Below are 57,671 nucleotides of genomic sequence, written 5' to 3' on the forward strand. Positions count from 1 at the left end.
TGAGGCGCATCCGCAAGCAGCACTTTAGATACGCCCGCGATCTTCGCTGCCGCATCGGCCGCGCCCTGCGCGTTCGCACCCGCGACCAGCACATGGATATCGCCGCCGATTTTTGCCGCCGCCGCTACCGTGTTCAACGTCGCGGCCTTGATGGACGCGTTGTCGTGTTCCGCAATTACCAGAATCGTCATCAGATCACCTTCGCTTCGTTCTGCAACTTCTCGACCAGCGTCTTGACATCGGGCACCACCACACCCGCCGAACGCTTGGGCGGCTCGACGACCTTCAGCGTCTTCAGTCGCGGCGCGACATCCACGCCAAGGTCGGCCGGCTTCACGACCGTCAGCGGCTTCTTCTTCGCCTTCATGATGTTGGGCAGCGTCACATAACGCGGCTCGTTCAGGCGCAGGTCGGTGGTGATGACAGCGGGCAGCGTCAACGACAGCGTTTCCGCGCCGCCATCGACTTCGCGCGACACGGTGGCTTTGCCGTCGGCCACGACGACCTTCGATGCAAACGTCGCTTGCGGCAAGCCTGCCAGCGCGGCGAGCATCTGTCCGGTCTGGTTCGAGTCGTCGTCGATTGCTTGTTTGCCGAGGATGACGAGTTCGGGCTTTTCCTGATCGACCAACGCCTTGAGCAGTTTGGCGACGGCAAGCGGCTGCAACTCATCCGCGGACTCGACGAGAATGGCGCGATCCGCGCCGATTGCAAGCGCCGTGCGCAGCGTTTCCTGGCATTGCGTGACGCCGCACGACACGGCGATCACTTCGGTTGCCACGCCCGCTTCTTTCAGACGCACCGCCTCTTCCACGGCGATCTCGTCGAACGGGTTCATGGACATCTTCACGTTGGCGATATCGACACCCGTGTTGTCCGACTTCACCCGGACCTTCACGTTGTAGTCGACCACGCGCTTGACTGGCACCAGAATTTTCATCCACACGCTCCAAAAGGGTCTCTCCGCGCTAACGGAGGAAGCTTGTTCTTCCGATTCCTTGCGGATTCGGCGATCGATTGAGTCAACCCAGCCTCACATTATACGAGCGCTGCGTGTGCGCTTCCCCCGCCGAAACGGGTGGGCGAGGCGACGCACGATCGGCATACGCCGAATAATATCGAACGACCGTTCTATTCACTATCCCAAAAAACCCGCAGTCCGCTTTCTGCTGGATTACCAGGCGGCAATCACCGCGCCCGAGTATTTGCCGGCGATGAACTGCTTCACTTCCGGCGAGTGATACGCGGCCACCAGCTTCGCAACCCAAGGCTTGTCCTTGTCCACCGAGCGAATGGCGATGATGTTGGCGTACGGACCATGCGGATCTTCGATCGCGATGGCATCCGCGTTCGGCTTGAGACCCGCTTCCATCGCGAAGTTCGTGTTGATCGCGGCGGCGTCCACGTCGGCGAGCGAGCGCGGAATCTGCGCGGCATCGAGTTCGACGATCTTCAGCTTCTTCGGATTTTCGACGATATCGATAGGCGTCGCCTTCAATCCGGCATCGGCGCGCAGCTTGAGCAAGCCTTCCTTTTGCAGCAGCAGCAATGCGCGGCCGCCGTTGGTAGGATCGTTCGGAACCGCAACGCGCGCGCCGTTCTGCAACTCGCCAAGCGACTTGATCTTCTTCGAGTAGATGCCCATGGGGAACGTTACCGTGTCGGCGACCTTGATGAGCTTGTAGCCGCGATCCTTCACCTGTGCATCGAGATACGGCAAGTGCTGATAGCTGTTCGCGTCGAGGTCGCCCGCGGACAACGCGGCGTTCGGCTGCACATAGTCCGAGAATTCGATGACCGTGATTTTCAGGCCGTTCTTCGCCGCGACCTGCTTCACGACATCCAAGATCTGCGCGTGCGGCCCGCCCGTCACACCGACCTTGATCGCGTCTTCGGCATGCGCGACGCCGCTGACCAGCATGACCGCGGACAACGCGGCGGCGAACTTCAGAATGAATCGACGTTGCATGAACTGACCTTTCGTTATGAGGTTGATGCGAACTTCACTTGTGACTGAGACGGCGCACGAGCCAGTCGCCGAACGACTGCACGAGCTGCACGAACACGATGAGGATGATGACCACCGTGAGCATCACTTCGGGCAAGAAGCGCTGATAACCGTAGCGGATGCCGAGGTCGCCGAGCCCGCCGCCGCCGATTGCACCGGCCATCGCCGAATAACCGACAAGCGAAACGAACGTGATGGTCAGCCCCGCCACCACGCCCGGCAACGATTCCGGCAGCAGCACCTTGAAGACGATCTGGCGCGTGGTCGCGCCCATGGCCTGAGCGGCTTCGATAAGCCCGCGATCCACCTCGCGCAACGCGGTTTCGACGAGCCGCGCGATGAACGGCGCGGCCGCGATGGTCAGCGGCACGACAGCCGCCGCCGTACCGATGGACGAGCCCACGACGAGCCGCGTAAAGGGAATGACCGCGACGAGCAGAATGATGAACGGCGTCGAGCGCACGGCATTGACGATGCCGCCGAGCACTCGATTCACGGCGAGATTGGGCAGCACGCCGTCGCGATCCGTCAGATACAGGAGCACGCCGAGCGGAAGCCCAAGCGCCGCGCCGATCAGCCCGGAGATGCCGACCATGATCAGCGTCTCCCAGAACGACTGCACGAACATGTCGAACATTTCACTCAACATGGGAAAGCTCCTCCACCACGACGCCTTGCGAGCGCAAATAAGTAATCGCCTCGGCGACCTTCACCGGCTGACCGCCCGCGAGCACCGCGAGCGAGCCGAACGCCTGGCCCTGAATCTCGTCGATCTGGCCATGCAGGATATTGAAGTCGAGCTCGTAGCGGCGGATGGTCTCGGAGAGAATGGGCTGATCGACGCCCGAGCCCGTGAACGCGAGCCGCAGCAAATGGCCGCTGCCAGTCTTGAGACGTTCGGCCACGCGCACCTTGAGCGCGGGCGGCAACTCGTGCGCGATGACATCGCCGATCAGCGCGCGCGTGACTTCGTGATGCGGTTGCATGAAGACATCGACCACCTTGCCCTCTTCGACCACGCGCCCGGCATCGAGCACGGCGACGCGATCGCACACTTGCTTGATGACGTCCATCTGATGCGTGATGAGCACGATCGTGAGCCCGAGCTCGCGATTGATTTTGCGCAGCAGGTCGAGAATGGAACGCGTGGTTTCGGGATCGAGCGCGGAGGTGGCTTCATCGGAGAGCAGCACTTTCGGCTTGCTCGCAAGCGCGCGCGCGATGCCCACGCGCTGCTTCTGCCCGCCGCTGATCTGCGCGGGATATTTGTCCTTGTGCGTGGTGAGGCCGACGAGTTCGAGCAGCGGCAACACCACGGCCTCGATCTCCGCGCGCTTGTTGCCCGCGAGTTCGAGCGGCAGCGCGACATTGTCGAACACCGTGCGCGACGACAGCAGGTTGAAATGCTGGAAGATCATGCCGATGTCACGGCGCGCGGCGCGCAAGTCGTGCTTGCCGAGCGTCATGAGATCGCGGCCATCGACCACGACGCTGCCTTCGCTCGGTCGCGTCAGCAGGTTGATGGTGCGCACCAGCGTGCTCTTACCCGCGCCGCTGCGCCCGATGATGCCGAACACTTCGCCGGCGGGAATCGTCAGATTGACGTTGTGTAGCGCTTCGACCCAGCCTCGTGGGCTCGCGAAACGCTGTGAGAGGTTGCGGATTTCGATCATTCGACCAGGACGTGATTCATGCGTGGTCCGGAAAATACAAACGGCGGGAGGCTTTCGCGGGCACTGTAGCGCCCGCGCAGCCAGCCGCCGCTCGTTCTAACTTCGTTGCTGTTCAGCCGCAGGATTTTACCGGAGCATCAACATTCTGTTTAATAATGAATTTCGATGATTTAATTACTGAATCGAATTTGCTTGATGCCTGGCCGCAGCCGATCACTTCGAAGCTCACCGCATGCCAACCAACGTCTACTCCACCAGCACCGTCACCACACGCCAGGGCGTCGAACTCTTCCTGCACCGCTGGCAGCCGAAGCCTCCACTGGAGCCGACAGCGCGCATCGCGCTCGTGCATGGCCTTGCCGAACACGCCGGCCGATACGACGCGCTGGCGCTCGCGCTCAACGCGGCGGGCATCGAACTGTTCGCAATCGATCTGCGGGGTCACGGCAAGTCGTCGGGCGAGCGTGCGTGGGTGCGCGTCTTCACCGACTATCTGCTCGATGCCGAAGTGCTTCTCGAAGCCTGCGCCACGACACCGCCCGCCGACACGCCGCTCTTTCTGATAGGCCACAGCATGGGCGGGGCGATTGCCGCGCTCCATGCCGCCGAACGCGGGAGCGAGAAGAAGCTGGCTGGATTGATTTTGTCGAGCCCGGCATTGCGCATTGGCAGCGGCACGCCGCGCTGGAAGACGACGCTCAACCGCATCGTCGGCACGCTGATGCCGCGCTGGCCCGCGTTCTCGATCGATCCCGCGCTGCTCTCTCGCGCGCCCGGCGTCGTCGAGGCGAACCGGCGCGATCCGCTCGTGCATCACGGTCCGGTTCCGGCTCGCACGGGCGCGCAGATTCTCGCGGCGATGGAGCGCATCGCGGCAAAGCGCGATCTCATCAAGTTGCCGCTTCTGGTGTTTCATGGCACGGCGGATGTCATCTGCGATCCGGCCGGCAGCCGTGAATTCGAAGCCAACGCGGGCTCGACCGACAGCACGCTCGAAATGATCGACGGAAGCTATCACGAGACGCTCAACGACCTGGACCGCGATCGCGTGATTCGCGCGCTCATCGACTGGACGCGCGTGCGCGCCGACTATGCGCGCACGCATCCGTGACAGGCTAGATTTCGGCCAGCGCTCGAAGATGCGCGACGACGCTGCGCCCGAGCGCCGAGAGGTTGTAGCCGCCTTCGAGACAACTGACGATGCGCCCTTGTGCATGACGCTCGGCCACCGCGCGAATCTTTTCGGTGATCCACGCGTAATCGTCCTCGACGAGTCCCATGTTGCCAAGATCGTCTTCGCGATGCGCATCGAAGCCCGCCGAGACGAACAGCATCTGCGGCTTGAATTCCTCGAGGCGCGGCAGCCACATCAGGTCGACCACTTCGCGTACTGCCATGCCCTTGGTGCGCGCGGGCAGCGGCACGTTGACCATGTTCGACGCGTGATTGTCCGCGCCCGTGAACGGATAGAACGGATGCTGGAAGAAGCTGCACATCATGACGCGCGAGTCGCCCGTGAACGCAGCTTCGGTGCCGTTGCCGTGATGCACGTCGAAATCGATCACGGCGACGCGCTGCAGACCGTGCACTTCGAGCGCGTGCCGCGCCGCGATGGCCACGTTATTGAAGAGACAAAAGCCCATCGCGCGCGCGGGCTCGGCATGATGACCCGGCGGACGCACGCTGCAAAACGCGTTTTCGTATCGGCCCTCGATGACGGCATCGGTCGCCGCGATCGCCGCGCCCGCCGCTCGCAAGGCCGCGCGATACGACTGCGGACACATCGACGTATCCGGGTCGAGTTCGCTTCTGCCATGCTCGGGCGTGCGGCTCTTGATGTAATCGATATGCGACTGCGTGTGCACGCGCGCTAGGTCGGCTTCCCCGGCGAGCGGTGCTTCCTCGCGCTCGACGAGCATGTCGATGCGGCTTGCGATCAGTTGATCTTCAATCGCCTGCAAACGCGCCGCGCATTCGGGATGCCACTCGCCGTTGTCATGCTTGAGGCAGTCGGGGTGGGAGTAAAAGCCGGTGGCCATGATGTCTCGCAGTGCCGTCGGGGTCGGCTCTCGTCTCGTGTTTTTTCGTCATACGCGTATCCCGCACCGCGCATTTGACGTTAAGTTACCACACCGTTCGAAACGGCCGCCTTCTCGCTCTCCACGGCAGTCCGGGCTCCATGCGTCGGTTATACTGCCCCGAGCCGAAGGCAGCCTTGCATGCGTGCACGGCATGTCGCCGGCCGCTGCGTTCCGTTGAGAAACGTTGCGGATCGTTGCACCGTTCAGCAGGCGTCTGACCGTTCGAACATCCGGCTACGCCCCTTATCGCACAACCACGCAGACTATGACTTTTCAGTTCGCCCCGTTCGTCTCTCCTGTCTCGCTCAAGCGCGCCCTTCTCGCCTCGTTCGTTTGCGCGATCGCCACGTTTGGCGGCAACAGCGCGTGGGCGCAGTCGCAGCAACCGCAAACCGCAACGCCGCAAGGACAGGATTTCGAGGAAGAGATCGTTCCGCAGCGCTACGCGAACAACCCGAATGTCGATGCGTTCATCAACGACATGGTCGCGCGCTACGATTTCGACTCCGACGCGCTGCACGACCTCTTCAATCACGTCAGTTATTCGGCGACGGCAGTCAAGCTGGTGCTGCCTTCGCCCACGCCGTCCGCCAAGAACTGGCGCGCGTATCAGGCGCGCTTCATCGAGCCGGTGCGCATCAACGCGGGCGTGAAATTCTGGCGCGCGAATCAGGCGACGCTGCAGCGCGCCTCCGAGCAGTTCGGTGTGCCGCCGGAAGTGATCGTCGGGATCATCGGCGTGGAGACGATCTACGGCAAATACATGGGCAACTTCCGCGCGCTCGACGCGCTGACCACGCTCACGTTCGACTACCCCAATGTGCCGAATCGCGTGGACCGTCAGGCGACCTTCCGCAAGAATCTCGAAGACCTGCTGGTCTGGACGCGCGACGCGCAAATCGACCCGACCACCGTGCTCGGCTCGTACACGGGCGCGATCGGCATTCCGCAGTTTCTGCCAAGCAGCATCGTGCAATACGCGGTGGATTACGACGGCAACAGCCGTATCGATCTGCGCACGAGTCCGGCGGATGCCATCGGCAGTGTCGCGAATTATCTGAAGCAGAACGGTTGGGAACCCGGGCGCCCGGTGGTGTGGAAAATCGCGGGCGATGTCGGCAGTCAGGGGATCGCGGAAGCGGCCGCGAACGGTCAGCCGGAGCCGCGCTGGTCGCTCGCGCAATTGACGAAAGCGGGCATGATAATCGACCAGCCGGGCCTTAATGTCGATGCCGAAGCCGGCACGCCGCTTACGGTCGTCGATTTGCCCACGCCGGGCCGCGCCACCGAATACACGCTCGGGCTCAGGAACTTCTATGCATTGACGCGCTATAACCGCAGCTTCTTTTATGCGCTCGCGGTGTATCAGCTTGGCGAGGCCGTGAAGGCGCGCATGGCAACAGGCGCGCAGTAAGGGCTTCTTTGGCACCAAGCAAAAACCCCGGCGCGCCGGGGTTTTTTCATTGCGGCCGCGGAAGGACTCACGCGGGAAACACGCCTGTAGACAAATAGCGGTCGCCGCGATCGCACACCACGAACACGATGGTCGCGTTCTCGACCTGACGCGCCACGCGCAGCGCGACTTCGCACGCGCCGCCCGACGAAATGCCCGCGAAGATGCCTTCGACCGATGCCAGCCGGCGCGCCATCGCTTCCGACGCTGCCTGACTCACGTTCTCGACGCGATCCACGCGACTACGATCGAAAATTTTCGGCAGATACGCTTCCGGCCATTTGCGGATGCCCGGAATGCGCGAGCCTTCCTCCGGCTGCGCTCCGACGATCTCGATCTGCTCGTTCTTCTCTTTCAGAAACTGCGACACGCCCATGATCGTGCCCGTGGTGCCCATCGACGAGACGAAGTGCGTGATGCGTCCTTCCGTCTGCTTCCACAGTTCCGGCCCGGTGGTTTCGTAGTGCGCGAGCGGATTGTCCGGATTGGCGAATTGATCGAGGATGATGCCGCGGCCATCGCGCTGCATCTGGTCGGCCAAATCGCGCGCGTATTCCATGCCGCCCGTGACCGGCGTGAGGATGATCTGCGCGCCATACGCGCCCATGCTCTGCCGGCGCTCGATGGACAAGTCCTCCGGCATGATCAGCACCATCTTGTAGCCGCGCACTGCCGCAGCCATGGCAAGCGCTATACCGGTGTTGCCGCTCGTCGATTCGATCAGCGTGTCGCCGGGCTTGATGCGGCCGCGTTCCTCAGCTTTCCTGATCATCGACAGTGCCGGACGGTCTTTCACCGATCCCGCCGGGTTATTGCCTTCCAGCTTGCCGAGAACGACGTTGTTGCGGCTGCGGATTTCATCGTCCACGACGCGGACGAGTTGCACGAGCGGCGTGTTGCCGATCGTGTCTTCGATAGTCATGTAAGCCATAAGCGGACCGGATTCATATCCCGCCGAAAAGGTCACACCGCGTGCGATCTTCGTGGGGATTTGGTATGGGAATCCGTCGATTGTAGCCCAGCGGTCCTTTCCATGTTCTTCACCCCTCTTGCACGGATGGAATGCCGGGCGCATCGGCGTTCATGCAAAAACCCCGCGACGAGACAGACCGCGGGGAGCCCAAACCATCCGAGGCTGAAGGAGCTTTTTTGATGCGAGGAAAGAGCCGCCGGCTATTTCTTGACGACCACGGGCTTCGCCGCCGTCGATGCCGAGACCGGCGTCGCGTTCACGGAATTGGGCGCTGCCGCTTTCGGCGCCGCGCCGATGCTCAGTCCTTCGGCCTCCAGGCGCGATACGGTCTTGCCGCCCATGCCCTTCACGCGCGAGCCGAGATCGGACGCGTCCTTGAAGGGGCCGTGCGCCTGACGTTCATCGAGGATGGCTTTCGCCTTGGCCGGGCCGATGCCCTTGATCCCGCGCAGGGCGTCGGCGTTGGCGGTGTTGACATCGACCGCCGCGAGCGCGGAACCGATGGAAAAGGTGAGCGCGAGCGCGACGATCGTTGAGAATGCTTGCTTGAACATGACTGAGTCTCCAGAAGAACCGGCCGGCGAACAGTGCCGACCGCGAGACCCAGTGTAGAGAGACTTCGATTGCCTTTATAGCTGGCCGAATAGCCAACGCACGTAGCGATCGACACCCTCTTGCACCGTCAGAAATGGCGCGTCGTAACCGGCCGCGCGCAGATGCGACTGGTCCGCCTGCGTGAAGCATTGATACTTGCCGCGCAGCGCATCCGGGAACGGTACGTATTCGATCAAGCCGCGCTGCACTAGCTCCGCCAGCGAGAGCGCGGCCTCGCCATTCAGTGCGCGCAACGAGTTGACGACCGTCGAGGCGATGTCGTTGAACGGCTGCGCGCGGCCCGTGCCGAGATTGAAGATGCCCGACTTCTCCGGATGATCGAGAAAGTACAGATTCACCTTGACCACGTCTTCGACGGAGACGAAATCGCGCGTCTGCTCGCCTGCGGCATAACCGTTGTATTCGCCGAAGAGCTTGACCTTGCCTTCCGAGCGGAACTGATTGAAATTGTGGAACGCCACGGACGCCATGCGCCCCTTATGCGTTTCGCGCTGACCGTAGACGTTGAAGTAGCGAAAGCCGACGATCTGGCTGCCCGCCTTCGGCAACACCTGACGCACGATCTGGTCGAACAGCAGCTTCGAATAACCGTAGACGTTGAGCGGCTTTTCGTATTCGCGCTCTTCGACGAAGCGGCTCGAACCGCCATAGGTCGCAGCCGAGGACGCGTAGAGAAACTGCGCGCCCTGTGCGAGACAGATATCCATCACGTCGCGGCTGTAACGGAAGTTGTTCTCCATCATGTAGCGGCCGTCGGTTTCCATCGTGTCCGAACAGGCGCCTTCATGAAACACCGCGCGCACCTGACCGAAGTCGCCGCGCCTGAAGCGCTCGACGAATTCGGTCTTGTCGAGGTAATCGTCTATCTCGCAATCGACGAGATTCTTGAACTTGTCGGCACGCGTGAGGTTGTCCACTGCGATCACGCGATGCTCGCCGCGCTCGTTGAGCGCCTTGACGATATTGCTGCCGATGAAGCCAGCCGCTCCGGTAACGATGAAGGTCATGATGGAGTTGCCCGAGTTGCCCGAAGAGTCAGGCGAAGAGTTCGTTGTAATCGACGGTCGCGGTGCCGAGCTTGCCAACCACGATACCCGCCGCGCGGTTCGCATAAGCCACGGAATCGACGAGCGGCACACCCGCGCCGAGCATGGTCGCGACGGTCGCGATGACGGTGTCGCCCGCGCCCGAGACATCATACACTTCGCGTGCTTCGGCCGAAGTGTGCAGCACCTGGTTCTCGGTGAAGAGTGTCATGCCCTCTTCCGAACGCGTGAGCAAGAGCGCGCTCAGGTCGAGTTCCGCGCGCAGCTTGCTCACGCGCTCGTGCAAATCTTCTTCCGACTTCCACTGCCCGATCACCTCGCGCAACTCCGCGCGATTCGGCGTGATGAGTGTCGCGCCGCGATAGCGGTCCCAGTCGTCGCCTTTGGGGTCGACCAGCACCGGCTTGCCTGCTTGCCGCGCTTCGCTGATCATCTGCGTGACGTGCGTGAGCCCGCCCTTCGCATAGTCCGACATGAGGATGACGTCGTGCTGCGGCAGCAGTTCCGCGAAGCGCGCGAGGCACGCGGCCAGCACTTCGTGATTCGGCGTGTTTTCGAAATCGACACGCAGCAGTTGTTGCTGCCGCGACAGCACGCGCAGCTTGATGGTCGTCAGCAGTTCGGGATCGCGTTCGAGATGGCCCGCGACCCGGCTCTCGCCCAGCAATTCGACGATGCGCTCGCCCGGTTCGTCATGCCCGACCACACACAAGAGGCCAGCCTGCGCGCCGAGCGCCGCCGCATTGCGCGCGACGTTGGCCGCGCCGCCCAAGCGGTCTTCCTTGCGCTGCACGTGCACGACAGGCACGGGCGCTTCCGGCGAGATGCGATTCACGTCGCCGAACCAGTAGCGGTCGAGCATCACGTCGCCCACTACGAGCACGCGCGCCGCCGAAATGCGCGCGCGCGGCACCACCGGAATGTCGGCGGAATCAGCTGCGCTTGCCGTTACTGTCGAGAGCGACATGAGGACGTCCTATTGCGTAGTAATCGATGCCCATCTCGGACATCGCTTCCGGTTCATACAGATTGCGGCCGTCGAAGATCACCGGCATTTTCAACGCGCTCTTCAGATGCGCGAAGTCCGGGCTCTTGAACTCCTTCCATTCGGTCACGATGACGAGCGCATCCGCATCCGTCAGCGCTTCCTGCTGCGAGCGCACGAAGTGCAGACGCTTGATGTCGTCGGGCCGCTCGGCCAGATCGAGCGCGAGTACGCGTTCGGCTTCCTGCAATGCGACGGGATCGTAAGCGCGCACGGTCGCGCCGCGCGAGAGCAGCGCCTCGACGATGCGCCGGCTCGACGCCTCGCGCATGTCGTCGGTATTGGGCTTGAACGCGAGCCCCCACACGGCGAACGTGCGCCCGCGCAGATCCTCGCCCATGCGCCTGACGATCTTGTTGACGAGCACTTCCTTTTGCGCGTCGTTGACTTCCTCGACCGCTTCGAGAATGCGCAGCCGATGGCCGTTTTCACGCGCGGTCTGAACGAGCGCCTGCACATCCTTCGGGAAACACGAGCCGCCGTAGCCGCAGCCCGCATACAAAAAGTGATAGCCGATGCGCGGGTCCGAACCGATCCCGCGTCGCACCGCTTCGATATCCGCGCCGACCATGTCCGCGAGATTCGACAGGTCGTTCATGAACGAGATGCGCGTGGCCAGCATGGCGTTGGCCGCGTACTTGGTGAACTCGGCGGAATGCACGTCCATGTAAAGCGTGCGCTCGTGATTTCGGTTGAACGGCGCGTAGAGCCGCTTCATCTTCTCGCGCGCGAGCTTGCCGTTCTCGTCGTCGTCGATACCGATCACGATGCGATCCGGCCGCATGAAGTCGTCCACGGCGGCGCCTTCCTTAAGGAACTCCGGATTAGACACGACCGAGAAGCCGTGTTCGTCCGAACCTTCCAGTCCGCGCGCCTTTAGTTCGGCTTCGACCACGTTGCTGACCTGCAGCGCCGTGCCGACTGGCACCGTGGATTTATCGACGATCACCTTGAAGCCGTTCGAATAGCGGCCGATATTGCGCGCCGCCGCGAGCACGTACTGCAAGTCGGCGGAGCCATCCTCGTCGGGCGGCGTGCCGACCGCGATGAACTGGATCTCGCCATGCTCGACGCTTGCCTGCACGTCGGTGGAAAACTGAATACGACCCGCCGCGCGCGTGCGCCGGAGCATTTCCTGCAAGCCCGGCTCGTGGATCGGCACGCCGCCGTTGTTGAGAATATCGATCTTGCGCGGATCGACATCCACGCAAAACACGTCATTGCCGATTTCGGCGAGACACGCGCCGGTAACCAGACCGACGTAACCCGTGCCGACGATGGTGATTTTCATACGCTTTTAACTGATTCCTGAAATGCCGGTGGCGGAGACGACGCCTCGCGCTCTCGAGCGCGTCCGCCCTCAGGCGGAACTGGTGATCGGCTCCACGCGGCGCGGCGCGTAGGTTTCCCAGCCGCTGCAGCCGGGGCATTGCCAATAGAATAGACGCGCGCGGAAGCCGCAGGTCTGACATGTATAGCGCGGCAGATTCTTCGTGCGCTGTTTGACGAGCGTGCGCATGAGTTCGAGCTCGCCGCGGCGCGGCTCCTCGGCGGTCGCTTCCTGCGCTTCGAGCAGACGCGTCATGCCCGCGAGGTTCGGCGCGCTTTCCATTTGCTTCCTCGCAAGCGCGTGCGCCGCGTCGAGTCCGCGCAACTCCTGGACGTGCTTGTACGCGACATCGAGCAAATCGTTCGATGGATAACGGCTCGCGTAATCGATCAACAAATCGACGCCCTCTTCCTTGCGGCCAAGCGTGCTGTACGCCTTCATCAGCTTCTCGGCGACGAGCGGCAGATACGCTTCGTTCTGCGCCTCCACGCGCTTCCAGCTTTCGATCGCCGTTTCGACATTGCCGGCGGCGGCTTCGACATCGCCCGAGAGAATGGTTGCGCGCACGTTATCCGGATTCGACGCCAGCGCGAGCTTCAACTCGTCGCGCGCGCCTTCCGGATTCTTGCGCTGCAAAGCCTCCTGCGCAAGCTCGCAGTGGAAATGCGCGATCTCCATATGCAGCGACGGCGCGCCCATCTTTTCGATGCGCTCGGCGGTCGAGATCGACTTCGGCCAATCTTTTTCGATTTCATAGATGGTCAGAAGCGCACGTTGCGCGCCGAGCGAGTATTCGCCGGCTTCGAGCGAGCGGAAAGTTTCCTCGGCGCGATCGAGCAGCCCAGCCTTCAGAAAGTCCTGACCGAGTTCATAGAGCGCGTGATCGCGCTCGGCCACGGGAAGATCGGCACGGCTCAAGAGGTTCTGATGCACGCGGATCGCGCGATCGGTTTCGCCGCGCCGCCGAAACAGGTTGCCGAGCGCAAAGTGCAGTTCGATGGTTTCGGGATCGAGCTTGGCCACCTCGATGAACGCGTCGATCGCCTTGTCGTGTTGCTCGTTGAGCAGGAAATTCAGGCCGCGAAAATACGAGCGCGGCAGGCTCGCATTTTCGGATAGCAGCGTTTTCAGGTCATAGCGGGACGCCATCCAGCCGAGAGCGAAGGCAACGGGAATGACGAGCAGCCACCAGAAGTCTAGATCCATGCGCTTTTGTCGAAGAGTCGGTTAGGTGTCTGCTTTTTAACAACCCTCACGGCGCTCGCCGGGACAGTTGCGAATGATTTCTTTAGATGAGCGGCGGCATGGGCGGCTCTTCCTTTACCACCGGCGTCTCGCGTGCGACACGCAACTCGCGCTTGAGGCGCCCGTTTTCCATGCGCAAACGCAGCATCTTCGGCACAGCCGAAACCAGTCCCGCCAGCAAGCCCACGAGGAAGAATGCAAGGCCGATCAGGATCAACGGCGCTTGCCATTGAAATCCTCCGGGCGCGTTCAGCGTGACGGGGTCGCGATTCGCGAGCGCCAGCACGAGCAGAAGCACGAATACCAGGACACGGATCAGCCAGACGATGAATTTCATGTACGGTTTTCCAGGAGCGGTCGCGCGTGTCAGTGGTTGGCATGACGCCAAGCCCGCGCGGATGATAACCAGGTCAAAGTGACCGGTATTGTAATGGATGCCTTCGCGCGCCAGCACCTGCGGCGCGCCGACCTCAATTGGAACGCATCGGGCGCGAAAGGGCTATCACCAATCGTTGAAATTGATCAGCAGGCGATGGCCGAGCAAACGCCGCACCCGTAACGTGCCGCTTTAAGGTCGCGCAAGTTGGGCCGGCAATAAAAAAAGCACCCCGCAGGGTGCTTTTCTGGTCGATTGCCTCGTGGCCGGACGCCGCGAACCTGAGATCAAGCTGATCACGGGGACGATGGGCGCCGATCAGAGATCGTCCGCATCGTCGTCATTCGACTCCTTCAGCGGCTCACCCGCACGACCATCCACGCGTTCACGCAACTCCTTGCCCGGCTTGAAGTGCGGCACGAATTTCTCCGGTACCAGCACTTTCTCACCCGACTTTGGATTGCGCCCGACGCGCGACGGACGGCGATTGAGCCCGAAGCTGCCGAAGCCGCGAATCTCGATACGATGACCGTTGGCCAAAGCCTCCGACATCGCATCGAGCATCGTCTTCACCGCGAAATCCGCATCCTTAAGGACAAGTTGCGGAAATCGCGACGCCAACTGGGCGACCAATTCCGATTTGGTCATACTGCAGCAGTACCGTTAAGGCTTAGCTGTTCTGGCCGTCAAGCTTGGCCTTGAGCAGCGCGCCGAGGTTGGTCGTGCCGGTGGCGGCGGCGTTCGAGTCCGAAGTCTGCAGACCACGAATGGCTTCCTGCTGTTCGGCCGAATCCTTCGCCTTGATCGACAGGTTGATGCCACGCGACTTGCGATCGATGTTGATGATCATCGCGTTGACCTTGTCGCCTTCCTTCAGCACGTTGCGAGCATCTTCCACGCGATCTTGCGCGATTTCCGAAGCACGCAAATAACCTTCGACGTCCGCCGTCAGGGTGATAACCGCACCCTTCGCGTCCACCGACTTCACCGTACCGTCGACGATAGCGCCCTTGTCGTTGATCGCGACGAAGTTGTTGAACGGATCGCCTTCGAGCTGCTTGATGCCGAGCGAAATGCGTTCCTTGTCCACGTCGATGCCCAGAACCACGGCTTCGACTTCGTCGCCCTTCTTGTACTTGCGCACGGCTTCTTCGCCGGTTTCGCTCCACGACAAGTCGGAGAGGTGAACCAGGCCGTCGATGCCGCCCGGCAAACCGATGAACACGCCGAAGTCGGTGATCGACTTGATGGCGCCGCTGATCTTGTCGCCCTTCTTGAAGTTGCGGCTGAAGTCATCCCACGGATTCGGCTTGCATTGCTTCATGCCGAGCGAGATACGGCGGCGGTCTTCGTCGATTTCCAGAACCATGACTTCGACTTCGTCGCCCAGCTGCACGACCTTCGACGGTGCAACGTTCTTGTTCGTCCAGTCCATTTCCGACACGTGAACCAGGCCTTCGATGCCCGATTCCACTTCGACGAATGCGCCGTAGTCGGTGATGTTGGTGACCTTGCCGAACAGGCGCGTGCCCGACGGGTAACGGCGCGAGATGCCTTCCCACGGATCGTCGCCCAGTTGCTTGATGCCGAGCGAAACGCGGTTCTTCTCTTGGTCGAACTTGAGGATCTTGGCGGTGACTTCCTGGCCAACCGACAGAACTTCGCTCGGGTGACGCACACGACGCCATGCGATGTCGGTGATGTGCAGCAGGCCGTCGATACCGCCGAGGTCAACGAACGCGCCGTAGTCGGTGATGTTCTTGACCACGCCTTCCACGATCGCGCCTTCCTTCAGCGTTTCGAGCAGCTTCGCGCGCTCTTCGCCTTGCGTCGCTTCGATAACAGCGCGGCGCGACAGCACGACGTTGTTACGCTTGCGGTCGAGCTTGATGACGCGGAATTCGAGCGTCTTGCCTTCGTACGGCGTCGTGTCCTTGACCGGACGCGTGTCGACCAGCGAACCCGGCAGGAATGCGCGGATGCCGTTGACCATCACGGTCATGCCGCCCTTGACCTTGCCCGTGATCGTGCCGGTCACGAGTTCGTTGTTGTCAAGGGCCTTTTCCAGCGACAGCCACGAAGCCAGACGCTTCGCCTTGTCGCGCGACAGGATGGTGTCGCCATAGCCGTTCTCCAGCGCGTCGATTGCGACGGAAACGAAGTCGCCCGCCTGCACTTCCACCTCGCCCGCGTCGTTCAGGAATTCTTCGAGCGGAATGTAGGCTTCGGACTTGAGACCAGCGTTGACGACCACGAAGTTGTGGTCGACGCGCACGACTTCGGCGGAGATCACTTCGCCGGCGCGCATGTCCTGCTTGGTCAGCGACTCTTCGAACAGAGCCGCGAAAGATTCGGTATTCGGGGTAGAGGTTTGCAGGTCGGACATAAAAATCGATATTTGCACGGCTTTTGCGCGATGGCCTTTGAAGTTTCCGAAGAGCCGGAATATGGCCGGGTAAGTGCGCGAGGCGATGCGGGGTTAAGGGGTTAAAACACGCTCCGCCACATGGAAGAGCACCTTGCGTCTACAGCTGACTACTGTTCTTCACAACTCGCTAGAAACGAACCGCTATACACGAACCGCGCTGTACCAACCGATGATTTGTTCCACCGTCTGATCGACCGACAAACCGGAGGTGTCCAGCGTCTTCGCGTCCGCCGCGGCTTTGAGCGGTGCGGTGGCCCGGTTGGAGTCCCGGGCGTCGCGCTCACGCAAATCTCGCAGCAAGTCATCCATATTAGCAGAAAAACCTTTTTGCATCAATTGCTTATGCCGGCGCGCCGCGCGTGCTTCGACGCTTGCGGTCAGAAACACTTTCAACGTCGCATCGGGAAAGATGACGGTGCCCATGTCGCGGCCATCGGCGACCAAGCCCGGACGCTTGCGAAACGCCCGCTGCCGCGCAACGAGCGCCTGCCGCACTTGCGGATGCACGGCTATCGCCGACGCGCGGTTGCCGACTTCCTCGGCGCGAATCTCGCTCGATACATCCACGCCGTCGAGCTGCGCACAGCCCTCGCGGAAGGTGATGTGAAGCGCGCCGATGAGCTTTGCGAGCGCGGCTGCGTCGTCCGTGTCGATGTCGTAGCTCAGGCTTGCCAAGGCCGTTAGCCGATAAAGCGCGCCGCTGTCGAGCAGGTGGAAGCCGAGCGTGGCCGCGACGAGCGCCGCGACCGTGCCCTTGCCCGAAGCGGTCGGCCCGTCGATGGTGATTACTGGTGTAGGGTCGAATGGACGGGTCGGTTTCATTGCTCTCGGCCTTTCTGGCCCGTTATTACTGCTTTCGTTGAAGTCGAAATGGTCGCGTTTCATGTTGCGGCGTTCGTTGGCGTTTGAGTCTTGAGCGTCTCTTTCAGGCGTGGGCGAGCGTCGCAAAGCGATCGAAATAATCGGGGAACGTCTTGTTCACGCACTTCGGATCGTTGATGCGCACCGGCACGCCGCCCAGACTCACGAGCGAAAAACACATGGCCATGCGGTGATCGTCGTAAGTATCGATCGCGGCGTTCGGCGTGAGTTCGGCGGGTGGCGTGACGACGAGATAATCCGCGCCCTCTTCCACCGTCGCGCCGACCTTGCGCAACTCGGTTGCCATCGCGGCGATGCGGTCCGTTTCCTTCACGCGCCAGCTAGCGATATTGCGCAGCGTGGTCGTGCCGTTGGCGAAGAGCGCGGCGACGGCAATGGTCATCGCCGCGTCGGGAATCAGGTTGAAGTCCATGTCGATGGGCGCGAGTTTGCCGTCGTCGGACTCGACGCCGCGCACTTCGATCCAGTCTTCGCCCATCATCACGTTCGCGCCCATGCGATTGAGCGCGTCGGCGAAACCGACATCGCCCTGGATGCTCGCCCGGCCCACGCCTTCCACGCGCACCGGACCGCCGCCGATCGCGCCCGCCGCCAGGAAATACGACGCGGACGATGCATCGCCTTCGACCATGATCGCGCCTGGCGACCGGTAGCCCGCGCCGGCCGGCACGGTAAAGCGCGCCCAGCCGTCGCGCTCGACCTGCACGCCGAAACGCTCCATCAGCCGGATGGTGATGTCGATGTACGGCTTCGAAATCAGCTCGCCTTCGACTTCGATGGTCACCGGCGCGTCACGCCCCTCGATCACCGGAAGGCTCATCAAAAGCGCGGTCAGAAACTGACTCGATACATCGCCGCGTACGCGGATGGGTTGGTCGATGGCGATTTTCGCCGCATGAATCTTGAGCGGCGGGAAGCCGTCGTTGAGCTCGTAGTCGATTTTCGCGCCGATCTGACGCAAGCCATCGACCAGATCGCCGATTGGCCGTTCGTGCATGCGCGGCACGCCATGCACGCGATATTCGCCGCCGTTGACCGCGAGCGCCGCCGTGAGCGGCCGCACCGCCGTGCCCGCGTTGCCGAGAAACAGCTCCGCCTTCTTCGACGGAAACGCGCCGCCCGTGCCGTTCACGATGACGCGTTCGCCGTCGTTTAGAAGCGTAACGCCGAGCGTTTGCAGCGCGGCGAGCATCACGCGTGTGTCGTCGGAATCGAGCAGATTCGTGATCTGCGTTTCGCCGCTCGCGAGCGCGGCGAGCAAAAGCACGCGGTTCGAGATGCTCTTCGAGCCGGGCAGCCGCACCGTGCCGGACGCGCGGGAGAAGGGTCCGAGATCGAGATGTTCCATGGTCTTTCCTTATTTCGCGGCGGGATCGCCGGACGTCTTGATGCTGCCGCGTTCCTGCCATTCTTTTCTGGCGACACGCGAACGCGCGAACGCCGCTTCGAGCGCCGCGCCGTCCGACGCATCGATGGCCGCGCGAAACCGTGCGAGCACGGCGGCGTAATCGTCGAGTTCGGCGAGCAGCGCGGCGCGATTCGCCACACAGATGTCGCGCCACATTTCCGGACTCGATGCCGCGATGCGCGTGAAATCGCGAAATCCGCCCGCGGCGAAAGAAAACTTCAGCTCGGCGTCGGGCGCTTCCAAAATCTGCTCGACGAGCGCGAACGAGAGCACGTGCGGCAGATGGCTCACCGACGCGAACACGCGATCATGCTGCGTCTCGCTCATGCGATGCACCGCCGCGCCGGTCGCGCGCCACATCGCGGCGATGCGGTCGACATCGGCCGGCGCGTTTTCGGCGAGCGGACAAAGCACGACGTTGCGATCCACGTAAAGGTCGGGCAAGGCGGCATCGACGCCGCTCGATTCGCGCCCGGCGATCGGATGCCCGGGCACGAACCGCGCGAGCTTTACGCCGAGCGCCGCGCGCGCCGCCGCGACGACGTCGCTCTTGGTGCTGCCTGCGTCCGTGACGATGGTCCGCGCTTCGAGCAAGGGCGCGATGCGCGCGAGCAGCGGTTCGGTCTGCGCGACGGGCGCCGCGATCAAGACGAGATCCGCGCCGTGCAACGCGCGCGCGAGCGCCGCGTCGTCGTCGAGCGCGACGGCTTCGTCGATCACGCCGAGTTCGAGCGCGCGTTCGACCGAGCGCAGCGAGCGTCCGACGCCGACCACGCGCCCTTCGATTCCCGCGCGCTCGCGCAACGCGCGCGCAAGCGATCCGCCGATCAGGCCGACGCCGAAAATAATCAGTTTATTGAAAGAGAATGCGTCCACGGAACATCGATAAGTGCGCGCCGTTCGACGCTGGAAAAATCGGCCGCTGCCCAATCGAGCGGCGGCCCGCGAAAACTCGGGTCAACGCGCGCGCGGATAGGACCCGAGAATCTTCAGAAACGCGGCCTTGCGCCCAAGTTCATCGAGCGCGGCGGCGACGAACGCATCGTCGCGATGCCCTTCGATATCGATATAGAAGTAATACTCCCACGTGCCGGCGCGCGCGGGCCGCGATTCGAAGCGCGTCATGGAAACGCCGTGCTTTGCGAGCGGCTCCAGGAGCTTGAACATTGCGCCCGATTCATTGGTCACCGTCACGATGAGCGAAGTTTGATCGTGACCGCTCGGCCCCGTCGGTTCGCGACCGATGATCACGAAGCGCGTGCGGTTGTGCGGGTCGTCCTGAATCTGCGAATAAACGACGCCCAAGCCGTAATGCGTGGCCGCGCGGTCGCCAGCGATGGCCGCGACGGCCGGGTCGCCCACCGCGATACGCGCCGCTTCCGCGTTGCTCGAAACCGCCTGCCGTTCGAGCTGCGGCGCGTTCGCGGTCAGCCAGTGCTGGCACTGCGCGAGCGCTTGCGGATGCGCATAGACGCGCTTCACGCCTTCGAGCGTGCCGGACGCGGTCAAAAGATTGTGGTGAATCGGCAGCGCGAGTTCGCCGCCAATCAAGAGCGACGTTTCCAGCAGCAAGTCCAGCGTGCGCGACACCGCGCCTTCCGCCGAATTCTCGACCGGCACGACGCCATATTGCGCGGCGCCCGCTTCGACCGAGCGAAACACTTCGTCGATGGACGGACACGCGAGGCCCTCGATCGAATGACCGAAGTATTCGAACATCGCCTGTTCGCTATACGTGCCGACCGGGCCCAGGAACGCTGAACGGATAGTCTGTTCGAGCGCGCGGCTCGCGGCCATGATCTCGCGCCAGATCGCGGCGATGTGCGCGTCGGCGAGCGGGCCGTCGCTCATTTCCTGCAGACGCGCGATGACTTGCAGTTCGCGCTCCGGCCGAAACACGGGCGCGTTGAAATGCTTCTTCACTTCGCCGACTTCGAGCGCGACGGAAGCGCGCTGATTCAAAAGCGCGATGAGTTGCGCGTCGAGCGCGTCGATGCGTTCACGCAGCGGTTTGAGTCTTGAATTGAGATCGTCGTCCATGCGGTGCTTGGGGCAGATGCAGTTAAAGGAGCGATGAGGCTTACGCGCTGGTCCGCTCGAATTCCTTCATGTACTCGACGAGCGCTTTCACGCCCTCGACCGGCACCGCGTTGTAGATCGATGCCCGCATGCCGCCGACGGACTTGTGGCCCTTCAGTTGCAACAGACCGCGCGCCTTGGCGCCGGTCAGGAAATCGGTATTGCGCGATTCGTCGGCGAGGAAGAACGGCACGTTCATGCGCGAGCGCGCGTTCTGGTCGACCTTGTTGACGTAGAAATCGCTGGAGTCGATGGTGTCGTAAAGCAACGTCGCCTTTTCGAGATTGCGCGCTTCCATGGCTTCCAGGCCGCCCTGTTTCTTCAGCCACTTGAAGACGAGGCCAGCGACGTAGATCGCGTAAGTGGGCGGCGTGTTGTACATCGAATTGTTCTCCGCGACGATCTTCCACTCGAACGCGGACGGGCAGATAGACAGCGCGCGGTCGAGCAGATCCTCGCGCACGATCACGACCGTGACGCCCGCCATGCCGATGTTCTTCTGCGCGCCGCCGAAGAGCACGCCGTACTTGGCGACGTCCATGGGACGCGAAAGAATGTGCGACGACGCGTCCGCCACGAGCGGAATGTCGCCGAGATCGGGAATTTCGAACGCCTCGACGCCGTCGATGGTTTCGTTCGTGCACAGATGCACGTAAGCGGGATCGTCCGAAAGCTGCCACTCGCTCAACGCAGGCACGCGCGTGAAGCCCTGCTCGTTCTTGCCAGTCGCCGCGAGATGCGGCGTGCAGTACTTCTGCGCTTCCTTGAGCGACTTGGTCGACCATGAACCGGTGACGACGAAATCGGCGGTCTTCTTCGTACCGAGCATGTTCATCGGTACGATGGCGTTTTCGCCAATGCCACCGCCCTGCAGAAACAATATGCGATGCGACGCCGGCACCTTCAGCAATTCCCGCAGATCGGTCAGCGCCGCTTCATGGATCGACGTGAACTCCGCGCCGCGGTGACTCATCTCCATCACGCTCATGCCGCTGCCTTGCCAATCGAGCATTTCATCGGCGGCTTGCTTCAACACTTCTTCTGGCAAGGCGGCCGGGCCGGCGGAGAAATTGAACACGCGCATCTGGAGATCCCGATTTGTCTCGTTCGACAGACGCGGAGCCTGAAACGATGAGCTGAAAAGCTCGTTGTCCGCGCCTAAAAAAGAAATGGCTGCTTGCGCTTGCGCGCAAACAGCCATTATCGCACTGTCCTGAAAACCCGCCAATGCGCGAGCCTTCCAGACTATGCCACCGTGCTTACTTGCCCGGCTTGACGCTTGCCACTTCCTGGTCGGCTTGCGTGCGCGTTGCCTTGATGGCTTGCGGCATGTACTTCTGCATCAAACCATTGACCACGTCGCGACCAACCTGGTCTTGAACCTGAATGAACTTGCGGCCCGTCGTGCTCTTGTAGAACGAGGTCAGGTCCTTGATTTCATCGGTCGTGTAGTACTTCGCGTATGCGTCGTACTGAGCTTTCATTGCGTCCTGACGGAAGCTGTCAGTTGCGAACACCTGACCTGCCGAGTCGACCAGCTTCGGCACTGCATTCTTTTGCAGCGTCGGAACGGCAGCTTGCTTCTGCTTGTCGTTCAGCGACTTGTTTTCCGACAGCGCGTCCGACAGGATTGCCGGGACGAGTTGCTTCGACTGCATTTGCGCGCTGTTGCCGATCGCGCCGACCAGCTTCTGCGCGTCGATCGCGTCGAGCAGGTCCTTGATCGCGGCTTGCTTGGCCGGATCAACCGGGGCTGCTGCGGCCGGTGCCGGAGCTGCCGCCTGGTTCGGCGCCTGGTTCTGAAGCGACTGAGCCATCGCGAAAGTCGGCACGAAAGCGGCCAGCAACATCCACTGCTTGAAACGTCCTTGCATCATTACTCCCTGTAAAAAATATCCAGTTCTGCACCGGCGACGAGCCTTCAGATTTTCGACGCTGGCTTCGCACATAACGAAGCACAGCGCCGACAAAAGGCCCGAGTCGCGCAGCTTAACCAATTCAGGCTTTCAAAAGCGAATACGAGAAGCTTGCGTCACAAAAAATATCAGGCGTCTTCGCCGTTTTCATCATTTTCTGAGTCGCCCGGCGCGGCGGCGGAGCCGTTCGTGCCGGTGTCGCCCTCGTCGAGTGCTTCAGCTTCTGCTTCCACTTCGGCTTCCGCCTCCGCGATATGCTGCAGTCCCGACAACTTGGTGCCCTCGTCAAGGCTGATGAGTGTAACACCTTGAGTTGCACGCCCCATTTCGCGGATTTCGGACACGCGCGTGCGGATGAGCACGCCCGATGTCGTGATCAGCATGATCTCGCTTTCCGGCTCGACGAGCGTCGCGGCGACCACGCGGCCGTTGCGCTCGGAAGTCTGGATCGCGATCATGCCCTTCGTGCCGCGGCCATGGCGTGTGTATTCGTTGATCGGCGTGCGCTTGCCGTAGCCGTTTTCCGTCGCGGTGAGCACCGACTGGATTTCGTCGCCGGCCACGAGCATGGCGATGACCTGCTGACCGTCTTCCAGTTGCATGCCACGCACGCCGCGCGCTTCGCGGCCCATGGCGCGCACGTCGTTCTCGTCGAAACGTACCGCCTTGCCTGAATCGGAGAACAGCATGACGTCATGCGCGCCGTCGGTAATGGCCGCGCCGATGAGAAAGTCGCCGTCATCCAGACCGACCGCGATGATGCCCTTCTTGAGCGGACGGCTGAACGCTTCGAGCGGCGTCTTCTTGACGGTGCCGAGCGAAGTGGCCATGAAGACGAACTTGTCGGCCGAGAAGTCCTTGATAGGCAGCACGACGTTGATCTTCTCGCCTTCCTGCAGCGGGAACATGTTGACGATTGGCCGGCCGCGCGAATTGCGCGAGCCTTGCGGCACTTCGTAGACCTTGATCCAGTACACGCGACCGCGGTTCGAGAAGCACAGCATGTGATCGTGCGTGTTCGCGATGAAAAGCGTGTCGATCCAGTCGTCTTCCTTCATTTGCGTGGCCTGCTTGCCACGCCCGCCACGCTTTTGCGCGCGATACTCGGAAAGCGGCTGCGACTTCACGTAGCCGGTATGCGACATGGTCACGACCATTTCCTGCGGCGTGATCAGGTCTTCGGTGTTCAGCTCGGTTGCATTCAACTCGATACGCGAACGACGCTCGTCACCGAACTCGGCGCGTACCTGGCCCAGTTCTTCGACGATGATCTGACGGATACGCTCCGGCCGCGCGAGGATGTCGAGCAAGTCGGCGATCTGCGCCATCACGTCACGATACTCGGCGACGATCTTGTCTTGTTCGAGACCCGTCAGGCGTTGCAGGCGCATCTGCAGAATTTCCTGCGCCTGGACGTCCGACAGCTTGTAGAGCCCATCTTCCTGCAGCCCGTAGGCTGGATTCAGTCCTTCCGGACGATACGCAATACGCCCGCCCGTCGCCTCGGTCTCGGTGCGCGTGAGCATTTCGCGCACGAGCGACGAATCCCACGGACGGTTCATCAACTCTTGCTTCGCCACAGGCGGGGTTGGCGCGGCCTTGATGATCGCGATGAATTCGTCGATATTCGCGAGCGCCACCGCGAGGCCTTCGAGCACGTGTCCGCGATCGCGCGCCTTGCGCAGTTCGTAGACCGTGCGCCGCGTGAGCACTTCCCGCCGATGCGACAGGAAGCATTCCAGCATTTCCTTCAGGTTCAGCAGCTTGGGCTGGCCGTCGACGAGCGCGACCAGATTCATGCCGAAAGTGTCCTGAAGCTGCGTCTGCTTATACAGATTGTTCAGAATGACTTCCGGCACTTCTCCGCGCTTGAGTTCGATCACGACACGCATGCCGCTCTTGTCGGACTCGTCGCGAATGTCGGAGATGCCCTCGATCTTTTTCTCGTTGACGAGTTCGGCGATGCGCTCGAGCAGCGTGCGCTTGTTCACCTGATACGGAATCTCGTCGACGATGATGGCCATGCGCTGGCCGCGGTCGATCTCTTCGAAATGCGTGGTCGCACGCATGACGACGCGACCGCGCCCCGTGCGATAACCGTCGCGCACGCCCGCGACGCCGTAGATGATGCCGGCCGTCGGGAAATCCGGCGCCGGCACGATCTCGATGAGTTCGTCGACCGTCGCCTCAGGCGTGTTGAGCAGATGCAGACAGGCGTCGACGATTTCGCGCAAATTGTGCGGCGGAATGTTCGTCGCCATGCCGACCGCGATACCGGCCGAGCCGTTGATCAGCAGATTCGGAATGCGCGCCGGAAGTACGAGCGGCTCGCTTTCGCTGCCGTCGTAGTTCGGGCCGAAGTCGACGGTTTCCTTGTCGATGTCGGCCAGCAGTTCGTGACCGATCTTCGCCATGCGGATTTCGGTGTAACGCATGGCGGCGGCGTTGTCGCCGTCGACCGAACCGAAGTTGCCCTGGCCGTCCACCAGCATGTAGCGCAGCGAAAACGGCTGAGCCATGCGAACGATCGTCTCGTACACCGATGCGTCGCCGTGCGGATGGTACTTACCAATCACGTCGCCGACGATACGCGCCGACTTTTTATACGCGCGATTCCAGTCGTTGTTCAGCTCGTGCATGGAATAAAGCGCGCGACGGTGTACGGGCTTCAGTCCATCGCGGACATCGGGAAGCGCTCGCCCGACGATCACGCTCATCGCGTAATCGAGATATGAGCGGCGCATTTCCTCCTCTAGGGAGATTGGCAGAGTCTCTTTGGCGAATTGATCCATTATCCGTGTCTTGAACTGTGCAGCAGCGACACAGCAGCGCGATCCGACGATTCGAAAACGTTACCTCGAGGTTCGCCCTCGCCCGCCGGCCGCGCGACCCGCGCCGGCCAGGCGCGTAAGCCATACGCTGCGGCGCTGCGAACGCAGCGCATCCAAAGATTCTAACATGCGCGACATCCGCGTCCGGAGGCCCGGCGTATACATAGTGTATGGGACGCTCAACCGCCGTTCCCGATCTTGAGGAGTGAGGGATAGATGCACTTGTTCCAATTACTTACAAAAACCAGGGAACGTTTCACTGATTTCGTCACTTAGGCGGGCTATGATGCCGCCTCGTCGTTTTGCTAAAGCAGTACAAACCCGACGATAAAGATACGCAGATATTGGCTCGCGGGCACATAAAGTGCGCACGTTTCGCGCCTTCCGCGGCCAAGACCGGCTCCTGTCCCTTTCTTGTTGCGCATGCACCACATAAGGTTGCGGGCGCAGAGGGTGCGGGGATATTTTTATCGTTGCAAGGGAACGATATGGCAAAATGCCAACGCACAAAGTTAGACACTGCTCGAAGTCTACACAGCCGCGTTTTGTTCCGTAGGGAATGTTATACTCCGAGCAATGTATGACTTGTCTTTGTCTACAGGCTCGCAGTAAACCTGCGGTAATCTCAATTTCGAGAGGAGAAATATGAATAAACTTTCAAAGCTCGCGTTCATTGCAGCTACCGCAGTTATGGCTGCATCGGCCTCGGCGCAATCGGTGCCGGCCTCGCGACAAGCCGTGAACGACAACTGGGTGAACGGCACGGGCGAGTATGTGTGGATGAACGGCACGAACGAACTCTGCTGGCGCGACGCATTCTGGACCCCGGCCACGGCCAACGCAAAGTGCGATGGCGCTCTGGTCGCAGTCGCGCCGACGCCGCCCGCACCGGTCGCTCCGCCGCCCCCGGTTATCCAAAGCCAGAAGGTCACCTATCAAGCTGACGCTCTGTTCGACTTCGACAAGGCAGTTCTGAAGCCGGCTGGCAAGACCGCGCTTGACGATCTCGCATCGAAGATCGGCGCGCTGAACCTGGAAGTCGTGGTCGCTACCGGCTACACCGACCGCATTGGTTCGGACAAGTACAACGACCGTCTGTCGCTGCGCCGTGCGCAAGCTGTCAAGGCTTACCTGGTCAGCAAGGGCATCGAAGCCAACCGTATCTATACGGAAGGCAAGGGCAAGCGCAACCCGGTCACCACGGGCTGCAACCAGAAGAACCGCAAGCAACTTATCGCCTGCCTCGCACCGGATCGTCGCGTGGAAGTCGAAGTTGTCGGCACGACGCGTCAGCCGCAGTAATTGCGCTGATTGCCGCAGGATCGAACCCCCGCTTCGGCGGGGGTTTTTTTATGCCTGCGATTTTTGTGAATCTCCGTGAGATGCGCGCATCGAATAAAGCGCAATAACTGTGGCCCCGGCGCAGGCGGCCTCGACGGCTGTGGCACGGAACGAGCGAAGTTGTCGGCGACGCGTCACTTCAGCTTTTTGCCGCCCTTTTCCCGCGCCTATATACTCGATCCTTAACGATTCACGACTTAGAAGGGCAATTGAGAATATGACCAACGTCGATCCCCACGAACTGCAGAAATTTAGCGAGCTTGCGCATCGCTGGTGGGACCCGAACGCCGAGTTCAAACCGCTTCACGAATTGAACCCGGTGCGGCTCGACTGGATCGATGCGCACGCGCATCTGATGAGCAAGCAAGTGCTCGACATCGGCTGCGGCGGCGGCATTTTGTCGGAATCGATGGCGGCGCGTGGCGCGAAGGTCAAGGGCATCGACTTGTCGTCGAGTGCGCTTGGCGTCGCGGATCTGCATAGTCTGGAAAGCGGCGTGGAGGTGGCGTACGAGGAGATCGCAGCCGAAGCGCTGGCCGCGCGCGAACCCGCTTCCTACGACGTCGTGACCTGCATGGAAATGCTCGAGCACGTGCCGAATCCGGCGGGCACCGTTGCCGCGTGCGCCGCGCTGGTCAAGCCAGGCGGCTGGGTCTTCTTCTCTACGCTGAATCGCAACGCGAAGGCGTATATGTTCGCCGTGATCGGCGCGGAGTACATCGCGCGCATGTTGCCACGCGGCACGCATGACTACGCGCGCTTCATCAAGCCGTCCGAACTCGCCACCTTCGCGCGCACGGCGTCGCTCTTGCCGGTCGACATCAAGGGCATCACCTACCGTCCGTTCTCGCGCCACTTCGGGCTGTCTACTGACACGAGCATCAACTACATGATGGCCTGCCGCCGGGAAGCCTGACGCCATGACCCAAGAAGACCAGAACGGTGTTGTCCAGACGACGCCCCTGCCCGACGATCCCACCCCGCTGCCCCAGCGCGCCGCCGAGGGCGATTCGCTCGGGCTTTGCCAGGCCGTACTGTTCGATCTCGACGGCACCATCGCCGATACGGCGCCAGATCTCGTCGCGGCCGTCAACAAGATGCGGCACGATCGCGGACTCGAAATGCGCCCGCTCGAAACCCTGCGGCCTTACGCCTCGGCGGGTGCGCGCGGGTTGTTGGGCGGCGCGTTCGAGATCAGCCCCGAGCATCCCGATTTCGCGGCGATGCGCGATGAGTTTCTCGCCAACTACGAAGCGGATTTGTGTATCGAAACGACGCTGTTTCCCGGCATCACCGAGTTGCTCGATCAGCTCGATGCACGCGGCGTGCGCTGGGGCATCGTGACAAACAAGGTGACGCGCTTCGCCGAACCGCTCGTCGCCCTGCTCGGACTGGATAAGCGGGCCGGTTGTCTCGTTTGTGGCGATACGACGGCGCATTCGAAGCCGCATCCCGCGCCGCTTCTGCACGCGGCCGAATTACTGGATGTGGCGCCGGAGCGAATCGTCTATGTCGGCGACGACTTGCGCGACGTTCAGGCAGGCTTTGCAGCCGGCATGATCACCGTGGCGGCGGCCTATGGCTATTGCGGCGACGACATTCCGCCGCACCGCTGGCACGCGACTCACGTAGTGGACACGCCAGAAGAACTGCAGCAATTGCTGCGCGATATCGCTTGAAAGTGGCCGCGGTTCGCCTCACATGGCTTTTCATGGGATAATCCCCGTTCTGCTTGGGGGCGACCTGGTTTCGACAGGGGTTGCGAAGCGGTCAGGGCATACCGAGGACCCGTCACCTCGTTAATCAATGGGAAAAACGTAACTGCAAACGACGAAACGTTCGCACTGGCAGCCTAAGGGCCGCCGTCCTCTCACTAACTTACTGACGGGTTAGGGTAGCAATACCACGAGAGGTCATATACGTCAGTTAAGCTTTGTCGGCGTCACGACGCCAAAGTCGAAAATTTAGTGAATCGCTGTAGCGAAGCGTGTTCGTCCGCGTTGCTACGGTTAAATCAAAAGATAGAACTAAGTATGTAGAACTGTTCGTAGAGTGCTTCTGGACGCGGGTTCGATTCCCGCCGCCTCCACCACCCCATTTGAAACCCGCGCATGCGAAAGCACCGCGGGTTTTTTCTTGCCACGGCTCGCCAACCCGCGCGAATAAGCGCATCCGCGAAACCCGTAGCCAAAAAAAAAGCCCCGCGCGGGGCGGGGCAAACATCCTTGAGAGACGTAGCTCTGGCAGAGACAACCTCGGCTACGGAAGAGAGAATAGTCGGCGGCCAGTACTGTTCGAATCAGAGCGGTCCTAAAACGCTGCCTTACGGCAGTTATCTTGATGCACGTAAGCCCGGCGCAAGGCGATGCCCTTCTATGCCGCGAGATTGGACGCGTCAGCCCCATTCATGTTCGCTCGGCCACTGACCGATTTCTCGTTCGCACGGCAATCTTCTGCTTTATTCTGTCGACGATCGGCGCGTCGATAAGCGCTTACGGGGAAAGCATGCGCAGAAGCATAGCGAGACGGTGGATCGGCAATCTGATTCTTTCTTTGATGTGGGCGCTATGCGGCGCGCTCCTCCCGGCTGGCGCCCGCGCGGCCCCGCCCGTCGCCGATTGCCACGCGGGCACTCTCATCACGGTAGTCGCCCACCTGGACGACGATCTCCTCTTCGTGAATCCCGGCATCAGCGACAAGCTCGACGCCGGCTGGTGCGTGACGACGGTTCACCTGATCGGCGGCGCAAACGGTGCGAAGTTCGATTACGTCGTGCTTCGCGAGACCGGCACGAAGCTCGCCTATGCGCGCATGGCAGGCGTGCCGGACAAATGGCAAGAATCGACAGTGATGCTCGCGGGGAAGCCCGTGCATCAGCTCGTGCTTACGCAGCAGCCGCGCGTGAAGCTGCTCGAATTGCGGTTGCCCGGCGGCGGTGTGCGCGGCGGCAAGGTGCCGCTCGGTCTGCTGTGGGATCGCGGGCAGACGCTCAATACCTATCCGCTGCAAGCGGACGGCACCGGTTCGACCACTTACGACCGCGCCGCCCTTTCCGCGACGTTGCGCGCGATCCTCTCGCAAGCCACGGAAATCTACACGCTCAATCCGGATACGGTCGCCTTCATGGAGCATCCGGATCACATTCTCGCGGCGCGCATCACGCGTGTGGTTGCGCAGAGCCTGAAGCGCGATGTGCCGATCGGCTATCACGTCACCTATCCGACGGGCGGCTTGCCGAAGAATCTCGACGCCGCGCAGACGCTGCGAAAGCGCGATGTCGTCGGCAGCTATTTCGCGATCGATGGCAACGACGCCGGTCACGTCTTCGGCGAGTACATGTGGGACGGCAACTGGGTCGCGCGCCGCTACTGGAGCATGGCCCATGCGAACGACGCCGGTCCGGAGTTCCAGTTGCGCCCGTTCCAGCTCGTCAACGAATACTCGAGCCGCTGCCTGACATCGGCTGGTGCGGGTAAGGCACCGACGCTCGCCGCATGCACAGGCGCCACGACGCAAAACTGGTTCTGGCAACAGTTGCCCGCCGCGCCGGGCGCTAAAAACGATGCGCTCTTCGTGAGCGCGGCGACGCGCGGGTGTATCGCGGAACGGGAAAACGGGCTTGTCGAGGAAAGCTGCAAGCCGGAAAGCGCGGTACAGCACTGGACGCCGTGGGACTTCGGCTTCGTGTACACGCCGCTCGATCACTGTCTCGGCGAGAAAAACGACTTACTGACGGCAAGCCGCTGTTCGATGCTGACGGCGCAGTATCGTTGGTCGCCGTCATCGCAAACGGTGTGGACGGACACGCGGCAGGAAGGCGCCCTCTTCGGCGACGTTCGTGGCGAAGGCCGCGACAGCGCCGTGTATGTGCAGCGGCGCAAGGACGGGCCCGGCTTCAACGTATGGGTGGCGGAGATGTCGCGCTTCGACCGGGCGTCGCCGTGGTTTCTGAACGCCGTGCCGTTCGACCCGCAAGCCACCGCGCCGACCTGCAATGCCGATTCGCTTTGCTTCGACAGCGCGCGCTTTCTGTTGGGCGATTTCGATGGCGACGGCCGCGCCGATCTGATGGCGATCACGCCGCGCAACGGCGGCACCGCGTTCTGGCTTTTAAAAAGCGCCGGCACGCATTTCGAGGCGCCCCGTTTGTGGTTTCAGACGAGCGCGGCATGGACGCCCGAAATCGCGCAGCAATACGTGGCAGGCGATTTCAACGGCGACGGCCGCGCCGACGTGATGATCGCGCAGAAAAGCAAGGACGCGGGGCTCGACCTCTGGGTGCTGACGTCGGGCGGCGCGACGGCGAACGCGCCTGCGCTGTGGTTAAAGGCGAGCCAGTTGAGTCAGAGCGCGCGTTTCATGCCGGCTCGCGTCGCGCAATCGAAGCACGTGGGGCTTCTCGCGATCGAGAATATCGACGGCGCGCTCGCGCTCTCGCAATTCGCGAGTGACGGAAGCGCCTTCGCGCCGAGCTATCGCACGAACGTCTATCCGCAGTTGCGCGCGCCGTTCGCCAAGGTCGTGGCGGGCGATATCGATGGCGACGGCATCGACGATCTGGCCGTGCTCGAACCGCGTGGGGACAGCGCGAGCACGCGCGTCTTCACGATGAAAGGCGGCAAGGCGTTCGGCCCGGCCATCGAGACGACGACGCTCGCCGATACGTCCTACGCGGATTCAATGCCCGCAATCGCGCGCGTCACCGAACACGACGATCACGCCACGCTGGTGCTGTTCAAGCGCGCGAACGCGTTGCTCGGCGAGTTCTATTACACGGGCGGCGCGCCGAGTCTCTACGGCTACGAATTCGATACGGCGTTCAAGCTCGGGCCGGTGAAAATTTGGGGCGAATTGCCAGGGCTGTTTTCCGAGTCGCTGTGGCTCAAGACGCTGGCTTACTGGGGGCAGTGAAAGCGCGTTCGTCGTCACCAAATCAAACGCGCCGACCGGGCAACCGATGCGGCGCGTACTTGTTCAACAAGCCGACGCTCAACTTAGGCCCACGCGCAAGTTCAGAACGTCCCGCGCGATCGCCAGATACTTGTCCGCCGTGCTCTGCAGGGTCAGGCCGTTGAGCGGGCGCGTCGCGCGCGGCTGATTGAGCGCATCGAGCAAGGCGTGGCCGTAGGCGTCGCTGTCGGCGGTATCGAGTAATTGCACGCCGGGAAAACCACCCGCGAAGGCGAACGATGCAATCGCGCTCGCGACCACCGGAATGCCCGACGCCAGCGCCTCCAGAAAGCCGATGCTATGCGCCTCGAAGCTCGAAGGCATCGCGAACACGCTCGACGCCTTCAGAATCTGCGCGACGTTCATCTGCGGCCCTTCGATCTTCACGCGATCGCCAAGACCGAGCTTCGCGACTAGATCGACGACCGCCTTGTGATAGTCGAGATTTTCGATGACACCGCACAGCAGCAGTCGCGCATCCGGCTCGGCGCGCGCGACGCGCGCGAACGCTTCGACCGTCTGCAACTGATTCTTCTCGGGAATGTAGCGGCCCACCTGCACGATCTGCTTGGCGGCCACGGGAATGGACGGTTGCGCGTCGTCGGCGAAACGGGAGACATCGACGCCGTTGGGCACGACGATCATCGAAGGATGCAGCCCGATTTCTTGCACGTAGTTGTCGATATTCTTCTGCGACACGCCAATCACCGCCTTCGCCCGGCTCGACAGCAATCGCTCGGCGCGCAAAAGCGCCCGGTTCGCGAAATCGTTCGCGCCGGAGTGCATGACCCAGACGATCGGCACCCGCGTCGGCAAGGCGCGAACGTAGAGCGCGGGAATGGTGGCGTGCGCGAAGATGATGTCGGGCTTGAACTGACGGATCGCGCGATGCAAGAACAGCAAGCGTCCGAGCTTGCCAGGGTTTTTCGTCGGGAAAAGGCAGATCACGCCGTGCGAACCGAGTTCCGCGCTGATGTGTTTGAAGTCGTCGTGTTCCGGCATCAGCGATGCGATGCAGACGTCGTGGCCCGATCGCTGATGCCCGATCGCGACGCCTTTGGCAAGCACTTCGGCCCCGGATAGTCGGGGCGCCAGTATGACCTGGAGAATACGCATTTTGCAGTCCCTCGGCTGATCCGAAGTGCGCTCAGTGGCCACACGCTTTGCCCAAAGTATCGTGGTCCCCGTCGCCGCCCGCCGGTTCGCATCATCCGGCGGCCAGCGCACTTCCTGTTTTTTGTGTTTTATGACTAATGAGCCATGCCCACGCAAAACAGCACACGGGAGCACGCCGTCATAAGGTACTCCGGAGGTCATACCAAACGCCCGCCATCACATAGCGTTTTTCAGTCGATGCGTAAGACGTTGAAAGTGCATGTGTGACTGCGCGCACACGTCCTGCCGCGTCGCGTCAGTGCAAAGCGGTTATGGCACGAAGGTAAGGGGAAGATTTTGCTGCAACCGCACACGCTGTCCGGCATTCGGCAATGCGGTCGCAGAAGTGAGAATGGCGATCAGTTGGTGCCGTCCTTCGGGCACTTCAGATTGCAGCCGTCCGGGTCGCCGAGGTCGCCGCGACGGCGCATGGGCGAGCTGCCCTTTTGATACTTATCGGTTGGCGCGGAAGCCGCAAACTGCATTTGCGGATGCTCGTTGAGGCGGAACTGGTCTTGCAGCACGCCGCCCGGCACGCCAGGCGAATTCTGGGCAAACGCAACGGGAATCAGATAGAACGCACCGGCGACGAGCGCAGCGGTGGTGGAAGCGAGCAACGTAAGTTTCATGGCGGAATTTCGCGCGGGACAGCCGCGTCTGGAACAGGGTTGAGTCGACAGCAAAGCGTTAGGTTAACCCAATTCACCGCCGCCAGCAGTTTCTTCCGGGCCGCCATCTTCTTACCGTTCGTTTCTCCCGCGCGCGTCGGCGCGTGTCTCAACCGCGCAAGCCTTCTTCGATATCGACGAGCGAGCCGCAACGCGCCGGGTCGTAACCTTCCAGATGCGCCACGCTGTCGTTGAACGCGTCGCTGCGTAGCACGCGCAATACGGTGGCAAGCCGCGCCTCGTTGAGCCGCGCGCGTTCGCATGCGAAGAAGTAGTCCTCGTCGATGATCGGAATGAAGTCGAGCGCGAAGTGCTGCGCGGCGGGCTGCACGCCAAAGCCCAAGTCGGCCATGCCGCTCGCGACGAACGCGGCGATGGCCGAATGCGTGAGTTCGGTGGTCGCGTAACCGTTGATCTGATCGGGATCGACACCGACGCCGCGCAAGGACAAATCGAGCAGCATGCGCGTGCCCGAGCCCGGCTGACGATTCACGAAGCGCACGTCGCTGCGCGCGAGATCGCGCAGTCCCGTCACGCGCTTTGGGTTGCCCTTCGGCACGAAGAGGCCCTGCGTGCGCCGCGTGAGCCGAATGAGTTGATGCTTGCCCGCATCGAGATAAGGACGATAGCTCTCCGCACACGTCGCGCGAAACGGGCCGATCGGCAGATGAAATCCCGCCAGTTCGCACTCGCCGCGAGCCAGCGCACTCACGGCTTCGTAACTTTCGCGGTATTTGATGTCCACCGGCACGCGCTGTTCGCCGAGCGCGTGCACGAGCGTCGCGACCGCGTAGCCGTGCGAAGCATGAATGCGCACTTGTGCAAGACCACTGGCGAGTTTGCGATTGAGTTCATTGGCGACATCGCTTGCGACGGATTGCAACGGCGTTTCGAGCCGGTCGCCGCAAACGCGCTGCGCGCGCAACACGGACTCGCCAAGTTCCGACAAGACCGACCCGCGTCCGCGCGATTTTCGGATCAGCGCGCCACCCAGCCGCGCCTCGATTTCGCGCAACAAACCCCATGCATGCCGATAGGACAAACCCTTAGCGCTCGCGGCATTCGCGATGCTGCCAGTTTGAGAGACGAGCTTCAAAAGCGGCACAACCGCGCTCAGGCTGGTCTCCCGGCCATCGGCGTCGCGAAGGATGAGTTCGGCGCGGCATTCGACATCGACCATATGCATTGCCCCTTCCTATTGCCAAGATATATCACGACGCCTATTGTTCTTTTACCTGCTCGGTGCTTACGATTATATGATCGAAATATGCACTAATAAAACATATACCGAGCGTTGGAGGAGCCCCATGACACACACGCAGCCGTTGTCCGCCGCTGCCGCTGAAGACCTCGTGCGCCGCCATGCCGTGCACGACGCCACCTTGATGACCATCCTGCATGCCATCCAGGACGAAACCGGCTTCGTGCCGGAAGAAGTCGTCGCGCCGCTGGCGCGCGTCCTGTCGCTGTCGCGTGCGGAGGTTCACGGCACGATCACGTACTACCATCACTTTCGAAGTGCGCCGCCCGCGCGCGTGACCGTGCAGTTGTGCCGCGCGGAAGCGTGCCGCAGCATGGGCACCGAAGCGCTGAAGGATCACATCGAAGGGCATACCGGATGCCGTTTCGACAGCGGTCATACCGAAGGCACCGAGCTCGAATCGGTGTATTGCCTCGGCCAATGCGCGCTGTCGCCGTCGATGATGATCAACGGCGAGATTCACGCGCGCGTCACGCCGCAGAAGTTCGACCGTCTATACAAGGCAGCGAGCGAACAAAGCCAGAAGACAGAGGTGACGGCATGACGCGCATCTACGTTCCCTGCGATTCCGCCGCGCTCGCATTGGGCGCGGACGGCATCGCGAAGGCCATCGAAAGCGAAGCGGACAAGCGCGGCATCGACGTGCAGATCGTGCGCAACGGTTCGCGCGGCCTCTTCTATCTCGAACCGCTCGTCGAAGTGGAAACGCCGCAAGGGCGCATCGGTTATTCGAATGTCGATGAAGACGATATCGCCGCCCTCTTCGATGCCTCTTTCCACGAAGGCGGCGTCCACGCGAAGAACGTCGGCCTGGTGGACGACATTCCGTACCTCAAGAAGCAGCAGCGGCTGACGTTCGCGCGCATCGGTATCACGGACCCGCTTTCTATCGACGATTACACCGCGCTCGGCGGACTCGCGGGCCTGCGCCAAGTGCTCGACATGAACGGCGACGCGGTGTGCGAAGCGCTCGTCGATTCCGGCCTGCGCGGACGCGGCGGCGCGGCATTCCCCGCCGGCATCAAATGGAAGACCGTGCGCGGCGCGTATGCGGACCAGAAGTACATCGTCTGCAATGCGGATGAAGGCGACTCCGGCACCTTCTCCGACCGCCTCGTCATGGAGAGCGATCCGTTCATGCTGATCGAAGGCATGATCATCGCGGGCGTGGCGACGGGCGCGACCAAGGGCTACATCTACGTGCGCAGCGAGTATCCGCATGCCATCGCCACCCTGAATCGGGCGATCGAGCGCGCGCGCGATGCCGGCTGGCTAGGCGCGAGCGTGCTCGGCACCTCGCATGCGTTCGACCTGTACGTGGCGAAAGGCGCGGGCGCGTATGTCTGCGGCGAGGAAACGGCGTTGCTCGAATCGCTCGAAGGCAAGCGCGGCATCGTGCGCGCGAAGCCGCCGGTGCCCGCGCTCGTCGGTTTGTACGGCAGGCCAACTGTCATCAACAACGTCATCACGCTCGCCACCGTGCCGATCATCTTTGCGAAAGGCGCGGCGTTTTATCGCGACTTCGGCATGGGACGCTCGCGCGGCACGCTACCCTTCCAGCTCGCGGGCAACGTCAAGCAAGGCGGACTCGTCGAACTCGCGTTCGGTGTGAGCCTGCGCGAACTGATACATGAATACGGCGGCGGCACGGCGAGCGGCCGTCCGGCGCGCGCGGTGCAGGTGGGCGGTCCGCTCGGCACGTATCTGCCGGAAAGCCAGTGGGATATTCCGCTCGACTACGAGGAATACGCAAAGGTCGGCGCAGTGGTCGGCCACGGCGGTCTCGTGATCCACGACGACACCTCGAACCTCGCCGAACTGGCGCAATACGCGATGCACTTCTGCGCGCTCGAATCGTGCGGCAAGTGCACGCCGTGCCGCATCGGCTCGACGCGCGGTGAAGAGGTCATCGGCAAGATTCGCGACGGCGATACGTCGGTGAAACAGATCACGCTGCTGCGCGAACTGTGCGACACCATGGTCGCCGGCTCGCTCTGCGCAATGGGCGGCATGACGCCGTTCCCGGTGCTGTCCGCGCTCGATCACTTTCCCGAAGATTTCGGGCTGCCCCGCACGCCCGCCCGAAAAGCGGCCTAAAGCAAGGGAGACAAGAACATGTCCAACACCATCAACGGCTGCGGCTCGGGCAATTGCGCATGCAAGAGCGCGGCCTCGGTTCAGCGCCGCGACCCGTTCGACGAAACCGATTACGGCACGCCGCTGCGTCACGCGGATATCGACGTGACGCTGGAAATCGATGGCCAGGCGGTCACGGTGCCGGCGGGAACGTCGGTGATGCGCGCGTCCATCGAAGCGGGCATCAACGTGCCCAAGCTCTGCGCCACGGATTCGCTCGAACCGTGGGGTTCGTGCCGCCTGTGTCTCGTCGAGATCGAGGGCAAGCGCGGCTATCCGGCTTCGTGCACGACGCCCGTGGAAGCCGGCATGAAGGTCCGCACGCAGACCGACCGGCTGCAGTCGCTGCGCCGCAACGTGATGGAACTCTACATTTCCGATCACCCGCTCGATTGCCTCACCTGTCCCGCCAACGGCGATTGCGAACTGCAGGACATGGCGGGCGTGGTCGGCTTGCGCGAAGTGCGTTATGGCTACGAAGGCGCGAACCATCTGAAGGACAAGAAGGACGAATCGAATCCGTACTTCACTTACGATCCGTCGAAGTGCATCGTCTGCAATCGCTGCGTGCGCGCGTGCGAGGAAACGCAAGGGACGTTCGCGCTGACCATCGCCGGGCGTGGTTTCGAATCGCGCGTGGCGGCAAGCGAAAACGTGCCGTTCATGGAGTCGGAGTGCGTGTCGTGCGGCGCGTGCGTCGCCGCGTGCCCGACCGCGACCCTGCAGGAAAAGACCGTCATCATGCTCGGTCAGGCGGAGCATTCGGCCATCACGACGTGTGCGTATTGCGGCGTCGGCTGCTCGCTCAAGGCCGAGATGAAAGGCAACACCGTCGTGCGCATGACGCCGAACAAGAACGGCCAGGCCAACGAAGGCCACGCGTGCGTGAAGGGCCGCTTCGCGTGGGGCTATGCCACGCACAAGGATCGCATCAAGAAGCCGATGATCCGCGCGAAGATCACCGACCCGTGGCGCGAAGTGTCGTGGGACGAAGCGATCAATTACGCGGCAAGCGAATTCCGCCGCATTCAGGACAAGTACGGGCGCGATTCCATCGGCGGCATCACCTCGTCGCGCTGTACCAACGAGGAAACCTATCTCGTGCAGAAGCTCGTGCGCGCGGCGTTCGGCAACAACAACGTCGATACCTGCGCGCGCGTCTGCCATTCGCCGACCGGCTACGGCCTCAAGTCCACGCTCGGCGAATCGGCGGGTACGCAGACGTTCGCGTCGGTCGAGAAATCCGATGTCATCATCGTGATCGGCGCGAATCCCACGGACGGCCATCCGGTCTTCGGCTCGCGGCTGAAGCGGCGCGTGCGTGAAGGCGCGCAACTCATCGTGATCGACCCGCGCCGCATCGATATCGTCGATACGCCGCACGTGAAGGCATCGCATCATCTGCAATTGCGGCCGGGCACCAACGTCGCGATGGTCAACTCGCTCGCGCATACCATCGTGACCGAAGGACTGGTCGATGAACCCTTCGTCGCCGCACGCTGCGAAACGCGCGCGTTTCAGCAATGGCGCGATTTCGTCTCGCTCGAAGAGAACTCGCCCGAAGCGATGGAAGCCGTCACGGGCGTGCCCGCGAAGCTCGTGCGCGAAGCCGCGCGCGCCTACGCGAACTGCGGCAACGGCGCGATCTACTACGGTCTCGGCGTGACCGAACACGCGCAAGGCTCGACCACGGTCATGGGCATCGCCAACTTGGCGATGGTCACGGGCAACGTGGGCCGCGAAGGCGTCGGCGTGAATCCGTTGCGCGGACAGAACAACGTGCAGGGTTCGTGCGACATGGGCTCGTTCCCGCACGAGTTGCCGGGCTATCGGCATATCAGCGATGCCGCGACGCGCGCCCTCTTCGAGGAAGCCTGGGACGTGAAGCTGCAGCCGGAACCGGGTCTGCGCATTCCGAACATGTTCGATGCCGCCGCGCACGGCACCTTCATGGGCCTCTATTGTCAGGGCGAGGATATCGTCCAGTCGGACCCGAACACGCAGCACGTCGCCGACGCGCTCTCGGCGATGGAATGCATCGTCGTGCAGGACATCTTCCTGAACGAAACCGCGAAGTACGCGCACGTTCTGCTGCCAGGCTCGACCTTCCTCGAAAAGGACGGCACCTTCACCAACGCCGAACGCCGCATCTCGCGCGTGCGCAAGGTCATGCCGCCGCTGCCTGGTCTGGGCGACTGGGAAGTGACCATCAAACTCGCGCGCGCACTTGGCTACGAGATGAACTACACGCATCCGTCCGAGATCATGGACGAGATCGCGCGACTCACGCCCACGTTTCACGGCGTGTCCTACGAGAAGCTCGACGAGCTCGGCAGCATTCAGTGGCCATGCAACGAGCGTGCGCCGGAAGGCACGCCGACCATGCATATCGACGAATTCGTGCGCGGCAAGGGACGCTTCGTCATCACCAAGTTCGTGGCGACGCCGGAGAAGGTCACGCGCAAATATCCGTTGCTGCTGACGACCGGGCGCATTCTGTCGCAGTACAACGTCGGCGCGCAGACGCGTCGCACCGAGAACTCGCAGTGGCACGACGAGGACCGTCTGGAGATTCATCCGGTCGATGCGGAAGATCGCGGCATCAAGACGGGCGACTGGGTTGGTATCGAATCGCGTGCGGGACAAACCGTGCTGCGCGCGAAGATCACCGAGCGCATGCAGCCGGGCGTCGTCTACACGACCTTTCATTTCCCGGAATCCGGCGCGAACGTGATCACCACGGACTCGTCGGACTGGGCCACCAACTGTCCTGAATACAAGGTCACGGCGGTGCAGGTCATGCCGGTGGAACAACCGTCGCAATGGCAAAAGGAATATTCGCGCTTCAACACGCAGCAGCTCGAACTGCTCAACATGCGCGATGTCGCGGCGACTACGGGGAAATGACGCATGGACGTGGATAACCTGATCGACATGGCGAACCGCATCGGCGAGTTTTTCGATTCGATGCCGGATCGCCCCGAGGCCGTCGATGGCGTGGCGGATCACATACGCCGCTTCTGGGAACCGCGCATGCGGCTCGCGATTCTTGCCGCACTCGACAATCCGGAGGCGAGCGCGTCGATGCTGCCAATTCTGCGCGAGGCATTGACCGCGCATAAGGACGATCTTCAGCCGAAAGTGGCGGCTTAACCTAAGCGATGGCGTCGTACCGACGCCCTGCCCGCTTTCACGAGCGGCAGGGCGTTTTTCGTTTTACTCGCGATACTCGTGCGCGGGTGGCTCGTTGTTATCCGCGCCCTGTGCGCTGAACCACGTCTCGCAGTGGCGCAGCAACGAGTGGACGTCCGAAGGCGCCCGCCCGCGCGCCGCGATATAACCATCCGGCCGCACGAGATAGAACGCGGGACGCGTGCGCCCGTAATTGTCGGTGAGCGAAGTCGCACCTTCGCCTTGCGTATCGGTGATACGCCATACGCGCACGGCATTCGGCATGAGCGCTTCGATGGAGCGCACGAGGCCGTCGAGGTCGGGATCGCGCATCGCGTGCGCCACGGTGATGGTCGCCGGCGCCAGCGCGATGTCGTCCTCGCCCGACGGGTTCAGCAGCAGGAACAGCGAGAAGCAGCCCGGATCGTGCAGGTCGTAGAGACAGCCGACGCCGGGCAAGCGGCCGAGCGGGCCATCGACGACATGCACGCGTGCATCGGGCGCGCGTTCGCCGGCGCGCGGACCGCCATCGAGCAGGCGCTCCAGCGTGAGCGGGCTCTTGCGATAGTTGATCGAAAGCTCGCTCACCGTGCGCCGCATGGCATCGCGCAACGGGCCGATGGCGGCGAGCATCGGCATGACGTGATCGCGCATGAGCTTCATCGGGCCGTGTTCCGCGCCCGCCATCTGCAACAGCATGTTCGACTGACGCAGCACGTCGCGCTCGATCGGATGCCGTTCCGCGTGATAGCTGTCGAGCAGGCGTTCGGGCGCGCCGCCCGCGAGCATGCGCGCGAGTTTCCAGCCGAGATTGAACGCTTCCTGAATGCCCGTGTTCATGCCTTGCGCGCCTGCGGGGCTATGAACGTGAGCGGCGTCGCCCGCAAGGAAAATCCGCTCCACGCGCAGACGATCCACCATGCGGCTATTGACATGAAAGTACGCCGACCACGTGAGATCCGACAGCGTGACGCGATGATGCACGCGCCGCTCGACGATCGCGCGACATTCCTCGATGGTGGGCCCTGCCTTCTCCTTGTCGTCGACGGGCGCGGGCAAGTCGGCGATGAGACGCGCGCGGCCATCGCTCATCGGAAAGAGCGCGGCGAGGCCTTCGCCCGACGCGAAGATATGGAGTTCGTCGTCGGGCCAGTCGGAATCGGCCTGCAGGTCGGCGAGCAGAAAGGTCTGGTCGAACGTCTTGCCGTCGAAGCCGATTTCCAGCCGATGCCTCACGAAGCTATGCGCGCCATCGGCAGCGATCATGTAGGACGGGCGCAGGATCTCATCGCGGCCATTGGCGTGTCGCAAGGTGGCTTGCACGCCCGCCGCGCCCTGATTGAAATCGACGAGTTCGACGCCGCGCTCGATCGTCACGCCCTGGCTTTCGAGATGCCCGGCAAGCAGGCGTTCGGTTTCGGATTGATCGAGAAACAGCAGATAGGGATAGCGCGTCTGCAGCGGATCGAAGTCGAGCCTCGCGAGGCGCTGACCGTTCGAATAGAGGTTCGCCACCCGCGAGCGGTGCCCGAGTTCGAGAAACGGCTCGACGACGCGATGCTGTTCCAGCAGTTCGAGCGTGCGCGCCTGAATGCCGATGGCGCGTGAATACGGCGAGCGCTCGTGCGCGCGGTCGATGAGCCGCACGGGAATATGCGCGCGCGAAAGGCTCATGGCGGCGGCGAGTCCCGTGGGACCGGCGCCGACGATCAGAACGGGCGCGACATCCAGCTTGTCGTTCGGATTCAGCTTTGGCGCAAACATGCGGTCCTCCCTGAAACGTCACGTTGTCGAGTGTACGCCGTGGCCGCGCCTCGGTGGACCTGGGCGCCGACCTCGGCGCACGCGCGCGGCCGTGCCTTCAATGCGCGTGCGCGCGTTCCTGCTGCAGTACGCACTCGTGGCAGCTCATGCCGAGTTCCACTTGCAAGGTCGAATGATGCATCGAGTAGTCGCTTCGCAAGGTGGTCACGACGCCCTGCACGAAGGCATCACCGGGATGGCCTTGCGGCATCACGAGATGCACGGTGAGCGCGTTCTCCGTGGTGGACAGCGCCCACACGTGCAGGTCGTGCACGTTACGCACGCCGGGCAAGCGCGTCAGATAGCCTTCGATACGCGCCAGATCCACGCTCGGCGGCACGGCTGCCATGGCAAGGCGCATCGCGTCGCGCCCGAGGCCCCACGTGCCGTAGACGATCACCGCGACCACGACGATGCTCATCACCGGATCGAGCCAGCTCATGCCCGTGAAGAGGATGACGAGGCCGCTCACGGCGACGGCGGCGGAGATCGCGGCATCGGCGGCCATGTGCAGGAAGGCGCCGCGCACGTTGAGGTCCTCCTTGCTGCCGCGCATGAAGAGCCACGCCGAGAAGCCGTTGACGACCATGCCGAGCGTCGCGACGATGAACACGTCGAGTCCCGCGACGGGCGCCGGATTCAACAGACGCTGGACGGCTTCGAGCACGATCGCGCCGCACGCGAAAAGCAGAAGCGCGGCATTGGCAAGCGAGGCGAGTATCGACGAACTTCCGAGGCCGAAGGTATAGCGCGCGCTCGGCCGGCGCGTGCCGAGCCATACCGCGCCCCACGCAAGCAAGAGACCGAGCACGTCGGAGAGATTGTGACCGGCGTCGGCGAGCAGCGCGGTGGAATGCGCGAGGAAGCCGTAGACGGCCTGCACGATCACGATCAGCACGTTCAGGCCGACTGCCAGCGCGAACGTGCGCCCTTGTCCGGCCTGCGGCGCGTGATGGTGATGATGTCCTCCCGCGCCGTGGTCGTGACCTTTGTGGTCGTGACCGGCGTGGTCGTCGCCGGCATGCTCATGACCGGCGTGGTCATGTCCCGCGTGAACGTGGTCTTCGTGGTCGTGCTGCGTTTGCTTGTTCATCGTGGTGCCCGTGATTCGTTCGATCAGTCGATATCCGTCGCGTCCTGCGGCTGCGGCTCGGCAATGTGTTCCAGCAATTCGCCGAGCATCCCGCTGATATGGCGATCCGCCGCCACGTAAAAGACCTGCTTGCCCTGCCGCTCGGCCCGCACGATCCGCGCCGCGCGCAGGAGCCGCAAGTGATGGCTCACGAGCGAACCCGACAACCCGAGCCCCTCCGCGATCGCGCCCACCGCGCGCCTTTCAGCGACACACGCGAGCACGATGCGCAAGCGCGTCGGGTCGCCAAGCAAGCGAAACAGGTCGGCAAGCGGTACGACGCGGTCATCCGAAGTGATGCCGCCAACAGGATTCAGTGGAGTCGAAGCCACGACTTGATCGTCAACATATGAATAGGTGTTCACATGTTAAGGACCATCGACGCGACATGTCAACCGTACAGGCGGAAATCGCTCGGGCCAGTGTGGGAAAATACGCGTGTTTTGCACAAACTTCCCGTCATGGACACCGTATTTGCCCGCGGCTTCGCGGCCCATCGTGACGGCCGCCTGACCGAGGCGGAGCGCGACTATCAGGCCGCGCTCGCCGCCGAACCCCTTCACGTCGACGCGCTCCACTACCTCGGCGTGCTGCGCCATCAACAAGGCCAGCACGAGGAAGCGGCTTCTCTCGTGCGCCGCGCGGTAGACCTGCGTCCGACCGATGCCGGTCTGCAACTCAACTTGGGCAACGCGCTCAAGGCGCTCGGCCGTATCGACGACGCCATCGAGCGTTTTCGTAACGCGCTCACGCTCGAACCGGGCTTTCCACTCGCGCAGTACAACCTCGGCAACGCGTACACGGCGGTCGGCCGCCATGAAGACGCCGCCGATGCCTTCGAGAAAGCGCTGCGTCTGCAGCCACGAGACGCCGCCGCGTGGAACAACTTCGGCAACGCGCTGGCGTCGCTTGATCGTCATGCGGATGCCGCGCGCGCGTTTCGCCGCGCGCTCGATTTACGGCCGCGCCACGCGGGCGCGCACAACAATCTCGGCATGGCGCTCAATGCACTCGGCGACTCGGTCGGCGCGGTCGCGCATTTTCGCGCGGCCATCGACGCGGAGCCGAATTACGTCGCCGCGCATTTCAACCTGGGCAATCTGCTCGACAAGACCGGGCACCCCGAAGAAGCGCTGCCCGCGCTGCACAAGACGCTCAGCTTGCAGCCGCGCTTTGCCCCGGCGCACTTCGGACTTGGCCACGTGCTTGCCAAGCTCAATCGCCACCACGAAGCGGTCGTGAGTTACGAGCGCGCGGTTGGGCTGGACCCGAAGTACGGCGTGGCGTGGCTGTGTCTCGGTAATTCGCAGCTCGCGCTCGCATCGCCCGCCGCGGCGATCCGCGCATTCGATCAGGCGTTGCGGCTCGACCCGCACATGCCCGCCGCGCATCTGAACCGTGGTCTCGCGCTACTCGCGCTCGGCGATTACGAGCGCGGCCTGCCCGCTTACGAATGGCGGCTCAAGACGCCGGGCGCCGACGACGCCCCGCCGCTGCCGCGCTGGAACGGCGAGCCGCTGCCGCAGCAGACCCTGCTCGTGCGCTCCGAACAAGGCTTCGGCGACACCCTGCAATTCGTGCGCCTCGTGGCGTTTGCGGCCAAGCGCGTCGGCAAGCTCGTGCTCGAAGTACAAGCGTCGCTGGTGCCGCTGATCGCGCCGGCGGCACACGCGGCGCGCATCGAGCTCGTCGGCAGGACGGAAGGCGTGCGCATCGTCGCCGATGCGTTCTGTCCGCTCCTCAGCCTGCCGCTCGCGCTCGGCATGACGACGCCCGAGGCGATCCCGGCGCGCACGCCCTATCTCGTGATTCCGGCCGACTATCGCCGGAAGTGGCGCGGGTCGATCGGCGGACAGGCGAAGCGCAAGATCGGCATCGCGTGGTCGGGACGGCTGCAGCCGGGCGAAACGCGCTCCATGCCGGTCGAAGCGCTCGCGCCGCTGTTGGCGCTCGAAGGCATCGACTGGGTCGTGCTGCAGCCGTTTCTCACCGAACACGAGCGCGACACATTGCAAAAGCATCCGAACGCAAAGTCGGCGCATCGCTTCGAAGGCAAGCTGAAAAATTTCGCCGATACCGCCGCCATCGTCGACCGACTCGACGCCGTGGTGTCGATCGATACCTCGATCGCGCATCTGGCCGGCGCACTGGGCAAACCGGTCATCGTCATGCTGCCGTTCGCGGCCGACTGGCGCTGGGGTATCAGCGGCGCGACATGCGTGTGGTATCCGCGCGCGCGGCTCGTGCGGCAGCACGTGCCCGGCGACTGGCACGGCGTGGTCGAAAAGGTCGTGGCGGCACTGCGCGAGTGATGCCCGCAGGTATCGTCGATGCAAAAAAATCCCTCGCCGCGACGAGGGATTTTTATTTCAGCCAGCTACGGACGTCAGGCTGTCTTGTACTGATTGCGCGCTTCCGGCGAGCGATACAGCACGAGCGTGGCGATCAGACCGCAGATGGCCGCGAGACCCATCCACAAGCCCGGCGCGGCCTTGTTGCCGGTCGAGTGAATCAGATAGGTCGAGATGGCAGGCGTAAAGCCGCCGATGGTCGTCGCGAGACTGTAGGCCATCGAGAAGCCGGTGGTGCGCACGTCGACCGGCATGACTTCCGTGAGCGCCACGACCATCGCGCCGTTGTAGCTACCGTAGAGGAACGACAACCACAGTTCGACGATCAGGAGCCGCCCGAACGATGGATCGGCGACGAGCCATTGCACGGCCGGATACGACGTGAGAATGGTCAGAATGGTGAAGAACAGCAACACCGGACGACGCCCGATGCGGTCCGACAACGCGCCCATGACGGGCAGCCAGACGAGGTTGGAGAGCCCGACGCATACGGTGACGACGAGTGCATCAATGGAAGACAGCTTCAGCACTTCCTTGCCGAAGGTCGGCGTGTAGGCGGTGATCATGTAAAACGACACGGTCGTCATGATGACCATGCCCATGCCCGCGAGCACGATCGGCCAGCTTGTTGCGATCGAGCGCGCGATCTCGGCCATGCCTGGACGATGCTTGCGCGCCAGGAACTCGTCCGTCTCACGCAGCGAACGGCGGATGATGAAGAGGAACGGCACGATCAGGCAGCCGATCAAAAACGGCACGCGCCAGCCCCACGCCGTCATCTGGTCGGCCGGCAGCAACTGGTTCATGACCACGCCGATGAGCGCGGCGAACACGACGGCCACTTGCTGGCTGCCCGACTGCCATGAACAATAGAAGCCCTTGTTGCCCTTGGTCGCGATCTCGGACAAATACACCGACACGCCGCCGAGCTCGACGCCCGCCGAGAAGCCCTGCAGAAGCCGCCCGAGAAGCACGATGATCGGTGCGATCGCGCCGATGGTGGCGTAGCCCGGCACGAGCGCGACGCAAGCGGTGCCGATAGCCATCAGCATCAGCGTGAGGATGAGGCCCTTGCGCCGCCCGTGATGGTCGATGTACGCGCCGAGTACGATCGCCCCGACCGGACGCATGAGGAAGCCTGCGCCGAATACGGACAGCGCGAGCATCAGCGAGGCGAACTCGTTGCCGCTCGGGAAGTAGGTTTTGGCGATGGCGGAGGCGTAATAGCCGTAAACCATGAAGTCGTACATTTCAAGGAAGTTGCCGCTGACGACGCGGAAAACCGTCTTGAACTTCGATTCATTGGCGGGTGCAACGTGAGTCGTGGACATGGACTTTCTCGAATCAGGCTGAACGACGCATCGCGGTTCGCGAACCGCTTCTGGCCGGTGGCGAAGGGTTTTCGCTTGATTAGGGTTTACCCGTAATTCTTTTGTAAATTCACGAGTGCCTCAATCTTAACGCCTGCGGACGTTTCTCTGCACGCAACTTCGGTCAACATCACTCAAAAGAAGATTAACAATAGCTTACATATGCCTATCTCCAAGCCTACAAATTTAGCGATCGTTTTCAGGACCGCAACGCCGGCCGACACCGCTCTGATCGTGTCGATGCACACGCGCAGTTGGGTGGCCACCTATCGCGGCATCGTGCCGGATGTCTATCTCGATCGGGACATTCACGCCGAGCGCGCCTCGCACTGGCAAACCCGTATGCGGGAAATCGAGGCCGGCGCGGGTCGCGTGCTGATCGCCGAACATGCGGGTGAGCCGGTGGGTTTCGTATGTCTCGTCGAACCGGACGACACGGGCAGCGTGCTCGTCGACAATCTGCATGCGCTGCCGGGGCACAAAGGCCTTGGCGCCGGGACCGCGATGCTCGCCGAAGCCGCACGCTGGGCGCGCACACGTGGCGCGCGCGAACTGCATCTTTACGTGCTGGAAGACAACGCGGCGGCTATCGGCTTTTACGAGTCGCGCGGATGGAGGCTCACTTCGCGTCAAGCCGACAACATGGCGGGCCTCGATTTGTTCTCGTTGCGCTACACGCTCTCTCTAGATTAAATGCGGCTTGCAAGCAATGCTTCCGACATAGAAGCGGCCTTCTGTCAATAAGCATTCCTTTTAAGATCGAATCATTAGGATAAGTCTGGTCGTTTAGTTCAGTGCTGTTTCGTATGATCGCGAGTCAATCTAGCTGACCTCGGGCCGATGCCCGCACGTCCCAATCGTGCGCGCATCGGCGCATCCACCTGGAACACTCATGAACGAGCCTCTGATCGTCGTGGAAGGCAATTTACGCCTGCCAACGGTACGCCCGCTCGCTGATCCATCGCTGAAATTCGGCCGCGAGTGGTCGCCCGCGCGCGCTCGGCCGAGTACGTCGCGCTCCGAGATTCCGCTCTACGGCGCACGGTTCAATACCAAGTACTCGCGCATGTCCGACTCGTCGGACTCGTTGCATGCGCGTTCTCCGTATCAAGCGACGAGTATCTGGGGAAAGCTCGCCAAGGGCGCCACGCGTCCTTCTACGTCGCGTATTAAAGAGTCTGCCGCACCGGTCGATGCGGCTGCGGAAAGAAAGCCCATGCGTATCGATCTGCGCACTCCGTCGCCGTTACGCAAGCGGCCTTACCGCATCGGCAGCTTTGAAAAATCCGCTATTGCCATCGCGGTTTCGGCGTTGTTCGTCTGGGTGCTGTTCGCGCATGAACAGTGGCTGGAACGAAGCGGGTCGAAGCCTGCGGTTGATGACGCAGAACAGATGCAGATTGGACAAGCGGTGTCGCGCGACAGACCGGCGGATGCGACACGCGTGCCCACGGTAAGTCAACCGGCGGACCCGCGTCCGGTCGACCCAACGCAGCCTGTCGCGGCGCGCGTTCTCATGGCAAGTCGGCCCGCGCATGCGCGTGAGACAAAACCAGCGCCAGTTTCCGTACATGCCGAAGCGTCCCACACACGAACTCCTCGATACGTGAACGCGGGCGCACATCGCGCGAAGCGGGCAGCCACCAAACCGGTTATTCGATACGCGGCATCGACACATCGCGGCGCGAGCACGAAGCCCACGCAACTCACTGCGGCGCCGCGCACCACTGAGCCGCTGAACGTCGCCGCCCTCTACTCCATGCTCCAGCATTCGCCCACGCTCGACAGCAATGTCGCTTCACGTCCCGACAATGCATCGGCCAATCAGGCCCGGTGATGAATCGCTTAACTTTATCGGCATGAAGCCAACATGATGCACTTACGTTTCATTCGTCACGCAGTACTTGTCCTCGCTTTGTTCTTCTCCGGATTGCTAGCTTTTTTCGCCGATGCATCGGCTGTCACGAGCCCGGCTCCGGCTTCAAAAGCCGATCGAACAAACAGCGCACCGGCGCTATCGCCTGAAGACCTCTCCGATCTTCAGAGCGATGGCGCGTCGCCCTCCGCGAGCAACCTCGCCGAACTGCAGGACATGGTGCAGGCGGGCCGACTGACCGAGCTGCGCGTTACGCGCAATGGCAGCTACGGCGCGAGGCTCTATTTTCTGCCGCAAGAGATGCTCTATTACGTGGCGTTGTCGCAGGACTCGCATTCGTGGCGCGTCGTGAAGACGCAGGAGGAGAATCGCGCCGAATCGGTCTACGCGCAGTTCGCGCGCAAGACACATGACCTTGCCGATGGCGAGATTCGTCGTGTGCAGTTGCAGGCGCAAAAAGCGCTGCTCGACCGCGTGATCGCCGTGTCGGCGAATCGCGCGAACCGGTTATCCGCCGATCTCGCGCTCGCGCAGCAGCAGGACACGCAGGTGTCGGAACGTCAGCAGCAATTGCAGGCGGAATCGGCGGCGCTGCAGAGCGACAAGCTCGAATCGGAACGCAAGCTGCGCGCGTTGCAGATGCAGGTCGATCAGTTGCAGCGTGCGAGCGAAGCCGGGCTGGCTCCGGTGGGTTCGGCGCGGTGACTGTCTGATTCGGTGAGTTTGCGCGCGTGAGCGGATTTCACGGTCGCGGTACATCATCCCGACGTGCATTCTCGGTTTCGCTTAGAACCAAAGCCGGCTCGTCGACGACTATCACCCAAATCCGCGCTTCAACCCCAATCATGCAAAACAAAAAGGCCCGCTCATTACGAAGCGGGCCTCGATGCCAACGCACGTCCAAACCAACGCCCTAGAACCGCGTCTCCCGCGCCACGCGCAGAAACGTATCGAGCAGCGGCGTGCAATCGAGCAATTCCGATCCGCCCGCGCGATGAAACTCCGGGTGCCACTGCACGCCCACCACGAACGGCGCCTTGCGATACCGCACCGCTTCGATAATCCCATCCTGCGCCGAGACCGCCTCGACGTTGAGATCCCGCCCAAGCGACTTCACCGCTTGGTGGTGAATCGAGTTGACGATTGCATCGCGCTGATTCGGAAACATATTGGCGAGCGTCGAGCCATCGGGAAAACGCAGCGAGTGCCGATGCTGATCGTAGTGCTCGTTCACGTGGATGCCCGCAGTCGGCACTTCGGTGGCGATATCGCCGTAGAGCGTGCCGCCGAATGCCACGTTGATGAGCTGACAGCCGCGACACACGCCGAGCACCGGCTTGCCTGACTCGATGAATTCGTGCAGCAGTTCCAGCTCATACATGTCGCGCACGCGATCGCCCGGCCACTCGGGGCGCGTCACGACCTCCTCGTAAGATTGCGGCGACACGTCCGCGCCACCCTGAAGCAGCAGCCCGTCGAGATTCTTCGCATAGTCGCGCAGGCGGATATTGCTCGGGTGCAGCATGCCTTGCGTGCCGACCGTCGGAATCATGAACACGAGCACATCGCGCGACATGACCCAATGCGCGATGGATTCCTCCAGATATTGCAGCGTCTTGCCACGCAAACCCTTTGCGCCCGGCTCCGGATGAAAAATGCGCGCCGACACGCCGATCCTCAACGTGCGTTGCGTGATGCGCTGCCCTGCCCGGTCGAAGATTTGTCGCGCACGCGCGGCGATCACGCGCCCGAACACGGACCACGCCGAATCCGATTGCTTGAGATACGCAGGCGGCGCTTGCGTCGCGCCCGCTGTCTGCTGACCGGGCGGCGGCAAGGGCGGCGGATTGAGCGTGCCGAAATCCGGCGCGGCGGTGAACTCGGGCGGCAGAACGCTGGCCTTCACCGGTTGAGGTTCGGGTTCGGCTTCCGTGCCCGCGATGATGCTTTCGATATCGCTGCCCGCTTGCGCCTCGGTCGCGGCTTCGAGACTCTCGGCCAAGTTCGCTTTTGCATCGAGAGGCTTCGCGCGCACGACCGGTTCCGGCGCGACCTTGGCGTTTGCTTCGAGTGCCTCGGCCCGTCGCGCCGCAGCCTTATCGACGGGCTCAACGGTCGAAGCGCTCGAAGGCGCATCCGTCGATGCCCGCTCGGTCGCGCTCGGGTCCGAACCCGGCGAGGTTGACGTTTGAGGTGCCTGAGGTGCTTGCGGTGCGTGAGGTGCGCCATCTCGCGCCACGCCCGCCGCCGATGCATCCGCCCCACTTCGGCGGGCGTCGGGCGCCGCGCCGTTTGCGATGGAGCCTGAGTCGTTCGAGGTTTTGTTTTCGCTCATTCCGTTGTCCGGCGCGCGAACGCCAGGGAAAGAATCAACACGTTTCGATTATCCGCCTCTCGAACAGACGGGGCAAACCAGCACACATTTGCTCACATTATCGCGGCAATCGTAATGAATGGATGATTCCTTCAGTGATCGCGCGGCTCCTCGAAGGTTTCGCGCAACGCGATCTGCATGGTCGCGTGAATCTTTACGCACCAGCGCCAGAGTACCGTCAAGAGCAACGCCGCGCAGACGAGCACGGCCACCATCAATCCGAAAGGCGGCAAGATGCCGCCCGAAAGCGCGGCGACGAGCAGAAAGACGCCGAACATGGCGACGATGGGAATCAGCCCCGAGATGGCCGAACGAATCGCGCTCGTGAAGCGTCCCGCCTTCGCGGGTTGCACGCTGACTTCGGCGAGCAAAAGCGCAAGCGAATCCAGCTTGCGATACACCGCCACCAGAAACGGCAGCGCGATCAACAAGGCCGCGCTCCACAACACGACGCGCTGCGCATTGTCCGATTCGAGCCAGCGCGCGAGGTAGCCGGAAGCGAACGGCGCCGAATACGACGCGCCCAGAAAAATCGCAGCCACGAGCGCCAGGTTCACCGCGATCTGCAGAACGATGCGCCGCGTCATCGAAAAGAGCGTCGGGCCGCCGGTCGCGGGCGTGAGACTCGCGAGCCACTGCGAGTAGAGGCCGAAGGTGTTGGCGAGCGGCGCGGGCATCGCGCGGGCAAGACGCATGGTGATGGGATCGGCGGCGCGAATCAGATACGGCGTGAAGAGCGTGGTGAGCGCGGAGACGGCGACCGCGATCGGATAGAGAAACGCGCTCGTCACCTTGAGCGACAACCCGAGCGACGCGATGATGAACGAGAACTCGCCGATCTGCGCGACGCTCATGCCGACGCGCATCGCCGTGCGCCCGTCCTTACCGGCGAGAAAAGTGCCGAGCCCGCACGATACGATCTTGCCGAACACGACCGCCACGGTGATGACCGCGATCGGCCACGCGTAATCGACGAGCACGGACGGATTCAGCAGCAAGCCGATGGTCACGAAGAAGATGGCCGAAAACATGTCGCGTACCGGCGCGATGAGATGCTCGATGCGCGCGAGATTCTTCGACTCCGCCATGATCGCGCCGATCAGAAAGGCGCCGAGCGCGATGCTGTAATCGAGCTTCACGACCAGCAGACAAAAGCCGAAGCAGAAGCCGAGCACGGTGACGAGCAGCATCTCGTCGCTTTTCGCGCGCGCGACGTAATCCAGCGCGCGCGGCACGATGAGAATGCCGACCACGAGCGACACGGTCATGAAAAGCAGCAACTTGCCGAGCGTGATGGCCGCGACGCCCGCCGTGACGGAACCTGTCTGCGCGATGCCGGAAAGCAGCACGAGCATTGCGATGGCGAGAATGTCCTCGACAATCAAGATGCCGAACACGAGTTGCGCGAACGGCTCGCCTTTCATCTTGAGTTCGGACAGCGCTTTCACGATGATCGTCGTCGACGAAATCGCCAGCACCGCGCCGAGAAAGAGCGAATCCATCGAATTCCAGCCGAACCAGCGGCCTATCTCGTAGCCGATCCAGATCATCAGCACGATCTCGGACAGCGCCGCGACGAACGCCGTCGCGCCCACCTTGAAGAGTTTGCGCAGACTGAATTCGAGGCCGAGCGAGAACATCAGGAAGACCACGCCTAGTTCGCCAAGCGTCTGGATGGTGGCTTCGTCGTGAATCAGCTGAAACGGCGGCGTGTACGGCCCGATGATTACGCCCGCAACGATATAACCGAGCACGACCGGCTGACGCATGCGATGAAACAACACCGTCACGACGCCCGCGATGGCCATGATTACCGCGAGATCCTGAATGAAGCCGATCGCGTGATGCATCCAAAAAATCCTTACAAATTGGTAAACGGGATTCGATGTTACCGCACGGCAGCGAAATCGCGCCGAGTTCGGCACTCAGTCAAGTGGATTGGAAATCAAGCAGGAGTCAAGCGGACGAGCGACGCGCATCGTGCCGGTGCATGCGATGCGGAAAAAGACGAGCCCGCGTGAGAAACGCAGGCTCGATGGGACAGGGAAAACCTCGAAGCCCTCAGACCGCCGCTTCGTTTTCCTCGCCGGTACGAATGCGAATGACGCGCTCGACTTCGGCCACGAAGATTTTTCCGTCGCCGATCTTGCCGGTGCGCGCCGCACCGATGATCGCGTCGATGACCTGATCGGTTTGATCGTTGGCGACGACTACTTCGATCTTCACCTTCGGCAGAAAATCGACGACGTACTCTGCACCACGATAGAGCTCGGTATGTCCTTTCTGACGGCCGAAGCCTTTGACTTCAGTAACCGTCAGCCCGGTCAGGCCTACTTCGGCGAGCGCCTCACGGACTTCATCGAGCTTGAACGGTTTGATGATGGCGGTGATACGTTTCATGGCGTGCCTCGCTTGAGTTCAAGAATCTTCGGAATGGGTCGTGTCCGCGAAGGACAGATGCTTTTGATTCTAGCAGGCTGCCGGTTATCGATTCAGCGCTTATGCGGCTGTTTTTCAGGCGTTTTTGGTGCATTCAACGCGAAGAGCTGCGTCGTGGCCGATACGTCGGCGATATCGCAAGTCCGCATTGCAGGCGCACCGGTTGATTTTATGATGTGGATCGACCCGACGGCGCTTCGGAACGCGAGCAACGTCGAACGAAAACCAAGGAGGAGGCACAGTATGACCCGAACTCGAATCGCCGTGGCCGGAGCCGGATATATCGGACAGGCGCATATCGGCGTCCTGGAGAACAGCGCGACATGCATGCTGTCGGCCATTGTCGATCCGTCGCCGGCTGCGCGCGCCATCGCGGAACGGGCGGACGTGCCGATCTACGCGACGCTCGACGAACTCTTCGCACAGGACAAACCGGACGGCGTGGTGCTCGCAACGCCGAATCAGCTGCATGTGCCGCAAGCACTGCAATGCCTCGACGCGCGCGTACCGACGCTGCTCGAAAAGCCGATTGCGCCGACTGTCGCCGAAGCCGAAGCGCTCGTGCGCTCAGCGGATGAAGCGGGCGTGCCGATTCTCATCGGCCATCATCGCGCGCATAGTCCGATCATGGCGAAGGCCCGTGAGGTGATCGAATCCGGCGTGTTGGGGCGCCTTGTCGCCGTGACCGGCAGCGCGATGTTTCTGAAGCCCGATCATTACTTCACGGATGCGCCCTGGCGTCGCGAGCCTGGCGGCGGCCCGATCCTGCTCAACATGATCCACGAGGTTCACAACCTGCGCATGCTTTGCGGCGAGATCGTCGCGGTGCAGGCGTTTCTATCGCATGCGGCGCGCGGCTTTGCCGTCGAGGATACGGTCGCGATTAATCTGCGCTTCGAAAGCGGCGCGCTCGGCACGTTCCTGCTTTCGGATTCGGCGGCGAGCGCGCGCAGTTGGGAGCAGACCTCCGAAGAGAACAAGGCTTACGCGAGTTACGCCGACGAGGATTGCTATCTCGTCGCGGGAACCAACGGCAGCCTCGCCATTCCGACCATGCGTCTGAAAACCTATCCGCGCGATGAAGACCGTTCGTGGTGGAAGCCGTTCGAAGCGGGTGTCGTCGGCATGGTGCGGGACGACCCCATCAAGCATCAGATGGAGCACTTCGGCGCGGTTACGCGCGGCGAGGCGGCGCCGCTGGTATCGGCCCGCGACGGGCTCAGGAACCTGCGCGTGACGGAAGCTATCGTGGCCGCGGCGAAGTCGGGCGCGGTGATCGAGTTGCCACGGGATTGAAGGTTTCGAAGGCGTCGTGTGCATTCATCGCGCATACGACGCCCTTTCTGCGTGCAACGAACGTCACGACGCGTCCGGAATATTCTCCAGATCATCGAGCCAGACCGTAGCTTCCGAATCGCTCGGCGCGCGCCAGTCTCCACGCGGCGAGAGCGAACCGCCCGTTCCCACCTTCGGCGCATTCGGAATACACGACCGCTTGAACTGACTCAGCTTGAAGAAGCGATATAGGAAGATGCGCAGGTTCTTCTTGATCTGCGTGAGGTCGTATTCGTGATGAACGAGGTCGACATCGGCAGGCCACGCGCCCGCGTCCTTGTCGCCCCACGCCGTCGATGAAAGAAATGCCACCTTCGACGGCCGGAAACCGAAGCGAAGAATGTAGTAAAGGTTGAAGTCCTGAAGCTCGTACGGCCCGATCACGCTCTCGGTTTTCTGTTCGAGCGCGCCTTTCACCTTGCCCGGAATGAGCTCTGGGCTGATCTCGGTGGCGAGAATATCGTTGAGCACATCGGCGCCGTCGTTGCCGATCTGCGCCGTCTCGGCCACCCATCGCACGAGATGCGTGATGAGCGTCTTCGGCACGCTGGCGTTCACGCTGTAGTGCGACATGTGATCGCCGACGCCGTAGGTGCACCAGCCAAGCGCCAGTTCGCTCAAGTCGCCCGTGCCGATCACAATGCCATTGCTGTAGTTCGCGAGCCTGAACAGATGGTTCGTGCGCTCGCCCGCCTGCACGTTCTCGAAGGTGATGTCGTACTGTTCCTCGCCCGTCGAATACGGATGACCGAGGTCCTTCAGCATCTGGATGCAGCTCGGCCGGATATCCACTTCGGATGCCGAACAACCAACCACGTCCATCAGCCGGCGCGCCTGGTTGAGCGTGCGCTCGCTGGTCGCAAAACCGGGCATGGTCACGCCGAGAATGTTGGTGCGCGGCAGGCCGAGCCGGTCCATGGCCTTGGCGCAGACGAGCAAGGCATGAGTCGAATCGAGGCCGCCGGAGACGCCGATCACGACCTTCGAAATATTGCTCGAAGCGAGCCGTTGCACCAGCGCCTGAACCTGAATGTTGTAGACCTCCATGCAGCGCTCGTCGCGTCTGCTCGCGTCGATCGGCACGTAAGGGAAGCGCGGCACCGCACGTTGCAAGGGCAACACGGACGCCGCGGGCACGGCCACTTCACATCGCACGATACGGAACTTGCGCGCCTCTTCCTGATGTCTGCGCGCCGACTGAGCGAAGGTCGTCTGATGCATGCGTTCGCGCGACAGCCGCTCGACATCGACATCGCCGAAAATGACGTGTGATGCGTCGCTGAAGCGCTCCGACTCGGCGAGCTGCTCGCCGTTCTCGTAGATGAGCGCCTGCCCGTCCCACGCGAGATCCGTGGTGGATTCGCCCTTGCCCGCCGACGAATAGAGATACGCCGCGATGCATCGCGCCGATTGCTGCCCGACCAGTTGATGCCGGTACGACGCTTTCCCGACGACGATATTCGATGCCGACAGATTGATGAGCACCGTCGCACCCGCGAGCGCGGCGAACGACGATGGCGGAATGGGCACCCAGACGTCCTCGCAGATTTCCACGTGGAAGCGGAAATACGGAATCGACGGAATATCGAACAGCAGCGCTGAACCGAAGGGAACCTCCGCGCCCAGCAAATGGATCTCGTCGACCAACGCGCAATCGGCAGCACTGAATTGGCGCGCTTCGTAAAACTCCGCGTAATTCGGCAGGAAGCTCTTGGGAACCACGCCCTGCACGCGCCCGGACGACACCACGGCCGCGCAGTTGTACAACGCGTGATCGACGCGCAACGGCAAGCCAACCACCATGACGATATCGAGCGAGCGGGATTCTTCGACCAGCGCGGCCAGCGCGCGCTCGCACGCGACGAGCAACGCGTCCTGATGGAACAGGTCTTCGCACGAATAAGCGGACAACCCCAGCTCGGGAAACGCGACCAGCACGGCGCCGTTTTGCGCGGCCTGCCGGGCGAGCGCGATGGTCTCTCCGGCATTGAACGATGGATCGGCCACCTTGCATTCCGGCACCGCGACGGCAACCCGCGCGAAACCATGGCTGTAGAGGTTCAGGAATTCGGTTTTCATTGTTTGCGTATCCTTTGGATACTCGTCATCATGCCGCACGCTTCAATCCGTCGCCATCTTCCTGAATGGCGTATGCGCTTCGAGTTCCTCGATATGCTGCGTCATCGCGGCGGTTTCTTCATCGAGAAACTCGCTGATCGCATGAGCAAAGCGCTGGTCGGCGATCCAGTGCGCGGACCATGTCGGCGTGGGCAACATGCCGCGCGACATCTTGTGCACGCCCTGCGCGCCGCCTTCGAAGCGCGCCAGCCCGTGCTCGATGCAATACGCGATGCCCTGCATGTAGCAGGTTTCGAAATGCAGCCCCGAAACGAACTCGCGCGTGCCCCAGTAGCGGCCATACATGGTGTCGCCGCCGATCATGTTGAGCGCGCAGGCGAGCCGCTCGCCGTCCGCTTCGGCGATGACGAGCAGCATGTTGTCGGGCGCATCGGCGTGAATTTGACCGAAGAACTCGCGCGTCAGATACGGCGCGTTCCAGTGCTCCTTGTACGTGTTCTCGTAGCAGCCATAGAAGAAATCGAGCGCGCTTTTGTCGATCTGACGGCCGCGCAGCCACTTGTAAGTCACGCCCGCTTCGGTCACGCGGCGGCGATCCTGCTTCACCTTCTTGCGCTTGTCGTGGCTCATGGTGGCGAGAAACGCGTCGAAATTCTCGTAGCCCGCGCCCGGCAGATTCTCCCAATGAAACTGCACGCCTTCTCTCAACATGTAGCCCGCGTCCTTCAGCGCCTCGATGTCTTGTGCGTGCGGAAACAGCACGTGCAGCGACGAGATGTCGAGTTGCCGCGTAAGCTCGATCGCACCGCGCGCGAGCAGCACGCGATCCGCGTGTTCGGCC

At 62.4% G+C, this 57,671-nt stretch carries 50 protein-coding genes and 1 other RNA gene (2 of these 51 only partly in view); 17 read left to right on the top strand and 34 right to left on the bottom strand.

Features of this window, described 5'->3' with window-relative positions:
* From P9250_RS28615 to P9250_RS28635, 5 genes are all read right to left on the bottom strand, one after another.
* Positions 1–191: the beginning of an FAD-binding protein gene (locus P9250_RS28615; protein ID WP_310396439.1), read on the bottom strand. The gene continues 745 nt to the left of window position 1, outside the view; only the first 191 of its 936 coding nucleotides appear in the window; its start codon is at positions 189–191; its stop codon lies off the left edge, out of view.
* Complete coding sequence (locus P9250_RS28620) at positions 191–940, bottom strand: electron transfer flavoprotein subunit beta/FixA family protein (protein WP_310396441.1); 750 nt, start codon at positions 938–940, stop codon at positions 191–193. The genes P9250_RS28615 and P9250_RS28620 overlap by 1 nt, the downstream gene beginning before the upstream one ends.
* 234 nt (positions 941–1,174) lie before the next feature.
* Positions 1,175–1,969, bottom strand: coding sequence for a MetQ/NlpA family ABC transporter substrate-binding protein (locus tag P9250_RS28625; RefSeq protein ID WP_310396443.1), 795 nt, complete (start codon positions 1,967–1,969; stop codon positions 1,175–1,177).
* Positions 1,970–2,003: 34 nt separating this feature from the next.
* Entirely contained in the window at positions 2,004–2,657 is a 654-nt protein-coding gene (locus P9250_RS28630; RefSeq protein ID WP_244825900.1) for a methionine ABC transporter permease, read from the bottom strand.
* Positions 2,647–3,681, bottom strand: a complete 1,035-nt coding sequence (locus P9250_RS28635; RefSeq protein ID WP_250465313.1) for a methionine ABC transporter ATP-binding protein — start codon at positions 3,679–3,681, stop codon at positions 2,647–2,649. The genes P9250_RS28630 and P9250_RS28635 overlap by 11 nt, the downstream gene beginning before the upstream one ends.
* Positions 3,682–3,913: 232 nt before the next feature.
* Here P9250_RS28635 and P9250_RS28640 point away from each other — a divergent pair, with 232 nt between their 5' ends.
* Positions 3,914–4,792: an alpha/beta hydrolase gene (locus P9250_RS28640; protein ID WP_310396446.1), complete on the top strand. Its 879-nt coding sequence runs from the start codon at positions 3,914–3,916 to the stop codon at positions 4,790–4,792.
* Positions 4,793–4,796: 4 nt separating this feature from the next.
* Here the strand turns inward: P9250_RS28640 and P9250_RS28645 are convergent, their stop codons facing one another.
* Positions 4,797–5,720 carry a histone deacetylase family protein gene (locus P9250_RS28645; RefSeq protein ID WP_309962688.1) on the bottom strand — a complete coding sequence of 308 codons (924 nt, stop codon included), beginning with the start codon at positions 5,718–5,720 and terminating at the stop codon, positions 4,797–4,799.
* Positions 5,721–6,027: 307 nt separating this feature from the next.
* Between P9250_RS28645 and mltB the strand changes: the two genes are divergently transcribed.
* On the top strand, positions 6,028–7,176 hold the full coding sequence (gene mltB / locus P9250_RS28650; protein WP_310396448.1) for a lytic murein transglycosylase B: 1,149 nt from the start codon (positions 6,028–6,030) through the stop codon (positions 7,174–7,176).
* Between the two features lie 67 nt (positions 7,177–7,243).
* On the opposite strand, the gene cysM is transcribed toward mltB, so the two are convergent.
* From cysM to P9250_RS28685, 7 genes are all read right to left on the bottom strand, one after another.
* A complete protein-coding gene (gene cysM / locus P9250_RS28655) occupies positions 7,244–8,146 on the bottom strand; it encodes a cysteine synthase CysM (RefSeq protein ID WP_250465316.1) in 903 nt (300 codons plus the stop codon).
* A gap of 242 nt (positions 8,147–8,388) precedes the next feature.
* The gene (locus tag P9250_RS28660; protein WP_244825907.1) at positions 8,389–8,742 is read right to left on the bottom strand and encodes a helix-hairpin-helix domain-containing protein; all 354 of its coding nucleotides are present in this window, start codon (positions 8,740–8,742) and stop codon (positions 8,389–8,391) included.
* Positions 8,743–8,817: 75 nt separating this feature from the next.
* Positions 8,818–9,810: an ADP-glyceromanno-heptose 6-epimerase gene (gene rfaD, locus P9250_RS28665; RefSeq protein WP_250465318.1), complete on the bottom strand. Its 993-nt coding sequence runs from the start codon at positions 9,808–9,810 to the stop codon at positions 8,818–8,820.
* Between the two features lie 28 nt (positions 9,811–9,838).
* Positions 9,839–10,816, bottom strand: a complete 978-nt coding sequence (gene rfaE1, locus P9250_RS28670) for a D-glycero-beta-D-manno-heptose-7-phosphate kinase (protein ID WP_244825909.1) — start codon at positions 10,814–10,816, stop codon at positions 9,839–9,841.
* Positions 10,782–12,185, bottom strand: coding sequence for a UDP-glucose/GDP-mannose dehydrogenase family protein (locus tag P9250_RS28675; protein ID WP_250509354.1), 1,404 nt, complete (start codon positions 12,183–12,185; stop codon positions 10,782–10,784). Before P9250_RS28675 ends, rfaE1 begins: the two co-directional genes overlap by 35 nt.
* Before the next feature lie 69 nt (positions 12,186–12,254).
* The gene (gene lapB, locus P9250_RS28680; protein ID WP_250526112.1) at positions 12,255–13,430 is read right to left on the bottom strand and encodes a lipopolysaccharide assembly protein LapB; all 1,176 of its coding nucleotides are present in this window, start codon (positions 13,428–13,430) and stop codon (positions 12,255–12,257) included.
* An 82-nt stretch (positions 13,431–13,512) separates the two neighbouring features.
* Positions 13,513–13,806: a lipopolysaccharide assembly LapA domain-containing protein gene (locus P9250_RS28685; protein ID WP_244825914.1), complete on the bottom strand. Its 294-nt coding sequence runs from the start codon at positions 13,804–13,806 to the stop codon at positions 13,513–13,515.
* Between the two features lie 78 nt (positions 13,807–13,884).
* On the opposite strand from P9250_RS28685, the gene P9250_RS28690 reads away from it, so the two are divergent.
* Positions 13,885–14,028, top strand: coding sequence for a hypothetical protein (locus P9250_RS28690; protein WP_310396451.1), 144 nt, complete (start codon positions 13,885–13,887; stop codon positions 14,026–14,028).
* Positions 14,029–14,163: 135 nt separating this feature from the next.
* Here P9250_RS28690 and P9250_RS28695 read toward each other — a convergent pair whose 3' ends face one another.
* The 9 genes from P9250_RS28695 to gyrA form a co-directional block, all read right to left on the bottom strand.
* Positions 14,164–14,493 (bottom strand): integration host factor subunit beta, encoded by a 330-nt coding sequence (locus P9250_RS28695; RefSeq protein WP_244825916.1) that lies wholly within the window; start codon positions 14,491–14,493, stop codon positions 14,164–14,166.
* A gap of 22 nt (positions 14,494–14,515) precedes the next feature.
* Entirely contained in the window at positions 14,516–16,249 is a 1,734-nt protein-coding gene (gene rpsA / locus P9250_RS28700) for a 30S ribosomal protein S1 (protein ID WP_244825917.1), read from the bottom strand.
* A 165-nt stretch (positions 16,250–16,414) separates the two neighbouring features.
* Positions 16,415–17,095: a (d)CMP kinase gene (cmk, locus tag P9250_RS28705; protein WP_244825918.1), complete on the bottom strand. Its 681-nt coding sequence runs from the start codon at positions 17,093–17,095 to the stop codon at positions 16,415–16,417.
* 103 nt (positions 17,096–17,198) lie between these two features.
* Entirely contained in the window at positions 17,199–18,503 is a 1,305-nt protein-coding gene (gene aroA / locus P9250_RS28710) for a 3-phosphoshikimate 1-carboxyvinyltransferase (RefSeq protein WP_250509355.1), read from the bottom strand.
* 9 nt (positions 18,504–18,512) lie between these two features.
* Positions 18,513–19,439, bottom strand: coding sequence for a prephenate dehydrogenase/arogenate dehydrogenase family protein (locus P9250_RS28715; protein ID WP_310396454.1), 927 nt, complete (start codon positions 19,437–19,439; stop codon positions 18,513–18,515).
* A gap of 81 nt (positions 19,440–19,520) precedes the next feature.
* Complete coding sequence (pheA, locus tag P9250_RS28720; protein WP_244825924.1) at positions 19,521–20,603, bottom strand: prephenate dehydratase; 1,083 nt, start codon at positions 20,601–20,603, stop codon at positions 19,521–19,523.
* A gap of 40 nt (positions 20,604–20,643) precedes the next feature.
* The gene (gene serC, locus P9250_RS28725; RefSeq protein ID WP_310396456.1) at positions 20,644–21,726 is read right to left on the bottom strand and encodes a 3-phosphoserine/phosphohydroxythreonine transaminase; all 1,083 of its coding nucleotides are present in this window, start codon (positions 21,724–21,726) and stop codon (positions 20,644–20,646) included.
* A gap of 175 nt (positions 21,727–21,901) precedes the next feature.
* Entirely contained in the window at positions 21,902–22,516 is a 615-nt protein-coding gene (locus tag P9250_RS28730) for a DUF2059 domain-containing protein (RefSeq protein WP_244828095.1), read from the bottom strand.
* Between the two features lie 170 nt (positions 22,517–22,686).
* On the bottom strand, positions 22,687–25,350 hold the full coding sequence (gene gyrA / locus P9250_RS28735) for a DNA gyrase subunit A (RefSeq protein ID WP_244825926.1): 2,664 nt from the start codon (positions 25,348–25,350) through the stop codon (positions 22,687–22,689).
* Between the two features lie 684 nt (positions 25,351–26,034).
* Between gyrA and ompA the strand changes: the two genes are divergently transcribed.
* The 5 genes from ompA (at position 26,035) to P9250_RS28760 (ending at position 31,641) form a co-directional block, all read left to right on the top strand.
* The gene (gene ompA / locus P9250_RS28740) at positions 26,035–26,691 is read left to right on the top strand and encodes an outer membrane protein OmpA (RefSeq protein WP_244825927.1); all 657 of its coding nucleotides are present in this window, start codon (positions 26,035–26,037) and stop codon (positions 26,689–26,691) included.
* A 256-nt stretch (positions 26,692–26,947) separates the two neighbouring features.
* Positions 26,948–27,646: a bifunctional 2-polyprenyl-6-hydroxyphenol methylase/3-demethylubiquinol 3-O-methyltransferase UbiG gene (ubiG, locus tag P9250_RS28745; protein WP_244825928.1), complete on the top strand. Its 699-nt coding sequence runs from the start codon at positions 26,948–26,950 to the stop codon at positions 27,644–27,646.
* A 4-nt stretch (positions 27,647–27,650) separates the two neighbouring features.
* Positions 27,651–28,409: a phosphoglycolate phosphatase gene (gene gph, locus P9250_RS28750; protein ID WP_244825929.1), complete on the top strand. Its 759-nt coding sequence runs from the start codon at positions 27,651–27,653 to the stop codon at positions 28,407–28,409.
* 55 nt (positions 28,410–28,464) lie between these two features.
* Positions 28,465–28,822: a transfer-messenger RNA gene (gene ssrA, locus P9250_RS28755) on the top strand.
* Positions 28,823–29,235: 413 nt separating this feature from the next.
* On the top strand, positions 29,236–31,641 hold the full coding sequence (locus P9250_RS28760) for a VCBS repeat-containing protein (protein ID WP_310396459.1): 2,406 nt from the start codon (positions 29,236–29,238) through the stop codon (positions 31,639–31,641).
* Positions 31,642–31,719: 78 nt separating this feature from the next.
* Here P9250_RS28760 and P9250_RS28765 read toward each other — a convergent pair whose 3' ends face one another.
* From P9250_RS28765 to P9250_RS28775, 3 genes are all read right to left on the bottom strand, one after another.
* Positions 31,720–32,796: a glycosyltransferase family 4 protein gene (locus tag P9250_RS28765; RefSeq protein WP_244825931.1), complete on the bottom strand. Its 1,077-nt coding sequence runs from the start codon at positions 32,794–32,796 to the stop codon at positions 31,720–31,722.
* A 398-nt stretch (positions 32,797–33,194) separates the two neighbouring features.
* Positions 33,195–33,464 carry a hypothetical protein gene (locus P9250_RS28770; protein WP_244825932.1) on the bottom strand — a complete coding sequence of 90 codons (270 nt, stop codon included), beginning with the start codon at positions 33,462–33,464 and terminating at the stop codon, positions 33,195–33,197.
* Positions 33,465–33,612: 148 nt separating this feature from the next.
* The gene (locus tag P9250_RS28775; protein WP_250465493.1) at positions 33,613–34,683 is read right to left on the bottom strand and encodes a substrate-binding domain-containing protein; all 1,071 of its coding nucleotides are present in this window, start codon (positions 34,681–34,683) and stop codon (positions 33,613–33,615) included.
* A 127-nt stretch (positions 34,684–34,810) separates the two neighbouring features.
* Between P9250_RS28775 and P9250_RS28780 the strand changes: the two genes are divergently transcribed.
* From P9250_RS28780 to P9250_RS28795, 4 genes are read left to right on the top strand one after another with little or no spacing between them, the layout of a single operon-like run.
* Entirely contained in the window at positions 34,811–35,308 is a 498-nt protein-coding gene (locus P9250_RS28780) for an NAD(P)H-dependent oxidoreductase subunit E (RefSeq protein ID WP_250526119.1), read from the top strand.
* Complete coding sequence (locus P9250_RS28785; RefSeq protein WP_250509360.1) at positions 35,305–36,861, top strand: NADH-quinone oxidoreductase subunit NuoF; 1,557 nt, start codon at positions 35,305–35,307, stop codon at positions 36,859–36,861. The genes P9250_RS28780 and P9250_RS28785 overlap by 4 nt, the downstream gene beginning before the upstream one ends.
* Before the next feature lie 18 nt (positions 36,862–36,879).
* Positions 36,880–39,807: a formate dehydrogenase subunit alpha gene (gene fdhF / locus P9250_RS28790; RefSeq protein ID WP_310396462.1), complete on the top strand. Its 2,928-nt coding sequence runs from the start codon at positions 36,880–36,882 to the stop codon at positions 39,805–39,807.
* A 3-nt stretch (positions 39,808–39,810) separates the two neighbouring features.
* A complete protein-coding gene (locus tag P9250_RS28795) occupies positions 39,811–40,053 on the top strand; it encodes a formate dehydrogenase subunit delta (protein ID WP_244825940.1) in 243 nt (80 codons plus the stop codon).
* 63 nt (positions 40,054–40,116) lie between these two features.
* On the opposite strand, the gene P9250_RS28800 is transcribed toward P9250_RS28795, so the two are convergent.
* The 3 genes from P9250_RS28800 to P9250_RS28810 all read right to left on the bottom strand — a co-directional run bounded on the left by P9250_RS28800 (position 40,117) and on the right by P9250_RS28810 (position 43,338).
* A complete protein-coding gene (locus tag P9250_RS28800; protein WP_309844056.1) occupies positions 40,117–41,835 on the bottom strand; it encodes an FAD-dependent monooxygenase in 1,719 nt (572 codons plus the stop codon).
* Between the two features lie 97 nt (positions 41,836–41,932).
* Positions 41,933–42,967 carry a cation diffusion facilitator family transporter gene (locus tag P9250_RS28805; RefSeq protein WP_310396464.1) on the bottom strand — a complete coding sequence of 345 codons (1,035 nt, stop codon included), beginning with the start codon at positions 42,965–42,967 and terminating at the stop codon, positions 41,933–41,935.
* A 23-nt stretch (positions 42,968–42,990) separates the two neighbouring features.
* Positions 42,991–43,338, bottom strand: coding sequence for a metalloregulator ArsR/SmtB family transcription factor (locus P9250_RS28810; RefSeq protein WP_310396467.1), 348 nt, complete (start codon positions 43,336–43,338; stop codon positions 42,991–42,993).
* A 129-nt stretch (positions 43,339–43,467) separates the two neighbouring features.
* On the opposite strand from P9250_RS28810, the gene P9250_RS28815 reads away from it, so the two are divergent.
* Entirely contained in the window at positions 43,468–45,318 is a 1,851-nt protein-coding gene (locus P9250_RS28815; RefSeq protein WP_309844060.1) for a tetratricopeptide repeat protein, read from the top strand.
* A 74-nt stretch (positions 45,319–45,392) separates the two neighbouring features.
* Here the strand turns inward: P9250_RS28815 and P9250_RS28820 are convergent, their stop codons facing one another.
* Entirely contained in the window at positions 45,393–46,688 is a 1,296-nt protein-coding gene (locus tag P9250_RS28820; protein WP_244825947.1) for an MFS transporter, read from the bottom strand.
* Between the two features lie 201 nt (positions 46,689–46,889).
* Between P9250_RS28820 and P9250_RS28825 the strand changes: the two genes are divergently transcribed.
* From P9250_RS28825 to P9250_RS28835, 3 genes are all read left to right on the top strand, one after another.
* The gene (locus P9250_RS28825; protein ID WP_310396470.1) at positions 46,890–47,420 is read left to right on the top strand and encodes a GNAT family N-acetyltransferase; all 531 of its coding nucleotides are present in this window, start codon (positions 46,890–46,892) and stop codon (positions 47,418–47,420) included.
* Positions 47,421–47,619: 199 nt separating this feature from the next.
* Positions 47,620–48,564 carry a hypothetical protein gene (locus tag P9250_RS28830; RefSeq protein ID WP_310396473.1) on the top strand — a complete coding sequence of 315 codons (945 nt, stop codon included), beginning with the start codon at positions 47,620–47,622 and terminating at the stop codon, positions 48,562–48,564.
* A 33-nt stretch (positions 48,565–48,597) separates the two neighbouring features.
* Positions 48,598–49,308, top strand: a complete 711-nt coding sequence (locus P9250_RS28835; protein ID WP_309962652.1) for a DUF2968 domain-containing protein — start codon at positions 48,598–48,600, stop codon at positions 49,306–49,308.
* A gap of 208 nt (positions 49,309–49,516) precedes the next feature.
* Here P9250_RS28835 and P9250_RS28840 read toward each other — a convergent pair whose 3' ends face one another.
* From P9250_RS28840 to glnK, 3 genes are all read right to left on the bottom strand, one after another.
* Positions 49,517–50,938 (bottom strand): gamma-glutamyl-gamma-aminobutyrate hydrolase family protein, encoded by a 1,422-nt coding sequence (locus tag P9250_RS28840; RefSeq protein ID WP_310396474.1) that lies wholly within the window; start codon positions 50,936–50,938, stop codon positions 49,517–49,519.
* A 131-nt stretch (positions 50,939–51,069) separates the two neighbouring features.
* Positions 51,070–52,827, bottom strand: a complete 1,758-nt coding sequence (locus P9250_RS28845) for a cation:proton antiporter (protein WP_250465342.1) — start codon at positions 52,825–52,827, stop codon at positions 51,070–51,072.
* Positions 52,828–53,038: 211 nt separating this feature from the next.
* Positions 53,039–53,377, bottom strand: a complete 339-nt coding sequence (gene glnK / locus P9250_RS28850; protein ID WP_086969848.1) for a P-II family nitrogen regulator — start codon at positions 53,375–53,377, stop codon at positions 53,039–53,041.
* A gap of 282 nt (positions 53,378–53,659) precedes the next feature.
* Here glnK and P9250_RS28855 point away from each other — a divergent pair, with 282 nt between their 5' ends.
* Positions 53,660–54,712 carry a Gfo/Idh/MocA family protein gene (locus tag P9250_RS28855; protein ID WP_250509370.1) on the top strand — a complete coding sequence of 351 codons (1,053 nt, stop codon included), beginning with the start codon at positions 53,660–53,662 and terminating at the stop codon, positions 54,710–54,712.
* 63 nt (positions 54,713–54,775) lie between these two features.
* Here the strand turns inward: P9250_RS28855 and P9250_RS28860 are convergent, their stop codons facing one another.
* Together P9250_RS28860 and P9250_RS28865 are read right to left on the bottom strand one after the other, a co-directional pair.
* Positions 54,776–56,830, bottom strand: a complete 2,055-nt coding sequence (locus P9250_RS28860; RefSeq protein ID WP_310396477.1) for an NAD(+) synthase — start codon at positions 56,828–56,830, stop codon at positions 54,776–54,778.
* Between the two features lie 42 nt (positions 56,831–56,872).
* Positions 56,873–57,671, bottom strand: the 3' portion of a protein-coding gene (locus P9250_RS28865; protein ID WP_250509372.1) for a GNAT family N-acetyltransferase. The gene runs 350 nt beyond the window's last position; 799 of the gene's 1,149 nt are visible here — the last part of the coding sequence; the start codon falls outside the window, past its right edge — the gene reads right to left on this strand; the stop codon is at positions 56,873–56,875.

Origin of the sequence: Caballeronia sp. LP006 (assembly GCF_031450995.1) — a bacterium.
GTDB lineage: Bacteria > Pseudomonadota > Gammaproteobacteria > Burkholderiales > Burkholderiaceae > Caballeronia.

Bases quoted from the DNA above. Each gene is read 5' to 3' on its own strand.
- P9250_RS28620 (WP_310396441.1), bottom strand. From the start codon at position 940: ATGAAAATTCTGGTGCCAGTCAAGCGCGTGGTCGACTACAACGTGAAG.
- P9250_RS28625 (WP_310396443.1), bottom strand. From the start codon at position 1,969: ATGCAACGTCGATTCATTCTGAAGTTCGCCGCCGCGTTGTCCGCGGTC.
- P9250_RS28630 (WP_244825900.1), bottom strand. From the start codon at position 2,657: ATGTTGAGTGAAATGTTCGACATGTTCGTGCAGTCGTTCTGGGAGACG.
- P9250_RS28635 (WP_250465313.1), bottom strand. From the start codon at position 3,681: ATGATCGAAATCCGCAACCTCTCACAGCGTTTCGCGAGCCCACGAGGC.
- P9250_RS28640 (WP_310396446.1), top strand. From the start codon at position 3,914: ATGCCAACCAACGTCTACTCCACCAGCACCGTCACCACACGCCAGGGC.
- P9250_RS28645 (WP_309962688.1), bottom strand. From the start codon at position 5,720: ATGGCCACCGGCTTTTACTCCCACCCCGACTGCCTCAAGCATGACAAC.
- mltB (WP_310396448.1), top strand. From the start codon at position 6,028: ATGACTTTTCAGTTCGCCCCGTTCGTCTCTCCTGTCTCGCTCAAGCGC.
- cysM (WP_250465316.1), bottom strand. From the start codon at position 8,146: ATGGCTTACATGACTATCGAAGACACGATCGGCAACACGCCGCTCGTG.
- P9250_RS28660 (WP_244825907.1), bottom strand. From the start codon at position 8,742: ATGTTCAAGCAAGCATTCTCAACGATCGTCGCGCTCGCGCTCACCTTT.
- rfaD (WP_250465318.1), bottom strand. From the start codon at position 9,810: ATGACCTTCATCGTTACCGGAGCGGCTGGCTTCATCGGCAGCAATATC.
- rfaE1 (WP_244825909.1), bottom strand. From the start codon at position 10,816: ATGTCGCTCTCGACAGTAACGGCAAGCGCAGCTGATTCCGCCGACATT.
- P9250_RS28675 (WP_250509354.1), bottom strand. From the start codon at position 12,185: ATGAAAATCACCATCGTCGGCACGGGTTACGTCGGTCTGGTTACCGGC.
- lapB (WP_250526112.1), bottom strand. From the start codon at position 13,430: ATGGATCTAGACTTCTGGTGGCTGCTCGTCATTCCCGTTGCCTTCGCT.
- P9250_RS28685 (WP_244825914.1), bottom strand. From the start codon at position 13,806: ATGAAATTCATCGTCTGGCTGATCCGTGTCCTGGTATTCGTGCTTCTG.
- P9250_RS28695 (WP_244825916.1), bottom strand. From the start codon at position 14,493: ATGACCAAATCGGAATTGGTCGCCCAGTTGGCGTCGCGATTTCCGCAA.
- cmk (WP_244825918.1), bottom strand. From the start codon at position 17,095: ATGAAACCGACCCGTCCATTCGACCCTACACCAGTAATCACCATCGAC.
- aroA (WP_250509355.1), bottom strand. From the start codon at position 18,503: ATGGAACATCTCGATCTCGGACCCTTCTCCCGCGCGTCCGGCACGGTG.
- pheA (WP_244825924.1), bottom strand. From the start codon at position 20,603: ATGGACGACGATCTCAATTCAAGACTCAAACCGCTGCGTGAACGCATC.
- serC (WP_310396456.1), bottom strand. From the start codon at position 21,726: ATGCGCGTGTTCAATTTCTCCGCCGGCCCGGCCGCCTTGCCAGAAGAA.
- P9250_RS28730 (WP_244828095.1), bottom strand. From the start codon at position 22,516: ATGCAAGGACGTTTCAAGCAGTGGATGTTGCTGGCCGCTTTCGTGCCG.
- gyrA (WP_244825926.1), bottom strand. From the start codon at position 25,350: ATGGATCAATTCGCCAAAGAGACTCTGCCAATCTCCCTAGAGGAGGAA.
- ompA (WP_244825927.1), top strand. From the start codon at position 26,035: ATGAATAAACTTTCAAAGCTCGCGTTCATTGCAGCTACCGCAGTTATG.
- ubiG (WP_244825928.1), top strand. From the start codon at position 26,948: ATGACCAACGTCGATCCCCACGAACTGCAGAAATTTAGCGAGCTTGCG.
- gph (WP_244825929.1), top strand. From the start codon at position 27,651: ATGACCCAAGAAGACCAGAACGGTGTTGTCCAGACGACGCCCCTGCCC.
- P9250_RS28760 (WP_310396459.1), top strand. From the start codon at position 29,236: ATGCGCAGAAGCATAGCGAGACGGTGGATCGGCAATCTGATTCTTTCT.
- P9250_RS28765 (WP_244825931.1), bottom strand. From the start codon at position 32,796: ATGCGTATTCTCCAGGTCATACTGGCGCCCCGACTATCCGGGGCCGAA.
- P9250_RS28770 (WP_244825932.1), bottom strand. From the start codon at position 33,464: ATGAAACTTACGTTGCTCGCTTCCACCACCGCTGCGCTCGTCGCCGGT.
- P9250_RS28775 (WP_250465493.1), bottom strand. From the start codon at position 34,683: ATGGTCGATGTCGAATGCCGCGCCGAACTCATCCTTCGCGACGCCGAT.
- P9250_RS28780 (WP_250526119.1), top strand. From the start codon at position 34,811: ATGACACACACGCAGCCGTTGTCCGCCGCTGCCGCTGAAGACCTCGTG.
- P9250_RS28785 (WP_250509360.1), top strand. From the start codon at position 35,305: ATGACGCGCATCTACGTTCCCTGCGATTCCGCCGCGCTCGCATTGGGC.
- fdhF (WP_310396462.1), top strand. From the start codon at position 36,880: ATGTCCAACACCATCAACGGCTGCGGCTCGGGCAATTGCGCATGCAAG.
- P9250_RS28795 (WP_244825940.1), top strand. From the start codon at position 39,811: ATGGACGTGGATAACCTGATCGACATGGCGAACCGCATCGGCGAGTTT.
- P9250_RS28800 (WP_309844056.1), bottom strand. From the start codon at position 41,835: ATGTTTGCGCCAAAGCTGAATCCGAACGACAAGCTGGATGTCGCGCCC.
- P9250_RS28805 (WP_310396464.1), bottom strand. From the start codon at position 42,967: ATGAACAAGCAAACGCAGCACGACCACGAAGACCACGTTCACGCGGGA.
- P9250_RS28815 (WP_309844060.1), top strand. From the start codon at position 43,468: ATGGACACCGTATTTGCCCGCGGCTTCGCGGCCCATCGTGACGGCCGC.
- P9250_RS28820 (WP_244825947.1), bottom strand. From the start codon at position 46,688: ATGTCCACGACTCACGTTGCACCCGCCAATGAATCGAAGTTCAAGACG.
- P9250_RS28825 (WP_310396470.1), top strand. From the start codon at position 46,890: ATGCCTATCTCCAAGCCTACAAATTTAGCGATCGTTTTCAGGACCGCA.
- P9250_RS28830 (WP_310396473.1), top strand. From the start codon at position 47,620: ATGAACGAGCCTCTGATCGTCGTGGAAGGCAATTTACGCCTGCCAACG.
- P9250_RS28835 (WP_309962652.1), top strand. From the start codon at position 48,598: ATGATGCACTTACGTTTCATTCGTCACGCAGTACTTGTCCTCGCTTTG.
- P9250_RS28840 (WP_310396474.1), bottom strand. From the start codon at position 50,938: ATGAGCGAAAACAAAACCTCGAACGACTCAGGCTCCATCGCAAACGGC.
- P9250_RS28845 (WP_250465342.1), bottom strand. From the start codon at position 52,827: ATGCATCACGCGATCGGCTTCATTCAGGATCTCGCGGTAATCATGGCC.
- glnK (WP_086969848.1), bottom strand. From the start codon at position 53,377: ATGAAACGTATCACCGCCATCATCAAACCGTTCAAGCTCGATGAAGTC.
- P9250_RS28855 (WP_250509370.1), top strand. From the start codon at position 53,660: ATGACCCGAACTCGAATCGCCGTGGCCGGAGCCGGATATATCGGACAG.
- P9250_RS28860 (WP_310396477.1), bottom strand. From the start codon at position 56,830: ATGAAAACCGAATTCCTGAACCTCTACAGCCATGGTTTCGCGCGGGTT.